The organism is Rhizobium sp. L9 (genome assembly GCF_002531885.1).
Taxonomy (GTDB): domain Bacteria; phylum Pseudomonadota; class Alphaproteobacteria; order Rhizobiales; family Rhizobiaceae; genus Rhizobium.
This window is the reverse complement of record NZ_NWSZ01000008.1, coordinates 168,333-224,779: the sequence shown is the minus strand read 5'-3', so window position 1 is coordinate 224,779 and position 56,447 is coordinate 168,333. Positions and strand designations below refer to the sequence as shown.

57 protein-coding genes and 2 tRNA genes are annotated in these 56,447 nt (G+C 60.5%); 38 read left to right on the top strand and 21 right to left on the bottom strand.

The window, feature by feature from the left end:
• Positions 1-73: 73 nt before the first annotated feature.
• Together CO660_RS34280 and CO660_RS10955 are read left to right on the top strand one after the other, a co-directional pair.
• Positions 74-208, top strand: a complete 135-nt coding sequence (locus CO660_RS34280) for a hypothetical protein (protein ID WP_280952981.1) — start codon at positions 74-76, stop codon at positions 206-208.
• Positions 209-306: 98 nt separating this feature from the next.
• Positions 307-1,143, top strand: a complete 837-nt coding sequence (locus CO660_RS10955; RefSeq protein WP_097598689.1) for an SDR family NAD(P)-dependent oxidoreductase — start codon at positions 307-309, stop codon at positions 1,141-1,143.
• Positions 1,144-1,295: 152 nt separating this feature from the next.
• Here CO660_RS10955 and CO660_RS10950 read toward each other — a convergent pair whose 3' ends face one another.
• A complete protein-coding gene (locus CO660_RS10950) occupies positions 1,296-1,622 on the bottom strand; it encodes a hypothetical protein (RefSeq protein ID WP_097598688.1) in 327 nt (108 codons plus the stop codon).
• 58 nt (positions 1,623-1,680) lie between these two features.
• The gene (locus tag CO660_RS33265) at positions 1,681-1,857 is read right to left on the bottom strand and encodes a hypothetical protein (protein ID WP_176536267.1); all 177 of its coding nucleotides are present in this window, start codon (positions 1,855-1,857) and stop codon (positions 1,681-1,683) included.
• A 29-nt stretch (positions 1,858-1,886) separates the two neighbouring features.
• Here CO660_RS33265 and CO660_RS10945 point away from each other — a divergent pair, with 29 nt between their 5' ends.
• Positions 1,887-2,564: an HAD family hydrolase gene (locus tag CO660_RS10945; protein WP_097598687.1), complete on the top strand. Its 678-nt coding sequence runs from the start codon at positions 1,887-1,889 to the stop codon at positions 2,562-2,564.
• Positions 2,565-2,595: 31 nt separating this feature from the next.
• Here CO660_RS10945 and CO660_RS10940 read toward each other — a convergent pair whose 3' ends face one another.
• From CO660_RS10940 to CO660_RS10910, 7 genes are all read right to left on the bottom strand, one after another.
• Positions 2,596-5,253: a nitrate reductase gene (locus CO660_RS10940; RefSeq protein WP_097598686.1), complete on the bottom strand. Its 2,658-nt coding sequence runs from the start codon at positions 5,251-5,253 to the stop codon at positions 2,596-2,598.
• Positions 5,254-5,598 carry a nitrite reductase small subunit NirD gene (gene nirD, locus CO660_RS10935; protein ID WP_097598685.1) on the bottom strand — a complete coding sequence of 115 codons (345 nt, stop codon included), beginning with the start codon at positions 5,596-5,598 and terminating at the stop codon, positions 5,254-5,256. It abuts the gene before it with no gap.
• A 10-nt stretch (positions 5,599-5,608) separates the two neighbouring features.
• Positions 5,609-8,059, bottom strand: coding sequence for a nitrite reductase large subunit NirB (gene nirB / locus CO660_RS10930; RefSeq protein ID WP_097598684.1), 2,451 nt, complete (start codon positions 8,057-8,059; stop codon positions 5,609-5,611).
• Between the two features lie 16 nt (positions 8,060-8,075).
• A complete protein-coding gene (locus tag CO660_RS10925; protein ID WP_097598683.1) occupies positions 8,076-9,317 on the bottom strand; it encodes a nitrate/nitrite transporter in 1,242 nt (413 codons plus the stop codon).
• 477 nt (positions 9,318-9,794) lie between these two features.
• Positions 9,795-11,081, bottom strand: coding sequence for a CmpA/NrtA family ABC transporter substrate-binding protein (locus tag CO660_RS10920; protein WP_176536266.1), 1,287 nt, complete (start codon positions 11,079-11,081; stop codon positions 9,795-9,797).
• 34 nt (positions 11,082-11,115) lie between these two features.
• Entirely contained in the window at positions 11,116-11,703 is a 588-nt protein-coding gene (locus CO660_RS10915) for an ANTAR domain-containing response regulator (protein ID WP_085777901.1), read from the bottom strand.
• Between the two features lie 81 nt (positions 11,704-11,784).
• Complete coding sequence (locus CO660_RS10910; RefSeq protein WP_097598681.1) at positions 11,785-12,789, bottom strand: LacI family DNA-binding transcriptional regulator; 1,005 nt, start codon at positions 12,787-12,789, stop codon at positions 11,785-11,787.
• A gap of 222 nt (positions 12,790-13,011) precedes the next feature.
• Here CO660_RS10910 and CO660_RS10905 point away from each other — a divergent pair, with 222 nt between their 5' ends.
• The 7 genes from CO660_RS10905 (at position 13,012) to CO660_RS10875 (ending at position 20,874) form a co-directional block, all read left to right on the top strand.
• Positions 13,012-14,151 (top strand): sugar ABC transporter substrate-binding protein, encoded by a 1,140-nt coding sequence (locus tag CO660_RS10905; protein ID WP_097598680.1) that lies wholly within the window; start codon positions 13,012-13,014, stop codon positions 14,149-14,151.
• A gap of 76 nt (positions 14,152-14,227) precedes the next feature.
• Entirely contained in the window at positions 14,228-15,766 is a 1,539-nt protein-coding gene (locus tag CO660_RS10900; RefSeq protein ID WP_097598679.1) for a sugar ABC transporter ATP-binding protein, read from the top strand.
• On the top strand, positions 15,763-16,758 hold the full coding sequence (locus CO660_RS10895; RefSeq protein ID WP_097598678.1) for an ABC transporter permease: 996 nt from the start codon (positions 15,763-15,765) through the stop codon (positions 16,756-16,758). The genes CO660_RS10900 and CO660_RS10895 overlap by 4 nt, the downstream gene beginning before the upstream one ends.
• On the top strand, positions 16,755-17,735 hold the full coding sequence (locus tag CO660_RS10890; RefSeq protein WP_097598677.1) for an ABC transporter permease: 981 nt from the start codon (positions 16,755-16,757) through the stop codon (positions 17,733-17,735). Before CO660_RS10895 ends, CO660_RS10890 begins: the two co-directional genes overlap by 4 nt.
• Before the next feature lie 327 nt (positions 17,736-18,062).
• The gene (locus CO660_RS10885) at positions 18,063-18,722 is read left to right on the top strand and encodes a peroxiredoxin (protein ID WP_085777906.1); all 660 of its coding nucleotides are present in this window, start codon (positions 18,063-18,065) and stop codon (positions 18,720-18,722) included.
• Between the two features lie 148 nt (positions 18,723-18,870).
• Positions 18,871-19,827 (top strand): lytic transglycosylase domain-containing protein, encoded by a 957-nt coding sequence (locus CO660_RS10880; protein ID WP_097598676.1) that lies wholly within the window; start codon positions 18,871-18,873, stop codon positions 19,825-19,827.
• A 93-nt stretch (positions 19,828-19,920) separates the two neighbouring features.
• On the top strand, positions 19,921-20,874 hold the full coding sequence (locus tag CO660_RS10875) for an NAD-dependent epimerase/dehydratase family protein (RefSeq protein WP_097598675.1): 954 nt from the start codon (positions 19,921-19,923) through the stop codon (positions 20,872-20,874).
• 17 nt (positions 20,875-20,891) lie between these two features.
• Here CO660_RS10875 and CO660_RS10870 read toward each other — a convergent pair whose 3' ends face one another.
• On the bottom strand, positions 20,892-22,157 hold the full coding sequence (locus CO660_RS10870) for a glycerate kinase (protein ID WP_097598674.1): 1,266 nt from the start codon (positions 22,155-22,157) through the stop codon (positions 20,892-20,894).
• A gap of 194 nt (positions 22,158-22,351) precedes the next feature.
• Between CO660_RS10870 and CO660_RS10865 the strand changes: the two genes are divergently transcribed.
• On the top strand, positions 22,352-22,654 hold the full coding sequence (locus CO660_RS10865) for a DUF6074 family protein (RefSeq protein WP_097598673.1): 303 nt from the start codon (positions 22,352-22,354) through the stop codon (positions 22,652-22,654).
• A 37-nt stretch (positions 22,655-22,691) separates the two neighbouring features.
• On the opposite strand, the gene CO660_RS34275 is transcribed toward CO660_RS10865, so the two are convergent.
• Positions 22,692-22,820: a hypothetical protein gene (locus CO660_RS34275; RefSeq protein ID WP_259668362.1), complete on the bottom strand. Its 129-nt coding sequence runs from the start codon at positions 22,818-22,820 to the stop codon at positions 22,692-22,694.
• Here CO660_RS34275 and CO660_RS10860 point away from each other — a divergent pair.
• On the top strand, positions 22,804-23,223 hold the full coding sequence (locus CO660_RS10860; protein ID WP_085777911.1) for a low affinity iron permease family protein: 420 nt from the start codon (positions 22,804-22,806) through the stop codon (positions 23,221-23,223). The genes CO660_RS34275 and CO660_RS10860 overlap by 17 nt on opposite strands.
• A 14-nt stretch (positions 23,224-23,237) precedes the next feature.
• Here the strand turns inward: CO660_RS10860 and CO660_RS10855 are convergent, their stop codons facing one another.
• The 4 genes from CO660_RS10855 to CO660_RS10840 form a co-directional block, all read right to left on the bottom strand.
• The gene (locus tag CO660_RS10855; RefSeq protein WP_085777912.1) at positions 23,238-23,597 is read right to left on the bottom strand and encodes a low affinity iron permease family protein; all 360 of its coding nucleotides are present in this window, start codon (positions 23,595-23,597) and stop codon (positions 23,238-23,240) included.
• A 205-nt stretch (positions 23,598-23,802) separates the two neighbouring features.
• The gene (locus CO660_RS10850) at positions 23,803-24,723 is read right to left on the bottom strand and encodes a hypothetical protein (RefSeq protein WP_097598672.1); all 921 of its coding nucleotides are present in this window, start codon (positions 24,721-24,723) and stop codon (positions 23,803-23,805) included.
• A 197-nt stretch (positions 24,724-24,920) separates the two neighbouring features.
• Positions 24,921-25,121: a hypothetical protein gene (locus tag CO660_RS10845; protein WP_348627637.1), complete on the bottom strand. Its 201-nt coding sequence runs from the start codon at positions 25,119-25,121 to the stop codon at positions 24,921-24,923.
• A gap of 65 nt (positions 25,122-25,186) precedes the next feature.
• On the bottom strand, positions 25,187-25,423 hold the full coding sequence (locus CO660_RS10840; RefSeq protein WP_097598744.1) for a hypothetical protein: 237 nt from the start codon (positions 25,421-25,423) through the stop codon (positions 25,187-25,189).
• Between the two features lie 208 nt (positions 25,424-25,631).
• Here CO660_RS10840 and CO660_RS10835 point away from each other — a divergent pair, with 208 nt between their 5' ends.
• From CO660_RS10835 to CO660_RS10820, 4 genes are all read left to right on the top strand, one after another.
• Positions 25,632-25,973, top strand: a complete 342-nt coding sequence (locus tag CO660_RS10835; RefSeq protein WP_097598670.1) for an oxidoreductase — start codon at positions 25,632-25,634, stop codon at positions 25,971-25,973.
• 289 nt (positions 25,974-26,262) lie between these two features.
• Entirely contained in the window at positions 26,263-26,442 is a 180-nt protein-coding gene (locus tag CO660_RS33785) for a hypothetical protein (RefSeq protein WP_085777915.1), read from the top strand.
• Between the two features lie 233 nt (positions 26,443-26,675).
• The gene (locus CO660_RS10825; protein WP_097598669.1) at positions 26,676-26,879 is read left to right on the top strand and encodes a CsbD family protein; all 204 of its coding nucleotides are present in this window, start codon (positions 26,676-26,678) and stop codon (positions 26,877-26,879) included.
• A 295-nt stretch (positions 26,880-27,174) separates the two neighbouring features.
• The gene (locus CO660_RS10820; protein WP_097598668.1) at positions 27,175-27,507 is read left to right on the top strand and encodes a hypothetical protein; all 333 of its coding nucleotides are present in this window, start codon (positions 27,175-27,177) and stop codon (positions 27,505-27,507) included.
• A gap of 495 nt (positions 27,508-28,002) precedes the next feature.
• Here CO660_RS10820 and CO660_RS10815 read toward each other — a convergent pair.
• A tRNA-Asn gene (locus CO660_RS10815) sits at positions 28,003-28,077 on the bottom strand.
• A 117-nt stretch (positions 28,078-28,194) separates the two neighbouring features.
• Here CO660_RS10815 and CO660_RS33780 point away from each other — a divergent pair.
• Entirely contained in the window at positions 28,195-28,512 is a 318-nt protein-coding gene (locus CO660_RS33780) for a hypothetical protein (RefSeq protein ID WP_085777917.1), read from the top strand.
• Positions 28,513-28,606: 94 nt separating this feature from the next.
• On the top strand, positions 28,607-28,894 hold the full coding sequence (locus CO660_RS10805; RefSeq protein ID WP_097598667.1) for a hypothetical protein: 288 nt from the start codon (positions 28,607-28,609) through the stop codon (positions 28,892-28,894).
• 53 nt (positions 28,895-28,947) lie between these two features.
• Here the strand turns inward: CO660_RS10805 and CO660_RS10800 are convergent, their stop codons facing one another.
• Together CO660_RS10800 and CO660_RS10795 are read right to left on the bottom strand one after the other, a co-directional pair.
• Positions 28,948-29,286: a KTSC domain-containing protein gene (locus tag CO660_RS10800; protein ID WP_085777919.1), complete on the bottom strand. Its 339-nt coding sequence runs from the start codon at positions 29,284-29,286 to the stop codon at positions 28,948-28,950.
• Positions 29,287-29,398: 112 nt separating this feature from the next.
• A complete protein-coding gene (locus tag CO660_RS10795) occupies positions 29,399-29,662 on the bottom strand; it encodes a hypothetical protein (RefSeq protein WP_097598666.1) in 264 nt (87 codons plus the stop codon).
• A gap of 269 nt (positions 29,663-29,931) precedes the next feature.
• Between CO660_RS10795 and CO660_RS10790 the strand changes: the two genes are divergently transcribed.
• The 7 genes from CO660_RS10790 (at position 29,932) to exoR (ending at position 38,398) form a co-directional block, all read left to right on the top strand.
• Positions 29,932-30,005 (top strand) — tRNA-Cys (locus tag CO660_RS10790).
• Positions 30,006-30,478: 473 nt separating this feature from the next.
• Positions 30,479-31,144 (top strand): protein-L-isoaspartate O-methyltransferase, encoded by a 666-nt coding sequence (locus CO660_RS10785; protein WP_176536265.1) that lies wholly within the window; start codon positions 30,479-30,481, stop codon positions 31,142-31,144.
• A 266-nt stretch (positions 31,145-31,410) separates the two neighbouring features.
• Complete coding sequence (locus tag CO660_RS10780; protein ID WP_097598664.1) at positions 31,411-32,283, top strand: DUF2497 domain-containing protein; 873 nt, start codon at positions 31,411-31,413, stop codon at positions 32,281-32,283.
• Positions 32,284-32,400: 117 nt separating this feature from the next.
• Entirely contained in the window at positions 32,401-35,244 is a 2,844-nt protein-coding gene (locus CO660_RS10775) for a valine--tRNA ligase (RefSeq protein ID WP_097598663.1), read from the top strand.
• A 397-nt stretch (positions 35,245-35,641) separates the two neighbouring features.
• A complete protein-coding gene (locus tag CO660_RS10770; RefSeq protein ID WP_097598662.1) occupies positions 35,642-36,889 on the top strand; it encodes an OmpP1/FadL family transporter in 1,248 nt (415 codons plus the stop codon).
• 230 nt (positions 36,890-37,119) lie between these two features.
• Positions 37,120-37,584, top strand: a complete 465-nt coding sequence (locus tag CO660_RS10765) for a hypothetical protein (protein WP_097598661.1) — start codon at positions 37,120-37,122, stop codon at positions 37,582-37,584.
• A 19-nt stretch (positions 37,585-37,603) separates the two neighbouring features.
• Positions 37,604-38,398 carry an exopolysaccharide production regulator ExoR gene (gene exoR, locus CO660_RS10760; RefSeq protein ID WP_097598660.1) on the top strand — a complete coding sequence of 265 codons (795 nt, stop codon included), beginning with the start codon at positions 37,604-37,606 and terminating at the stop codon, positions 38,396-38,398.
• Between the two features lie 87 nt (positions 38,399-38,485).
• On the opposite strand, the gene xth is transcribed toward exoR, so the two are convergent.
• Positions 38,486-39,277: an exodeoxyribonuclease III gene (xth, locus tag CO660_RS10755; protein ID WP_097598659.1), complete on the bottom strand. Its 792-nt coding sequence runs from the start codon at positions 39,275-39,277 to the stop codon at positions 38,486-38,488.
• Between the two features lie 229 nt (positions 39,278-39,506).
• Positions 39,507-39,839, bottom strand: coding sequence for an iron-sulfur cluster insertion protein ErpA (erpA, locus tag CO660_RS10750; RefSeq protein WP_097598658.1), 333 nt, complete (start codon positions 39,837-39,839; stop codon positions 39,507-39,509).
• Between the two features lie 221 nt (positions 39,840-40,060).
• Here erpA and CO660_RS10745 point away from each other — a divergent pair, with 221 nt between their 5' ends.
• The 13 genes from CO660_RS10745 to CO660_RS10685 all read left to right on the top strand — a co-directional run bounded on the left by CO660_RS10745 (position 40,061) and on the right by CO660_RS10685 (position 55,477).
• On the top strand, positions 40,061-41,278 hold the full coding sequence (locus tag CO660_RS10745; RefSeq protein WP_097598657.1) for a deoxyguanosinetriphosphate triphosphohydrolase: 1,218 nt from the start codon (positions 40,061-40,063) through the stop codon (positions 41,276-41,278).
• A gap of 63 nt (positions 41,279-41,341) precedes the next feature.
• Positions 41,342-43,099, top strand: a complete 1,758-nt coding sequence (argS, locus tag CO660_RS10740; protein WP_097598656.1) for an arginine--tRNA ligase — start codon at positions 41,342-41,344, stop codon at positions 43,097-43,099.
• Between the two features lie 61 nt (positions 43,100-43,160).
• Complete coding sequence (locus CO660_RS10735; RefSeq protein ID WP_097598655.1) at positions 43,161-46,346, top strand: SPOR domain-containing protein; 3,186 nt, start codon at positions 43,161-43,163, stop codon at positions 46,344-46,346.
• A gap of 112 nt (positions 46,347-46,458) precedes the next feature.
• Positions 46,459-47,472 (top strand): beta-N-acetylhexosaminidase, encoded by a 1,014-nt coding sequence (gene nagZ, locus CO660_RS10730; protein ID WP_097598743.1) that lies wholly within the window; start codon positions 46,459-46,461, stop codon positions 47,470-47,472.
• Between the two features lie 18 nt (positions 47,473-47,490).
• Entirely contained in the window at positions 47,491-48,348 is an 858-nt protein-coding gene (locus CO660_RS10725) for a ScpA family protein (RefSeq protein ID WP_085780051.1), read from the top strand.
• Complete coding sequence (gene scpB, locus CO660_RS10720; protein WP_085777929.1) at positions 48,345-49,049, top strand: SMC-Scp complex subunit ScpB; 705 nt, start codon at positions 48,345-48,347, stop codon at positions 49,047-49,049. The genes CO660_RS10725 and scpB overlap by 4 nt, the downstream gene beginning before the upstream one ends.
• Positions 49,050-49,231: 182 nt before the next feature.
• On the top strand, positions 49,232-49,423 hold the full coding sequence (locus CO660_RS10715) for a twin-arginine translocase TatA/TatE family subunit (protein WP_097598654.1): 192 nt from the start codon (positions 49,232-49,234) through the stop codon (positions 49,421-49,423).
• A gap of 51 nt (positions 49,424-49,474) precedes the next feature.
• Complete coding sequence (gene tatB, locus CO660_RS10710; RefSeq protein ID WP_097598653.1) at positions 49,475-50,077, top strand: Sec-independent protein translocase protein TatB; 603 nt, start codon at positions 49,475-49,477, stop codon at positions 50,075-50,077.
• Positions 50,074-50,901: a twin-arginine translocase subunit TatC gene (gene tatC / locus CO660_RS10705; RefSeq protein WP_085777932.1), complete on the top strand. Its 828-nt coding sequence runs from the start codon at positions 50,074-50,076 to the stop codon at positions 50,899-50,901. The genes tatB and tatC overlap by 4 nt, the downstream gene beginning before the upstream one ends.
• Positions 50,902-50,991: 90 nt before the next feature.
• Positions 50,992-52,275 (top strand): serine--tRNA ligase, encoded by a 1,284-nt coding sequence (gene serS, locus CO660_RS10700; RefSeq protein ID WP_097598652.1) that lies wholly within the window; start codon positions 50,992-50,994, stop codon positions 52,273-52,275.
• 4 nt (positions 52,276-52,279) lie between these two features.
• Positions 52,280-53,053: a 5'/3'-nucleotidase SurE gene (surE, locus tag CO660_RS10695; RefSeq protein ID WP_085777934.1), complete on the top strand. Its 774-nt coding sequence runs from the start codon at positions 52,280-52,282 to the stop codon at positions 53,051-53,053.
• The gene (locus tag CO660_RS10690) at positions 53,050-53,703 is read left to right on the top strand and encodes a protein-L-isoaspartate(D-aspartate) O-methyltransferase (protein ID WP_097598651.1); all 654 of its coding nucleotides are present in this window, start codon (positions 53,050-53,052) and stop codon (positions 53,701-53,703) included. The genes surE and CO660_RS10690 overlap by 4 nt, the downstream gene beginning before the upstream one ends.
• Positions 53,704-53,887: 184 nt before the next feature.
• Entirely contained in the window at positions 53,888-55,477 is a 1,590-nt protein-coding gene (locus tag CO660_RS10685; RefSeq protein WP_097598650.1) for a peptidoglycan DD-metalloendopeptidase family protein, read from the top strand.
• Between the two features lie 89 nt (positions 55,478-55,566).
• Here the strand turns inward: CO660_RS10685 and CO660_RS10680 are convergent, their stop codons facing one another.
• Entirely contained in the window at positions 55,567-56,439 is an 873-nt protein-coding gene (locus CO660_RS10680) for an ATP-binding protein (protein ID WP_097598742.1), read from the bottom strand.
• Between the last annotated feature and the right edge of the window lie 8 nt (positions 56,440-56,447).

The following is a 56,447-nucleotide window of genomic DNA, read 5'->3' as shown; positions in this document are numbered from 1 at the left end:
TTCAATTTAACCCGGAAAAGCTCTAGACGGGTCTTTCAACGAAGAGCGCAGCCATTTCGGCCCCGGCGACATCTTGATTGCCGACGAAACTGTCGATCACCGGCCGGGTGCCGAAAAGGACAGGCCTTGCATCGCCTTCGCGCTGTCCGACGGACCGATCCGGCTGACCCGGTCCTTTCGTCAGATGATCGGCGACCTGATCGGCTGAAAGCAGCCACAATGGTGTGATAGAGCCGTAAATCCGGGAGGCGCAAAGAACTTCCGGGCCTGTTTCGTGCTGGTCAGTCAGAGCCGGAGGAGCATGTCATGCGTGATTTCATCGCCCGTCCCGAACATGGAATCGTCTGGATCTCGGGCGCGAGCTCAGGTATCGGCCGGGCGCTTGCGCTGAAGCTTGCCGGCGAAGGATACAAGGTCGCCGTCACCGCGAGAAGCCACGAAAATCTGGTCGAGCTGCAGGCCGAAGCCAGCGGTCTTTCCGGGAATATTATCGTCCTCGACGGTGATGTCACCGATGCCGAGGACATGGAACATGTCCTGGCCTCTATCGAATATGAGCACGGCACGCTCGCAATGGCGATCCTCAATGCCGGTATCTACCTGCCGGTCCACGCCGAGGATCTGAACCGCGTCGATTTCGAAAAGAGCTTTGCCGTCAATCTTTCCGGCGTCGTCAACTGTCTGTTGCCGGCGATCCGCCATATGAAGGCGAAAGGGCAGGGGCAGATCGCCATCGTCTCTTCCGTCACCGCCTATGGCGGCCTGCCGACGGGGGCTGCCTATGGCGCCACCAAGGCGGCGTTGATCAACATGGCCGAAAGCCTGAAATTCGATCTCGACAAGGTGGGCATCCGCATTCAGCTCATCAGCCCGGGCTTCGTCGACACGCCGACGGTGGGCAAGAGCGCCTTTCCTATGCCGGCGGCGCGGGTGTCGTCCGAGGAGGCTGCCCGCCAGATTGCCGCCGGGCTGAAGTCGCAGGCTTTCGAGATCGCTTTCCCCAGACGCTTCACCACGATGTTGAAGCTGGCGCGTCTGCTCCCCTATGGCGCTTATTTCCCACTGATGAACTATCTGACTGGCTGGCGGCAGCGGCCGCCGCTAGATGGTCACCATCCGGTGATGCCACACCCTGCGGAATGATCAACGGTGCGGGAAGGCGGGTGGCCGGAACGCGCGGATCAAAAATTGCGAAGGCAGTCTTTATCCGCCGTGACATGAAAAGGCCGGCATAAACCGGCCTTTTCCGAGGTGGTGCGCTTTTGCACGACATGTTTCAAAGCGTGACCGCCTGCTTAGTTGTCGTATTCGCGGCAGGCTTCGCTGATCGATGCGCCGCTCTCACCGCCGCGCGTATCGACACCGGTCCCCTGCTGCGGCATGCCGGCGCATTCCATCGCCTGCGGCGGTCGGATGCTCTGGGTCGTGGTCGGATCGACGGGGGCGACCTGGACAGGGTGCATGCCATTGTCGCTGTTGGTGTAATCGGACGAATAGTTACCCGAACCCGGATCGGTCGAGCCGCCATTCGTCGGTCCGATGGGATCCGGATTCGACTGGGCAAAGGCTGACGATGCCATGCCGATCGCGAGCAGCGAAGCGGCAATGAGGGATTTAGTCATGAGGATATCCTCCTTTGATTTTCATCATGGATGACCTCTGGGTAATCACTTGCAGGATTCATTGTTCCGATTTTTTTGAAAAACCTGCACGCGGGCCTTGTATGGTTGCGGCGCCGAGGAACGCTGCCGGATCGGCTTGCGCCTCTCCGGTGACTTGATCCTCACCTAGTCGCTGTCCTGGCCAGACTTGCAAAACGCTGCGATTTGCCGTTTCATCGCCGCCAGCAACGACCATCCGAAACTCCTCCTTAATGAGATACGCCCTTGTACCAGCCGATGCCCCACGGCTTCGAGAAGCCTTATGCCGCATTCCTCTTCGACATGGACGGCACCATCCTCAATTCGATCCTCGCCGCCGAGCGTGTTTGGAGCGACTGGGCAAGACGCCATGGGCTCGATGTCGCCGCCTTCTTGCCGAAGATGCACGGATCGCGTGGCATTGACACAATCACCCGGCTGAACCTGCCGGGCGTCGATCCGGAATACGAGGCAAGGCTGGTGACCGAGGCCGAAATTGCCGATGTCGGCGATGTCGTTGCCATTTCCGGCGCAGCCGCCTTCTTGGCTTCGCTGCCGCCGGATCGCTGGGCGATCGTCACCTCTTCGCCCTTGCGTCTTGCCCGCCGACGGCTGGAAGCGGCTGACCTGCCTCTGCCGAAATTCATGGTGACGGCGGAGGACGTGACGGTCGGAAAGCCCGATCCGCAATGTTATATTCTCGGCGCCGAACGCCTCGGCGTCAGCACGCGGGATTGTCTGGTGTTTGAGGATGTCGCAGCCGGCATCAAGGCCGGCGAGGCGGCGGGCGCCGATGTCATGGTCGTTACGGCAACCCATCACCAGAAGATGGAGACGCCGCATCCGACCATCTCTTCCTATGACGAGATCGCCGTCAACATCTCAGCCGACCATAAAATGCTTATCGTCCCGAGCGCAGCCTGACATCCGACCTCCAGCATTCGCGCTTGCGCATTCACTCCGCGGCTGCGGCGAGACAGCGATCGATGATCCTGCCGATTTCGCTGCGGCAGGAACCGCAATTGGTTCCGGCGCTCGTTTCCTTGCCTACCTCTTCAACGCTATGGCATCCGCCTCGCACCGCGGCAGCGATCTGGTTGACCCCGACACTGAAGCAGGAGCAGACGGTCGCACCGGGATCCGGTCTGCCGCCGCCGGGACGGCCTGCGACCAGCGCAAAGCGTTTCCTGAGGTCGCCATGCACGACGGAGAGTTGCGAGATTGCCCAGTTGCGAGCAACGGCAACCGGCTCGCGTGCAAGGAACAGAGCGGCAAGCAGGATCTCACCATCGAAGAAGGCGAGCCTCAGGTCGCCGGATTGCCGATCCGCGTACCCCAGCGGTTCGATTGCGGCCGGAATGGCGAAGACCTTCCGGCACCAGGCCATCCAGTCTTCGACAGCCTCGGTGAAGGCAAGCTCAAGCCGCCAACCGCCTGCAGCTTTCGCCACCGCCCAATAGGCCGCGTCGGGTGTGTCCGGTTTGATGGCAGAGACCGCGAATCCGTAATGGGTGGCGCGGAAGGGCCGAACGGCGACGGCAACATTCTTCGACGCCGGCTGGCCGGAAATAGGGTCGGTGATCGGCGCCACCACGGCGTCGATCCGGGCTTTTGCCGCGAACTGATAGTTCCAGTGCATGGGTGCGAAAATGCCGCCGCGCGCCTGGCGGTCGGTCACCAGCGCCCGCACGATCGCTTTGCCCTGGGGGCTCTCGATCTCGACGAGGCCGGCGCTTGATATGCCGGTCTCGATCGCATCGCGCGGATGGATCTCGGCAAAGGGTTCGGCGATATGGGCGGAAAGCCGCGCGCTCTTCCCGGTTCGTGTCATCGTGTGCCACTGATCGCGGATGCGGCCGGTGTTCAGGGTGAAGGAGAAATCGGCATTGGTGCGATCCGTCGCAGGCGGTTTCACCGCGACGAAGCGCGCCTTGCCATCGGGATGAAAAAAGCCACCCTCGGCGAAGAAGCGGGTGACGCCAGGCTCTGTCCCCGCGGGCTGCGGCCATTGAAAGGGCGGCAATTCATCATAAGCGCCACCGCTCGTGCCGGCGTGGGCGCCGATGTCGAAATCGCGGCTGCCGTCATTTTCGAAGGCGGAAAGCGCTGCATGTTCGGCAAAGATTGCATCCGGCGCCTCGAAATCGAAAGCGACGCCAAATCCCATGCGCCGTCCGACCTCCGCAAGCTGCCACCAATCAGCCCTGGCATCGCCGGGGGCATTGAGAAACGGCCGCTGCCTGGAAATGCGACGTTCGGAATTGGTAACGGTACCGTTCTTCTCGCCCCAGCCGAGCGAGGGCAAAACCACATGGGCATGCCGGGTCGTATCCGTGTCTCTCAGAATGTCCGACACGACGACGAAGGGACAGGCGGCGATCGCGCTTTCGACGCTGTCGGCATCCGGCATCGACACAACAGGATTGGTGGCCATGACCCAGAGCGCCTTGATGCGTCCATCGGCCACCGCACGGAACATGTCGACCGCCTTCAAGCCGGGCTTTGCGGCGATGACGGGCGAATTCCAGAAGCGCTGCACGCGGTCGCGGTCATCCGCATTCTCGATCGCCATATGGGCGGCAAGCATATTGGCGAGGCCGCCGACCTCACGCCCGCCCATGGCGTTCGGCTGGCCGGTCAACGAGAACGGTCCCATGCCCGGCCGGCCGATGCGGCCGGTAGCGAGGTGACAGTTTAGGATGGCGTTGACCTTGTCGGTGCCGGAAGAGGATTGGTTGACGCCCTGGCTGTAGCAGGTGACGACCTTCTCGGTCGTCTCGAACAGGCGGAAGAACTCCCTGATCTGCATGGCCGGCAGCCCGGTCCGTTCCAGGAGATCGTTGGTGTCAAGCGCGGCTGCGGCCGCAAAAGCATCGCCGAAACCCTCGGTATGGGCGGCGATATAATTCTGGTCGATCGCCGGGCTTGTCGCAAGATGCGCAAGCAGTCCCATGAACAGCGCGACGTCGCCGTCCGGGCGGATTGCCAGGTGCAGGTCGGCGATATCGCATGTCATCGTCCGGCGCGGATCGATGACTACGATGCGCATGTTGGGCCGTGCCGTCTTTGCGGCGGCAAGCCGCTGGTAGATGACAGGGTGGCACCAGGCGAGGTTGGAGCCGGTCAGGAGCACCAGATCGGCAAGTTCGAGATCCTCATAGGTCCCGGGCACCGTATCGGCGCCGAAAGCACGGCGATGGCCGGCGACGGACGAGGACATGCAGAGCCTGGAATTGGTGTCGATATTGGCTGAGCCGATGAAGCCCTTCATCAGCTTGTTGGCGATGTAATAATCTTCGGTCAGCAGCTGACCCGAGACGTAGAACGCAACCGAATCCGGCCCGTGTTCGGCGATGGTCTCGGAAAAACGCTGTGCGACGAGATCAAGCGCCTCGTCCCAGTCGCTCTTTTCGCCGGATATTTCAGGATGGAGAAGACGGCCGTCGAGATCGATCGTTTCGGCAAGCGCCGAGCCTTTCGAGCAGAGACGGCCGAAATTCGACGGATGCTCGGGATCGCCCTTGATGCTGGCTGCGCCGGCCTCGTCGACCGTGGCAATGACGCCGCAGCCGACGCCGCAATAAGGACAGGTGGTCTTGACCTCTGTCGTCATTTATTCCGCCGCCATCATCAGACTTTCAAGCGCTATGAACAGAGCGCCGTCGTCGTTGCGGACCGGTATGGTCCGCACCGCGCCCTCATCGGCGCCGAGCGCCTTGCCGGTTTCGAGAGAGATCACCCAATTGTGCAGCGGGCAGGTGACGGCCTTGGCGTGCACGATCCCCTGCGACAGCGGCCCGCCCTTGTGCGGGCAGTGATCCTCGATGGCAAAAACCTCGTTTTCCGCCGTGCGGAAGACGGCGATCTTGCCCTGCGGTGTCTTCACGCAGCGCGCGCCGCGCAGGGGGATATCGGAGATGTCACCGATCGGGTGCCAGTTTTCATTGGACCAGGTCATATCAATCTCCTTACTCGGCTGCCTGCGGATAACCGATCGTCGCCATCGGCTTGAATTCATGCTTGTCCTTGCCGGAGACACGCTCAGACCAGGGATCGACCTGGGCGAATTTCTGGGAGAAGACAAAGCGGTCGTAATAGGCTTTACGCTTTTCGGCATCACCCATGATCTGGCGGCGGATTTCCTCCAGGCCGATGCGCTTGGCCCATTTGTAGATGCGTTCGAGGTAGCGGGCCTGCTCGCGATACATCTGCGTCAGGGCCACGATATGCTCCAGCGCCTCGTCTTCGGTCTTTACAAGCCCGAGAACCTCGGTGCCCTTGATGTCGAGACCGGCCGCACCGGCGAAATGGATCTCGAAACCGGAATCGACGCAGATTACGCCGATATCCTTGCAGGTTGCTTCCGCGCAGTTGCGCGGGCAGCCGGAGACAGCCATCTTCAGCTTGGCCGGTGTCCAGGAACCCCACATGAATTTCTCGATACGAATGCCGAGACCGGTGGAATCCTGGGTGCCGAAACGGCACCAGTCCGAACCGACGCAGGTCTTCACGGTACGCAGACCCTTGGCATAGGCCTGGCCGGAGACGAAGCCGGCCTTCCCGAGATCGGCCCAGACGGCTGGAAGGTCTTCCTTCTCCACTCCAAGCAGGTCGATGCGCTGGCCGCCTGTGACCTTCACCATCGGGATGGCAAACTTGTCGACGACATCGGCGATGGCGCGAAGCTCGTTCGACGAGGTGACGCCGCCCCACATGCGCGGAACAACGGAGTAGGTACCGTCCTTTTGAATGTTGGCGTGGACGCGCTCGTTGATGAAGCGTGACTGGTAGTCGTCGGCATATTCGTCCGGCCAGTCGCAGACGAGGTAATAGTTGAGCGCCGGCCGACATTTGGCGCAGCCGCAGGAGGTCTTCCATTCCAGCTCCTGCATGATGGCAGGGATGCTCTTCAAGCCCTTGGCTTTGATCAGGCGGCGGACGTCGTCATGCCCGAGTTCGGTGCAGGTGCACATCGGCTGCACGGCTGCCGGGTTGTAACTGTCGCCGAGCGTCAGCGCCATCAGTTGCTCGACGAGACCGGTGCACGAGCCGCACGAGGCCGATGCCTTCGTATGGGCGCGCACGTCGTCAAGCGACGTCAGTCCCTTGCTCGTGATCGTCGAAGTGATCTTGCCCTTGCATACGCCGTTGCAGCCACAGATTTCCGCGTCATCCGGCAAGGCTGCAACGGCCGCCATAGGGTCCAGCGGTGACCCTCCCTGATAGGCCTGTCCGAAGATCAGCGTCTCGCGCATCTCCGAAATATCGGTCGCCTTCTTCTTCAGGTCGTTGAACCAGGCGCCGTCGGTGGTTTCGCCGTAAAGCACGGTGCCGATGATCTTGTTGTCCTTGAGGACCAGGCGCTTGTAGATGCCGGCGCTGGCATCGCGCAGCACGATCTCTTCGCGATCGTCGCCATCGGCAAAGTCGCCGAGCGAATAAAGCTCGATGCCGGTGACCTTGAGCTTGGTCGGCGTGTCGGCGTGAACGAAGGCAGGCGAGCGATCGCCGGAAAGATGCGCCGCGGCGACACGGGCCATTTCATAAAGCGGGGCGACGAGGCCATAGACCATGCCGCCCACCTCGGCGCATTCGCCAAGCGCAAGGATATCGCCGTCTGAGGTCTGCATGCCGGCATCGACGACGATGCCGCGGTTGACTGCAAGGCCGGCGTCTTTCGCCAGGCCGACATTCGGCCGGATGCCGACGGCCATGACGACGAGCGTCGCCGGGATAATGCGGCCGTCATCGAGCTCGATGCCCTCGACCCTGCCGTTGCCGATGATCGCCTTGGTATTGGCCTTGCAGATGACCTTGATGCCGCGTTCCTCGACCGCCTTCTGCAGGAGATAACCGGCGGCCGGATCGAGCTGGCGCTCCATCAGCGTCGGCATGACGTGCAGGACGGTGACGTCCATGCCGCGCTGGGCAAGGCCAGCGGCCGCTTCGAGGCCGAGCAGGCCGCCGCCGATGACGACGGCCTTTTCGCGCGACTGGGCGGCAAGCAGCATCGCCTGCACGTCATCGAGGTCGCGATATGTGATAACGCCGGGCAGATCCTTGCCGGGAACCGGGATGATGAACGGCACCGAACCGGTTGCGATCACGAGCTTGTCGTAGCTTTCGGTAACGCCGTGGTCTGACGTGACGGTCTTGGCGGCGCGATCGATATTGACGATCCTGTGGCCCTTGTAGAGCGTGATGCCGTGCTTGATATACCAGCCGTCACCATGAATGATGATCTGCTCGTAGTCCTTTTCGCCGGAGAGAACCGGCGACAGCATGATGCGGTCGTAATTGACGCGCGGCTCGGCATTGAAGATCGTCACTTCATAGCGTCCGGGCGCCCGTTCGAAGAGGTGCTCCAGCATGCGCCCGGGCGCCATGCCATTGCCGATGATAACAAGTTTTTCAGTCATATTTCAGGTCCTTGGATCAGGTTGCAGGCACGGGCGCAGAGTGCCCTTGGCGTGACAATTGCTTGACAGACAGGTGCATCCAGATGAGCGAGATCGCCACGATCGCGAAGAGCAGCAGGAAGCAGCTGGACCAAAGGCCGGTCATGTCCTTGAGGAGGCCAAAGGCGATCGGCAGAATGAAGCCGCCGAGCCCGCCCATCATGCCGACGATGCCGCCGACGGCGCCGACGCTGTCGGGATAATAGGCCGGAATGTGCTTGTAGACGGCGGCCTTGCCGAGGCTCATGAAGAAGCCGAGCACGAAGATGACGACGATGAAGATGACCGGCGTGATCGCTGTGGCCGGCAGCGAAAGGATGAGGGTGGCCACAGCCGACACGGCAAACATCGCGTACATGACGCTGCGCGCGCCTTTCTTGTCCGACAGGACGCCGCCGAAGGCGCGGAAGATGCTGCCCGGGATGGAGTAGGCGGCAGCGATCATGCCGGCCGTTTCCAGGTTGAAGCCGTAGACGCCGACGAGATAGCGCGGCAGCCACAAGGACAGGGCGACGAAGCCGCCGAAGGCGAAGAAATAATAGAGCGAGAAGCGCCAGACCTGAACGTTCTGCAGCGGCGCGAATTCCTGGACCAAGCTCTTGGAAGCGGCGCCGCGCTCGCGCCGAAGGCGGAAGGCCGGATCATCTGTCGTGGTGAACCAGAAGACGATGGCCATCAGCGCCAGGCCGACGGCCCAGATCTCGGCAACCGCCTCCCAGCCCCATGCGATGAGCACGAAGGGGGCTGCAAATTTGGTGACGGCCGCGCCGACGTTGCCGGCGCCGAAGATACCGAGCGCCGTTCCCTGTTTCTCCGCCGGGAAGAAAGGCGAGACATAGGCGACGCCGACTGCGAAGGAGCCGCCGGCAAGGCCGACACCGAGGCCGGCGATCAGCATCTGCGTATAAGTGTGGGCGTAGGAGAGAAGGAAGGTCGCCAATGCGGCGGCGAGCATCGTCAGCGTGTAGACGAGACGGCCGCCGTACCGTCCCGTCCAGATGCCGAGAACGATGCGCACGATCGAACCGGTCAGAACGGGGGTGCCAATCAGCAACCCGAACTCAGCCTCGTTCAGGTTGAGCTCTTGCTTGATGCGAATGCCGATGATGGCGAAGATCGTCCAGACGGCAAAACAGAGGGTGAAGGCCACAGTGGAGATCCACAGTGCTTTGGCTGGTTCGCCGGTTGACATGGGCTGCACTTTCTCAATGGCAGACATAGCTTCTCCGTGGCCCGACAAGGTCGTGCCGATCCATTGCTGGGGGTTAAAACAAAAAGCCGCTGGTCAGGACGCGCTAGCACGAGGCGCGCGAATATCCTGATCAGCGGCTTTGCTGGTGGCGCCCGCCGTTGGACGCCCAATCATTGGCCTTCCGGCCTATCTATCTCGATGCAATCCCATCGCGGGTTGCTGAACATTTGATCCACTGCGACTATGGCCGCAACGTAATTCCTGTCTCTTTATGAGCGCCTGCATGTGCCCATTCCGCGCCGATCGCCCTTGATCCGCGCAACATAAGCGATGCAAGCACCGTGCCAATTCTCTCGCGTTTACCCAACCGGTTGAAATACAAGTATCTTCGAGCGATATGCGTCCTGCCTGTTTTTCATGCTGCGAGTGGAGTGTGCAAATCTTTTGGGCTTTGCGGGTAGGACAGGTGCCGATCCTGCTGGCGTTTTGTGCAAACCGGCGACATCAGATTTCGTCGTTGCCGCGGGTGAAGGGAAGGGCGCTCTTGACCGCGAAGCTCGCGACATAAGCCGGCAGTTCCGAGGGATCGAAGACTTGGCCATCCATGAAGCGGTCGCCTTCTTCGCCGCCCTCGACGCGGATGTCGGCGTCAACGGGGGCGTTATCGTCGCCGAGAGCAGCCCGGTAGAGATCCGGTCGGTAGGCGGAGGTCGCGGCCCGCGCCTTGTTGAGGCTGGTCTCTGCCTGCCCCCAGCGGATCATCTGGCTGTAGATCCACAGTGCGTGGCTCGGCCTCGGATAGTTGGCGAAGCCGGAATGGAACTGGAAATAATCCGGAATGACGCGCCAGTTGCCGTTGGCATCGAGGCTGAATTCGCCGGCGAGCACACGGCGGATGATATCGACCGGGGCGGCGATGTAACGGGGGTCGGCAAGCGCGGCCGCCAGCGCGTCGTGATTCTCCGACCGGTCGCACCAGCGGGCGGCCGCATCGAGCGCCACGATCAGCCTGGAAACGGTTTCCGGATGGCTTTCCGCCCAGTCCGGCCGCATGCCGATCACCTTTTCCGGAGCTGAAGGCCAGATATCCTGTTTGGCGGCGACGATACGCCCGAGGCCCCGCTCAGAGGCAACCATGTTCCACGGGGCGCCGACGCAGAATCCGTCGATCGCGCCGGCTGCCAGGGCATCCGACGTCATGGGTGGCGGCACAACGACAAGCTTGACGTCCTTGTCGGGATCGATGCCGCCGGCTGCCAGCCAGTATCGGAATTCATAATTGTGGGAGGAGAAGGGATAAGTAACTCCGAAGGTCGGCATCGGCTCTCCGCGCGCCGTCATTGCCGCCAATACCTTTGCCAGCGCACGGGCATTGTCGAGCGCGCTTGCTGTTTCCGCCAATCCGGCGTCATCCCGCATGCGGGCGAAGAGCCGCGCCGACAACGTGATTGCGTTGCCCCCGCGGCCCAGTGAGAACGGCGTGATCGTCGGCGAGGGGTTGGAGCCGAGGCCGAGCATGGAGGCTACGGGCATCGGCGACAGCATATGGGCGATATCGAACTGACGAAATGCGAGGCGATCGCGCATGTTTGCCCAGGAGACGTCCTTGACGAGGTCGAGCGTCAGGCCCTCCCTCTGGGCAAAACCGAATTCGGCTGCGGCAATCAACACCGATGCATCGACAAGCGGAATGAATCCCGCTCGCAACACCTTCGGTCCTTCGTTTTTCCCACGCAGGGGCGAGGGCAGCCCGCCGCCGCTGAATTTGGCGGTATTTGTCATCATGTCCACTCCGGTTTCCTCCGGATATTCGCGAGTTCCGCCATCACATCAGAAGTCCCGCGGCGGTCACGACGCTCTGGGCGATTTCCGACATCTTCTTTTTTTCGTTCATCGCCGTCTGGCGCAGCAGGGCGAAGGCCTCCTCTTCGGACAGGCCTCGCATCTTCATGAGTATTCCTTTGGCGCGTTCGATGAGCTTGCGTTCCTCAAGCGCCGAGCGGGCATCTGCAAGTTCCCGCTGCAGCCTGCTGAAGGCGTTGAAGCGGCTGACGGCCATGTCGAGGATCGGTTTGACGCGTTCCTTCTTCAGTCCGTCGACGATATAGGCCGAGACGCCGGCATCGACGGCAGCCTCGATCGAGGCCGTATCGGAGCGATCGACGAACATGGCGATCGGGCGGCTGACCGTGCGCGTCAGCTGGAACAGATGTTCCATCATGTCGCGGTTGGGATTCTCGATATCGATGATAATCACGTCGGGCATCAGCGTTTCGATCGTTCGCGCGATGCCGTTGACCTCATGCACCACGGTGACGCGCGCATGTCCTGCCTCGCGCAGTCCTTCCTCGATGATGGAGGCGCGTATGGCATTTTCGTCGATCACCAGAATTGTCAGATCGCGATGCGTCATTCGTATAGTTATGACGCGCTGCAACAATATTGCAAGTGTTCGCCTGAAAAATGTGCGATAGCGTATGTGCATAAAAATTAATCAGATTGCCGTGCTTTCGCGCGGAATCAAGGCATAGCCCAAGTCGATCTGCTCCCCTTTAAAGACGGCGGAGGACGTTAGGGCGGCGAGGACCTTTTCAGCGGCCAGTTTTCCGGTTTCGAAACGCCGGGTCACGACCGAAGAGAGGGAGGGCGCAGCGCAGGCGGCGAATTCCAAATCGTGAAATCCCATGATCGCTATGTCATCCGGCACGCGTATGCCGCGTTTGCGGCACTCCTGCATGGCGCCGAGGGCCAGATTGTCATCCGTGCAGAAGATCGCCTCCGGAATTTCGCCATGGTCACATGTGATGGCGAAGAGATCGGAGCCGAGCGCGACCGAGCTGTGGCGCGGCTTCTCGGCGATGATCTGGAGGCTCGGCAGATCCGCCTGTTGCATCGCCAGTCGGTAGCCGTCGAAACGGGACTGGGCGCGGTGGTCGAGATTGCCGGTCAGGAAGGCAATCCGGCGGAAGCCACGTTCGATCAGATGCCGGGCGGCGGTTTGTCCGGCCTGCTCTTGGGACATGCCAATGTTGAGATCAATGGGATCCGCTGAAAGCTCGAAGGTCTCGACCACGGGGAGATGTGCTTGAGCAAGAAGCTGCCGCGATAGAAGCGTGTGATGCGTGCCGGTGATGATAATCGCCTCCACCCTCTGTCCGAGAAGAGCCTTGATGGCATTTTCCTCCTCGATCTCGGAATAGCGGCTGTTGACGACGATGAGCTGGAATCCTGCGGCGACGAGAACGTCGTGAAGCGCGAACAGATATTCTGCAAAGATCACGTTGTATAGGGTCGGAACAATCACGCCGATCGCATGCGTGCGCGAGGAGGCAAGGCGGCTTGCCGCTATATTCGGAATGTAGCCGAGTTCCTTGACGGCGGCATCGACGCGCAGCCGCAGGGCAGGCGAGACCGCATTGGGCTTGCGCAGTGCTCTTGAAACCGTGATCGGGCTGACCCCGGCGAGATCAGCAACGTCATCAAGGGTTATTCGCCGCATCATGTTCTGCCGCTCGTTTAGAGACATCGGTTGCATATTTTTCAACAGTAAGAATCTGCCAAAACTATAGTTGACAGCGCTAGCAAATGCGATTTGACAGCGCTGTCAACTATGTTAATTTGAAATTGCACCGGAAAATAGGGATGGAATCTTTCCGGGCCAAATATGCACATCAAAAGCATTAGAAGAGGCGGCTAAGTCCGCCTGAGGAGGAGAACATTCATGCATAAGGTGGAGAAAGCTAAATTCGCCCGTCTCGCGGCGTTTTCGGTGTCGGCATTTGCCTTGCTGTGTGGCGCGGCCAGCGCGGAACCGAAGGTCGTGTCCGGCCCGGCCGCCGACCCCGGCTGCATGGTGCCGTGGGCAGCGGACACACAGTTCTTGCAATATCCGAAGAAGGAAGGTCCCTATCGTATCGCACTGGCCAACGGCTACATCGCCAATACTTGGCGTATTCAGATGGTCCAGACGGCTAAGGCCTATGCCGCTCAACCCGATGTCGCCGCCAAGCTCAAAGAATTTAAGGTTGTTTCGACGGGCGAGGACGTGCCGGCCCAGATTTCAGCCATCAACAACTTCATTGATGCCGGTTACGACGCCATTGTGGTCAACGCGCAGAATCCCACCGCCTTCGGCCCGGTGATTAAGCGCGCCAAGCAGGCCGGTGTTATACTCGTCGCGTTCGACAATATCCTCGACACCAAGGACGCGATCAACGTCAACGTCGATCAGAAGGGGCTCGGCGTCCTCTGGGCCGACTGGCTGATCAAACATCTTCCGAACGGCGGCAAGGTGCTTGAGGTGCGCGGCGTCGCCGGCACCTCGGTCGATACGGATCGTCACAATGGTATTCACGAAACCCTGGACGCCTCCGGCAAGAAATTCACAGTCACTGAAGTGGTCGGAAAATGGGACGACGGCGTTGCTCAGAAAGCGACTGCCGATGCGATCGCCACCAACGGTCCGTTCGACGGTATCACCGCCCAGGGCGGCGATACCGGCGTCGTGCAGGCGATGATCGATGCAAAACATCCCTTTGTGCCATTCGGCGGTGAGACGGAAAACGGCTTTCGCAAATTCTGCGCCGCCCATGCCGCCGATGGTTTGAAATGTTCGTCCGCCGGAACGGGACCGGCCCAGGTTGCGGTTGCCATCAAGACCGCGATCGCAGCGCTTGAGGGGCAGGTCGTGCCGCAGGCCATCAAGCTCCCGACTGCGCTGGTTTCTGACCCGGATTTCAAAGAGGGTCAGGACTATTATCCAACCCAATCCGACAACTTCTTCGTCGGCAACTCTTTCCCGACCTGCGGCATTAATTTCACGGCCCAGGAAATCATGGGACAGTCGAAAGAGAACCAATAGCAGCCTTCCGCGGATTTGATTGCGGGTGTTCGCACCCGCAATCTTGGCCGTGACAGAGCAAACGGAGGCTGGACGCATGACTTTGTCCGAACCGATTTTCCGCATGGAAGGCATATCGAAGCGCTATGGCGGAGCCGTCGCGCTTAAGGATGCCGACATCGCCATTCGGCCAGGGGCGATTCATGCCGTCCTTGGCGAGAACGGCGCAGGCAAGTCCACACTGATCAAGATCATGGCGGGCGTCGTGGCGCCGGACGAAGGGCGCATGCTGCTTGATGGGAAGGAGATTACCTTTGCCTCACCTGCAGCGGCCAATGCAGCCGGCATCGTCTGCGTCTTCCAGGAACTGTCGCTCATTCCCGATCTCTCGGTCGCGGACAACATCGCCATCAGCCACCCGCCGCAGAGGTTCGGCATGATAGACCGGCGCGCCCAGCGGCGGATCGCTGAGGAAGCGCTCGCCCGCGCCGGCGCGTCCGACATCCATCCCTCGGTTTTGGTCAAAGACCTGCCGTTGTCTCGACGACAGATGGTAGAGATTGCCAAGGCCCTTGCCCGCAAGCCGCGACTGATGATCCTGGATGAGGCAACATCGGCGCTGACGCAAGCGGATGTCGAGAAAGTGTTTGCCGTGCTCAAGCGCCTGCGCGCCGAAGGGATGGCGCTAATCTACATCTCTCACCGCATGCACGAAATCGCCCAACTGGCCGATGACTGCACAGTCTTCCGCAACGGCCGTAGCATCGAATCCTACCCGGCGGGCACCAAGAGGGACCAGCAGGTAGTCGAACTGATGATCGGTCGTGAATACACCAACGTCTTCCCGCCGAAGCCCGCGCATCGACCGGAGAAAAAACCGATCCTTTCCTGCCGCGATCTTTCCTGGGGCGATCGGCTCTCCGGCATCACTTTCGACATTCGGCCGGGCGAGATCATCGGCCTCGGCGGACTGGACGGGCAGGGGCAGCGTGATTTGCTGCTGGCCTTCTTCGGCGTGCTGCGTGACTTGAAAGGGGAGATCGCGATCGACGGCGTCCCGGTCAGACTGAAGAGTCCCCGTCATGCCAAGTCTGACGGCATATCCATGGCGTTGATCCCCGAGGACAGGAAGACCGAAGGGTTGATGCTGCCGATGACCGTGCGCGAGAACCTCTCGATTGCAGCTCTCGACCGGGTTTCGCGGAATGGCGTCATCGATCGACCAGCCGAGCGTCGCGAAATCGACGACCTGTTCAAGCTTTTGGCAATCAAGGCTGCGACGATCGACATGCCCGTTGCAGGCCTCTCCGGCGGTAACCAGCAGAAGGTGGTCATTGCCAAATGGCTGATGAACCGGCCGCGCATCATCCTTCTCAACGATCCGACGCGCGGCATAGACGTCGGCACCAAGCAGGAAATCTATCTGCTGCTGCGCAAGCTTGCGGATGCCGGAGCGGCGATCATCTTCTACTCCACCGACTATGACGAACTGATCGGCTGCTGCGACCGGGTACTCGTCATGTATGATGGAAGCATTGTCCGCGAGCTCGAAGGCGCCGATATCAACGAGCATGAGCTGATCGGCGCCGCGCTCAATATCGGCGGCGACCACGCACAACAGAGGGCAGCGCCATGACCAGACTGGCTTTCGGCGAACGACGGTTTTGGTATGCGCAACAGAAGGGGACGTTGTTTGCCGCACTGCTCTTCGTCGCCATGTTCGCCCTCTACGTTTCGAACCACCCGGCGGGTTTTACCACCAACGTTGTGCAGACGGCATCGAACAAGGCGACGCTGCTTGCCTTTGTTGCGATGGCCCAGTGCCTGGTTGTCATCACCGCCGGCATTGACCTTTCGGCCGGCATGGTATTGGTCCTCTGCAATTGCCTTGCCTCCTGGCTGGTCGTCGGAACGCCGCTGGAGACGGCGGCGGGCGTCGTCGTGGTGCTGCTTGCCGGCCTCGGTTGCGGCATGCTGAACGGGCTCATCATTATCTTCGGCCGGCTGCAGCCGATCGTCACGACGATTGCGACTAGCGCGATTTTCTACGGCTTAGCGCTATTGCTGCGGCCGACTCCGGGAGGCTCAGTCAACGAGGATCTAGCCGATGCGTTTACCTCAAAGCTTTTCGGGGTCGTTCCGGCAAGCCTCGCCGTCCTTCTCGCAGTTATCATCGTTATCTGGATACCGTTCAGCCGCTCGACCATAGGCAGGGCAGCCTATGCCGTCGGTTCGGCCGAGAATGCCGCCTTCATGTCGGCGATGCCGGTCAAGCGGGCAAAACTTGCCGCCTATGCCTTGGCCGGACTTCTTTCGGCGATCGGCGGGCTCTATCTCACCTTCTTCTCCTATACCGGCGAAGCGGCTCTGGCGAGTGGCAATGCCTACACACTCTATTCGATTGCGGCGGTGGTGCTCGGCGGCGTTTCCCTCGCGGGCGGCAAGGGAAGTGCTGTCGGCGCCGTTTTCGGAGCTTTGGCATTTCGAACGATCGGCGACCTGCTGTTCGTCTTCGATTTCGATCCGCTTTGGCAGCCGCTATTCCAGGGCGTCGTGTTGATGCTGGCGATCAGCATCGGCTGCATCGGCCTTTCCAGGGTTCGCAATCGGCTGGAGTGGTTTCAATGAGCGAGGAAACAACCTTGCGGCAGCTTCGAGTGCCGGCACGGCTGCGTGGCGTCGATCCGGCGGTGGCAACCGCTTTCGGATGCATCATCCTGCTTCTGCTCGCCGGATCGATCTACTCGCGAAATTTCTTGTCGCCCGAGTATCTCCTGCAGCAGCTGAAGGTCGCCTCCTTCCTCGGGGTCATCGCCACCGGCATGATGGCGGTAATCTTGCTCGGCCAGATCGACCTTTCTGTGCCATGGGTGATAACGACAGGCGCAATGATGGCCTGCGCCGCGACGTCATATGGAGCGACCGGTTCGGTTCTGGCGATCCCCTTCGGCATTTTCTGCGGTTGCGCGATCGGTCTCGTCAATGGCTTGGCCGTCGGCTATCTTCGCATTCCCTCGATGATCATCACGTTGGCCAGCAATGCTGTCGCGCAAGGGCTGATGGTCGTTTACACCGGCGGCTTCTCCCCGCAGGATTCCGCCTCGCCGGCCATGCGATTCCTTGCGGCCGGATACACGGTTCCTGGGCTGCCGAACGGTGTTCTGGTCTGGTTCTTGATCGGTCTCCTTGCGGTCTTCATGCTGACGCGCACAACCTTCGGTCGATCGCTTTACGCTATCGGAAACCGCGAGCGCGCTGCTTATATGTCCGGGATCGACACACGCCGTATCACACTTCTCGCATTCGTCATGTCAGGCGGCCTCAGTGCGCTCGGCGGGGTTCTGTTGGCGGGTTATGCATCGAAGGCGTCGCAATCCATGGGCGACGCTTATCTGTTGCCCTCGATTGCAGCCGTCGTCCTCGGGGGTACTCACGTGCTCGGCGGCAAAGGGTCGTACCTCGGGACGGTTGCCGGCGTTATCTTGATCACGCTGCTGCAATCAATTCTTTCCGTGATGCAGATCGAGGAGGCAGGCCGCCAACTCATTTACGGCGCCGTCATCATCAGCATGCTTCTGCTTTACGGCCGCCAGCGGCCGGCCTGACGGGCATAGTCGTGCCGAACTGCAGAGAGCACCGCATCCGGCGCAGGTATGGCGGTCGGTTCTCCACCGACGGAAAAGCAATCGGGTTTTTCATGGTGCGACCTGCGGGAAAAATAATGCCGGCGCAAGCTGTAAATCGAAAGAGCGTGCCTTCGGTTCTCGTGGTATATAGCTTAAGGAGATGCGAGGAAGACCTTGGGATGGAAGGTTTTCTGCCCGCAGTTGCTGGGATCTGAACATTTGCAATCCACGACATCTCCAGCAGGCAGCGTTCATGACCGCGATCCGAGATATTAATACCCCAACACTGGCTTTGGAGGGCCGACCATGAGCTTACGTATCAACGATATTGCCCCCGATTTTACCGCCGACACCACACAGGGACCGATCAGCTTCCATGATTGGATCGGCAACGGCTGGGCCGTGCTGTTCTCGCACCCGAAGAATTTCACGCCTGTCTGCACGACGGAGCTCGGCGCCATGGCCGGCCTCGCCGACGAATTTGCCAAACGCGGCGTCAAGATCATCGGCATTTCCGTCGACCCGGTCGAAAGCCATGCCAAGTGGAAGGGCGACATCAAGACCGCAACCGGCTTTGATGTCGATTACCCCTTGATCGGCGACAAGGATCTGAAGGTTGCCAAGCTCTACGACATGCTGCCGGCCGGTGCCGGCGACAGCTCCGAAGGCCGCACGCCTGCCGACAATGCGACGGTGCGCTCGGTCTTCATCATCGGCCCGGACAAGAAGATCAAGCTGATCCTGACCTATCCGATGACGACGGGCCGCAATTTCAATGAGATCCTGCGCGCCATCGACTCCATCCAGCTGACCGCCAAGCACCAGGTGGCGACGCCGGCAAACTGGAATCAGGGCGAAGATGTCATCATCACCGCTGCCGTTTCCAATGACGATGCGATCGCGCGGTTCGGCTCCTTCGATACCGTCCTGCCCTATCTCAGGAAGACGAAGCAGCCGTCGGTCTGAAAACGGCTTTCAAGTTCGTTCCCGAAGCCGCCGCGGCCATTGCCCGGCGGCTTTTTTCATGCTCGCATTGCGAAATGGGGAAGCTTCGCGCCCTGATCGATGTTATCTAGCATGAACGTCGCGATGGAAGTTAACCTGCTGAGATCCGATGATAGGGCGAAAGCGTCAGTCCGGCATTTTGAGGAATTCGGCGAAGGCCCTGCTTTCGCTTTGTTTTCTGTTTTCCGGCGTCGATACGCCGAAAGCTCAACCGGAAGGGAGTGCTGCCGAGCCGGCCTGTCTCTATTCGGGACCCTCGGCCTTGGGTTCGGGCGAGAGGCTCTGCATCCGCAAGGACAGTTTCAATCGTGACCTCTGCATCGCGATCGAGCATTTCGCCGAGGCCAATCGGTTGCCGCCGGCTTATTTCGCCCGACTCATCTGGCGGGAAAGCACCTTTCGCCCCGACGCAGTCAGCATCAAGGGCGCGCAGGGCATTGCGCAGTTCATGCCTGGAACGGCGAAACTTCGCGGCCTCGAAGACAGCTATCAGGCGCTGGAAGCCTTGAGGAAATCGGCGCAATATCTCGACGAATTGCGAAATCGTTTTGGCAATCTCGGCCTTGCCGCGGCCGCCTACAACGCCGGCGAAAACGGTCTTGCGACTTACCTTACATCAGGCAGGTTACCCTACGAGACGCGCGGCTACGTGACGGCGATCACCGCGCACACGGTCGAGGAGTGGAAGGACAATCCGCCTGAGAATGCGGCCGCCCCGCTCGACAAGGACAAGTCCTTCCTTGACGGCTGCGTGGCGCTGGCCGAAAGCCGGATATTGAAGGACACGCCTTGGCGTCAGGAGGGCATTTGGGCTCCCTGGGGCGTCCAGCTGGCGGCGAATGCCGATGCCGCCGTGGCGCGGCGCATGTTCCGCGACGCCGTGCTGGATCTGCCTGCGCCATTGAACGCGGAGCAGCCCCTGATCCTGCGTCAGCGCGATCGCAGCTTCGGTTTTCGACCGCGTTATGCCGCCCGCATCGCCCGGCAGACACGTATGGAGGCCAACGACGTCTGCAATCAGATCCGCAAGCACGGCGGCACCTGCCTCGTTTTCAGGAACCAATAGAAGGCCTGCTCCATTCGCGACGAAAAGTCTGCTTGCACGATCGCTGGACGGCGCAGCATAGTCGCAGCGGATCATGCCATCGGGAGGAAGACAATGCGCGTTTTGGTCATCGGGGCAACGGGCCACGTCGGAACCTATCTCATTCCTCGTCTGGTGGAGGCGGGTCACGACGTCGTCACCATCAGCCGCGGCGCGGCAAGGCCTTATACGGCAAACCGCGCTTGGGCCTCCGTCGATCAGCGACAGATGGACCGGGTCGAGATGGAGCGGACCGGCGAATTCGGCCCGGCCGTGCGGGCCTTGAACGCCGATATCGTCATCGATATGATCTGCTTCACGCTGGAAAGCGCCGAGCAGCTGGTGACGGCGCTGTCAGGGCATGTCGGCCATTTCCTACATACTGGCACGATCTGGACACATGGATATCCGGTGGCCGTGCCGACACGGGAGGAAGCGCCGAAGTCTCCGTTCGGTGACTATGGCATCCAAAAGGCGGCGATCGAAACCTATCTGCTGCAGCAGGCAAGACTTCGGGGTTTTCCGGCGACCATCATTCATCCCGGCCACCTTGTCGGCCCCGGATGGGCGCCGCTCAATCCGGCCGGCAATTTCAATCTGCAGGTCTTTTCGACCCTTGCCCGCGGAGAGGCTCTGGCGCTGCCCAATTTCGGTCTGGAGACCGTTCATCATGTCCATGCCGACGACGTGGCGGCGATGTTCATGGACGCGATCGCCAATCGGAATGCATCGATCGGCGAAAGTTTCCATGCGGTATCGGAGCAGGCCGTGACGCTTCGCGGCTACGCCGAATTCATGTCGCGGTGGTTTGGGCAGGACCCGAAGCTCACCTTCGCACCATTCGACGCCTGGGCGGAAGGCCAGACGGCCGAGGACGCGGAGGCGACATGGGAGCACATCGCCCGCAGTCCGAACTGCTCGATTGCCAAAGCCCGGCGCCTGTTGGGCTACACCCCGAGGTATACGTCTCTGCAGGCGGTGCAGGAATCGGTCGGCTGGCTGGTCGGGCAGGGACGGATCAAGACCTGATCGCCGGTTAGTCGTCTCTAACGGATGAGGATCGCCCTGAAATCGTTGACATTGGTTCCGGTCGGACCGGTCTCGAAGAGATCGCCGATAGCCTTGAACGCCGAGTAGCTGTCATTGCCGTGGAGCAGCCGGCGCGGATCGAGCCCGGCGGCGCGCAGACGCTTCACCGTGCCGTCATCGGCAAAGGCGCCGGCATTGTCTTCCGAGCCGTCGATCCCGTCGGTGTCGGCAGCCAGCACAGCAATGCCGTCTTGCCCATCGATTGCAAGCGCCATGGCAAGGGTGAATTCGCCATTGCGCCCGCCCTTGCCGCCTTTGGCTTTCAGCGTCACCGTCGTCTCGCCGCCGGACAGGAGGACGACCGGCTTCGAGAATGGCCTGTTCCGCCCGAGGATCTCGCGGGCGATGGCCGCATGCACCAGCGCCACGTCACGCGATTCGCCTTCGATGGCATCCGAAAGGATTGCCGGCGTGATCCCTTGTGATTCCGCCTCGGCAGCGGCGGCCGCCAGCGAAACGCCGGCAGAGGCGATGATGTGATGCTCGTGCCGCAGGAATACCGGATCGTCCGGCCGCGGTGCATCTGCCTTTGGCGAGTTCAAATGGTCGAGCGCGGCCTGCGGCAGCTGCAATCCATACTGCCTGATGATCTCCAGCGCTTCGTGCCGTGTTGAACCGTCGGGCACCGTCGGCCCGGAGGCGACGTGGGCCGGGTTATCGCCGGGAATATCCGAAACGATCAGGCTGACGACTCTCGCTTTCGTCGCTGCCGCCAGTCTTCCGCCCTTGATGGTGGAGAGATGCTTGCGCACCACATTCATCGCCGAGATCGGCGCGCCCGACGCAAGCAGCATTTCGTTGAGCGCAATTTCGTCTTCGAGCGTCAATCCTTCCGGCGGGGCGGGCAGCAGTGCCGAGCCGCCGCCGCAGATCAACGCGATCACGAGATCGTCTTCCGTCAGCCGGTTCACCGTTTCCATCAACCGTCTGGCGGCAGCGAACCCAGCAGCGTCGGGCACCGGATGGGCTGCCTCGATGATCTCGATGAAGCGCGTTTCGCAGCCATAGCCGTATCGCGTGACCACCAACCCCTCGATCGGTCCGGCCCATGCGCTTTCGAGCGCCCGCGCCATCTGCGCCGCGCCCTTGCCGGCGCCAATCACGACAGTTCTTCCTTTCGGTTTCTCCGGCAGGTGCGATTTGATGCCGGTCAGCGGATCGGCCGCGCGAACTGCCGCGTCGAACAGGCTTTTCAGGAAATCGCGAGGGGCGGTTATCGTCATCGTTGGTCTCTGCTGCCTCAAGGTGTCGATTGTGACCGAGACTGTCGGCGTATCGGCGTGGCGGCGTCAAGGCCGAAGATGCGGTGATCTGACGGCAGTGACGCAGAGTCTCGGCATTGAAAGAGGCGAACGAATAGAAAGCATTAACCATCCTCCCGTAGACAACATATAGGATCAAAGGAAACCTGTATTCGATGGCCACTGAAACGACCTGCCGCCCTGCCGCCACCTCTCACGAAGGCAAGGTTATTGCCTTTCCCTCCGCAGCCGGAACTGCCAATATCGAGCGCTGCGCCCGGGAACTCGGCCGCCGGCATGGCGCGGACGCAGTCGAATTCTGGAAGGCCGAGTGCCGCAGGCTTGCCGATCAGCTTCTAGCCGCGGGAATGCCGGAGAGCCTTGTCGGTCAGCGGGTGATGGAGTTTCAACAAGATGTCCAGATCGAACTGGTCCTCAGCCACCAGAAGCAGGCCGTTGCCAAATCACAGAAACGCTGATTCATCGGGTTTGATCCGATGCGTCTGACCAGCAATCTCATGCATTGAGCATGCCGTCCGGATCGACCTCGACGGCATGAGGAACTTCCGCCCGGATGTGGAGTTGATGTTGTCGATTGACAGCATTGATGCTGCGGGAGCCTTCTCGAATGTCGAACAAATCCAACTTCTTCTCTTCCTTCGCAACCGCCGTCGCCGAGCTGTCGGGAAGGCCGTTCACCTTTATCGCAGCTCTGATGCTCGTCCTCGTCTGGGCAGTGTCCGGGCCATATTTCGATTATTCCGAAACGTGGCAGCTCGTGATCAACACGACGACCACCATCATCACCTTTCTGATGGTGTTTGTGTTGCAGAACAGCCAGAACCGTGACGGAAAGGCTTTGCAGGCCAAGCTTGACGAGCTCATTCTGACGAGTCAGGCCGCCAATAAATTTGTCGGCATCGAAAAGCTCGACGAGGGCGAGCTCAGGGAAATGAGCAAGACGCTTGCAGAAAAGGCCGAAAGCGTCGAGGAGAAGGCGGATGAGAAATCGGACGAGAAATCCGGCGCAGAGGCAACGTCCGGTTAGAGGCGCCCATCTCCTCACACTCGCTTCGCCGAAATCTGGTCTTGATGTTGCTGCCGCATCTCTTCAATGGCGTCGGCATCTTTCTTCTCGGCTGCAATCCAATGGTTTCCTGCCTCGCTTGATCGGATTAGTTCGTCGAGCTTGGCATGGAGTGCCTTCATGTCCCGATTTTGGGAGTGCTGCAGCAGCAGCAAAATAAGGAATGTGACGAGCGTGCCCACCATGTTGGTCAGCAGAAACCACTGCCGGGGAAAGGAAAATCTTAAACCGACTGCCGTCCATAGAGTTATGAACCCAATTAGCGCGACAGGAACCACACGGTGCCCTGCCCATGAAACGGCGAGGTCGGAAATCAGTCGAAAGCGCCAGCGCATATGGCTCTCCACAGTCCCATAAAGGAAGATGGAGCAGATCGTAGCCGTTTCCATCACCAGGCGTGTCGCGATTATTCAGATGCGCTTTGGCGTTTCACGTCTACATACGCTCCTCTACCGGCTTCAGCGTGACATGCGTGCTTTTAGTCAGGCTGACTGCCGAGCCGAGGACTGGGGCGCGCCGTTGAGACCGCGCCCCCCTCAGTTAGAGGCGGGATGTGACGACGAGATCTTCCTCTGCGTCGCGTTGCGATCCTCCCAGAGCCGCAGCCGCAGCGGCTATGAAGGCGCCGACCAGAAGCGACAAGGATCCCAGCAATGCCGTGGTCGAGGCGGCTTTTCGTGCCTCGTCGGCAGCCTTCTGCGTGGCGGCCTTAGCGTCGTCGATACGCTTCAGCACCGCATCCACGCGGGCGCGTGCATCGGCTTCGGAGAGACCGGTCCGCGCAGAGACGATGGTGGCAAGATAGGCCTTGTCCTCATCTGGAACTTGCCCTTCGGCAGCGCCATTGAGGAGGATGCGGGAGACTTCCGACGTTGCCGCAGCATCGTTGGATGTCGCTGCCGCACGCGCCTGGTCAGGGCGTAGCAATGCGTCGGTAAAATAGGCGGTGGAAAGATCCAGCGGCGAGGTTGACGACGTTGCTGCTGCCGCACCGGCGGCCGCGGCGGTCGAGCCTACGGCTTGCGCGGCCGATCCTACCGCCTGTGCACCGGCGCCGGCGAGCGACGTCAGCGACGACGCAAGGAATCCGGCGACGAAGATGGTTGCCAGAGCCCAGCTTAGGAAACCATGCGCGGTGTCGCGGAAGAAAACCTCGTCGGTGTGGACGGCGGCCCATTTTGTGCGCAAGCGGCCGGTTACATAGCCTCCGAGCGCGGAGGAGAGCCATTGCACGAGAACAAGCCAGATCGCCGCTGTGATGCCGAGCGTGCCGAGCGAGCTGCTTTGTCCTGACCAGGGCGACACCATCGTCAACCCAAGCCCGGATCCCAGAAGAAGAAGGATGAGGGTTACTCCGATGGCGGCGGCCGCGCCACCGAAGATGGGTCCCCATGTCATGGCGGATTTGGAGGATTCGACCGGAGCAGCAACCTCTCCGGAACCTGTCATTGAAACCGACATGATCCGTTCCTATCGCATAAACAGAGCCAGAAGAATGATGATAGGCAGTGGAACGCCAAGCAGCCAAAGTAGAATACCGCGACCCATGAGAGACCTCCTGTCAAAGGCGACGTTACGTGGTTGATGCCACACAACTTTTAACGATGGCGTTTGTTCCCGCCGGTGGAAGCGGTCGGTTTGAAGCGCGCGGTTGCCTGTCAGTCGCGCGGCAGCATTTGAAGGAGCAGCAGATTGCCGGAGCGGTTGCCGCATCCTTGGCATTGAAGGCGTTTGGCCAGACTGGCGAGAGACAGGTTCTGGCCGCAGCGCCGGGCAATATTCCGCCGCTCGATAAACATCTGGCGGCGACATGCGTGGCAACGGGCATACATGACGAACCACTCCGGCAACGTCGCCAATGTTGCCCTTTCGATTTCGACGGAGTGGCGATCAGGAGGCGCGAGGCCGATACCGCGACGATGTCTCATGGCCTTTCAACGGTCGTTGACCGTTCACAGGCCATGCCGCGGCTCACGCCTTTATCTCTTAGGGCGAGCTGAAGTCTGAGATGACGGCAATCCAGCAGCAGCGTTGTAATGGCGGCACGGACGTCCCCTTGGTGAAAAGCGACAACTGCGTCGACTTCTTCTCTCAACGTTTCTTCTGCTAATTTCTCGGCTGCCTGCGGACGCACGACCTCGATCTCCTTCAGAGCTTCCAATCCGATTTTCATTGGCGCCCCACCGATGTTCCTATAATGTTCTCATCCGCCTTCGAGTCAAGAATGAAGGCGTTTCAGCCGTTCGTTAGGTCATCGGCCGAGGCGGTGAGCGACGCAGGGGCGTTTCCTGTACGTTTTCGGACTGAAACAATCTCCAGAGGCTTTTGTTTGCTGCCTATCGGCAATGAAGCAGCGAGGAGGATATCCAATGCTTCTGAGAATGATGGCAGTAGCAGCAATCACGATTGGCCTGGCAACGTCGGCAATGGCGCAATCAGGTGGAGGCTCGGGATCGGGCAGCGGCAGCGGCGGCGGAGCCTCAGGTTCCGGCAGCGGCGCCATGTCTGGTTCGGACGCCAGCGGTTCCGGCAACACGAACTCCAGCGGTGCCGGCGCAAATACGACTGTCGGCGCCGGTGCGACCGGTGCGAACGGATCCGGCGGCGATCCGAACGACTGTCAGCGCCAGCAGGCCGGCGGCACCGGCAACCCGGCTCCCACCTCCGGCAATAGCTCGACACAACCTGATGCGGCAAATGCATGCCGCTGAAAGCTCGAGCCGCTTCGTCAACTTGCCCCGGAAGTCAGTATCGCTTCCGGGGCGCCATATGCTTTGTGCTATCTTTTAATACCGCGAGGATGGCCGACGATATGAACGTATTGCACTCATAATTTTTAACGACCCGCACGAATTTTCGCGGCTGAAGCTGACGTCCGTTGAGAGTCGCGCCTATATCTTCAGCCGCAGAGTGATTTCGGAGGAGTTCGGGAAATGCTCCCGTGGTTCTGGAAGAAGTGACTCTCGCTTACCGAGCGCAGCGGAAATGGGAGAAGTATTCATGAACAGATTTCGAGCATTCTTAGCGGCCGGAGCAATTGGCCTGTCGGTCATTGCCTCAGCTTGCTCGACGCCGCCAAATTCATATGGCTCGGCATCGGGATACCAGCCTGGCGATTCCATGAACCCGGCCTGCGCCGACGGCTTCCGGCCCGGCGACGGCCGTTCGTGCAGCTATTAGAGAGGGAGCCGCTTCAAATCTGATGTCTGGGGTCGGACGACCAAAATTGCGAGAACAAAGCGCTCGATCCGACATGCTGAACACCCAATCGGAGCCTCCAGCCGCTCGAGGCGGAGTCTTGCCACTCGCTGCCCGTACGAAGAATGTTGATTCTGTACTGGCTGGCCGCCTGCCGAAGCGGAACCCTTATCGCTCATCTCCGTTCCTCTTTCCTACGACAGGAGGAATGAGCCATGGATTGGAACCGCATCGAAGGCAATTGGAAGCAGATGAAAGGCAAGGTCAAGGAGCAGTGGGGCAAGCTGACCGACGATGATCTTGACGTCATCAACGGTAAGCGCGATCAGCTCGAAGGCAAGATCCAGGAGCGCTACGGCTACGAGAAAGACCGTACCCGGCGAGACATTGACGACTGGTATAATCGCCAGACCTGGTAAGTCGCATTATCGGAGCGCGGATCGGTAACTCGGCACGCCCAACTAATGGGCGTGCCATTTTCACATCTTATCGACCTATGCCGGCGGCCAGGCAGCAGTGCGGGGCGCGCTCCCTCGATACCCGGTCGCCGCCGGCTGACTGCCCGTGTGCGCTTGCTCTGAACACCAATGGCCGGCTCGAACACCACCCGCGGCCAAACCAGCGGTGCGTCGTCTGGTGTTTTTGTGAGCGGGCCGTCGTTCATCGGAGGTTAATGCTTGTTAAACCAGAATCGCAGCTTGAAAGGATGCGCCGATGAAGATGCTTTTTTCCTCGCTTGCAGCCATTGTCTTGTCTGCATCTTTCGCCCTGCCGCTTAACGCCGCGCCGATTGTCGTGCCGAAAGCGGTAGCTATACACACCGCCGACGTCGAGCAGGTCAAACACCGTCACCACGGTAATGGACATGCGTATGGCCACTGGAAGAAACACCGGTATGCTTACCGCGACTGCCGGTATTACGGCTCGTGCTATCGTCCGCGTTATTACGGCTACCGCGACTATCACGGCTATCGCGACTATTACGGCTATCGCGACGATTACCCCTATCGCCGTCGGTCAGGTGTGACCGTGTATTTTGACTTTTAGTCGGCAGCACTAACGGCAACTGCCCTCGGCATGAAAACATGGAGTAGGGTAACCTGCGCCGATACCTGTCTGGATCTGACCAGCTGCGGTGCGAGGAAATCACGGTGTCGGACAGGGAAGGGAGCTATCAGCAGTAGCCACTGAACTGTCGCAAAAGAGAAGGATCGGGCGAATGCCAGCGCCGACCCTTCTTTTGCATTAGCACGGCGCCAGTACATCCGTGGTTACCAGCAAAAGCTTCAGATAGACCGAATCCACGCGCCTTGGGAACTTTCGCAAGGTTCAGGCGGGTGCGGATTTAGGACTAGGCGAGAGGAGTGCCTTGCCGCCTACGGTCGGTGTGCCGCCAACGGCGGAATTAACGTTGGGATAAATCAGTAACAGAAAAATTATAGCCCAAGCGACGGCAACATATGACTTCAAAATTGGGGGAAAGCGGGGAAGTAAGTGCCTGCCTTCGGATTGCTCAACAAAACACGCACTTATTTCTAAAATTGGCTCCCCGGGCCGGATTCGAACCGGCGACCTGTCGATTAACAGTCGAATGCTCTACCGCTGAGCTACCAGGGATCACTGCTTGGCGCGGTGTGAGTGGGCTAATACAAATGCTTGCCCGATTTGCCAAGCGGTTTTTTCAAAAAAATGAAATGAACTTGTATTTGGACAGTCTGCGCCCATCTCTGGGAAATGACAAATAGGAATGATCGCCAAGAGACAACGGGCAGCGAAAAGCGCAGAAGGCGGGCAGGGCGCTTCGGTATCGACCACGTAAACCACAGGCTTATGCTCGGCTCCTTCAGCATTGGCATGCCGCACTCACGCATCGGACGGATGGCAATCGGTGCGGCCCTCGTTTTCTGTGGATTGCTGGGCTTCCTGCCGGTCCTCGGTTTCTGGATGCTGCCGCTCGGCCTCCTGGTGCTTTCGCATGATCTTTCCATCGCCCGCCGGCTTCGGCGCCGGCTGGCAGTTTGGTGGCACAGGCGGCGAACGCCGGCCGGCTAACGGCGGTCGCGGGAGACGCCCTGCGGAACGTGGATCGTTTTCGGCATTGGTGGTTTATGGAGCTGAAACGCACCACGATGATCCGGGTGAGGATATGAAGCCATTTTTTATTGCAGTTTTCTCGGTAGCGGCGATGGTCTCAGCCACATCAGCCGAGGCCCAGGCCGTCGACAGCCGGGGTTTTGACGCGAGCGGTATCTGCCGCCGCCCCGAAGGATGCGTCATCGATCAAGGCGAAGGCTGGTATAACGGGCCTCGCAACTATCGCAATTTTAACGGCCGTAATGAGCGCGACGGCAGGAACGACCGCGGTCGGGACGATCGCCGCTACCGCTCCCAGAAGAGGACCTCGCTTGAAAGCGTCGGCATCATCGTCGGCTGATCACACGGGCCCGCCGTCGAGTTCGAGTTGCATGGATCCGGATGATTGCGATTCTAATTTGATCTCAGTTCGCTTTCCTCGAAAATCCCGCCATGGCCCGGATCCAGCTCGGTTGCCATCAACACACTGCAGGCGGCAAGAAGCAGAACGAGCTTCAGTCCGTGGACGACCATCGAGACCGGTTGTCGACGGGCCGGTGAGACGCGCGATGGCGCGATATAATACCGGTAATAGAAGTGCGGATCGTTCGTTTCCAGAAGGTTCTGGTAGACATGTGGCGGAATGTTCGCATGTTTCACCGGCGCGGAACCGGCGAACTTTACGTGGAGATCCCGGGTCTCGGCATCATATGCCGCACGTCCCTGCCTTTCTTTGAGGGCAGCCCATTCCATCGCAGCTCCTATCCCTCCCACGGCGATAAGATGGCGGGCAGGCGCTCTAAGTCAAGTTGGGAATTTGTCCAAATGCCGCCGGTGGTTTTTAATGTCCCGAGTGGCAGGCAATTCACCAGGATCGGCCGGCGTCGAAATCTTCGCACTCTTCCTCTGTCATCTGGCGGTGAACAAACTTGCCGTCGACGACCTTGCGCATCACGTGGCCGGTGATCGGCATCTTCGTGTTGATGTCGGTGACAGTTTCGGTAACGAGGGCATAGCCCCACTCGTCTTCCTTGCCTCCGTTCACATAGATCCTCGAGAGGCGCTTGAGCGTGGCAAGCAGTGAAAAAAAGATGTCTCTGGCAGTCCCGCCGAATGTTGCGTCGTGCATGATTTCTCCCCAGAAAATGGGGATCAACCAAATCGGTTCGCATTGCAATCGTAACTATTTGGGGTGATGCCGAAGGGCTGGACTTTTGTTGGTATGTAGTTAACCCGCTATCATCATCCAAGCGCGGAGCCGGTCACGCAGGATTTTCCGCTAACGCCTGTTCGGAATGAAAAAAGGATCACATTCAGAATGAAAGGTCTTGCGCTCATTCTAGAGCTGGTCTAAATCGCGGCCACCACACGATATTTTTCGATGTCGGTCACAGGTGAGGCCTCGTGGCGGAGTGGTGACGCAGAGGACTGCAAATCCTTGTACCCCGGTTCAATTCCGGGCGAGGCCTCCAATTTCTCCTCATCGCTGCTAAAGGGTTGTGGAACCTCGCTGATTTCGAGGTGATCGCTCGGCCGCACGCTATTTTACGGTCAAGCGCACCCAACCCGCGTCCCCGCCTCGGATGGTCGCGGGCTCCAGGCAAGCTGAGCCGGAGTGTGCCTCGGCGCTCGATCTCCTCAGGTCGTCTCACCGTCCAGCAGCCCGCAGCAAAAGATGCCGACGAGCGCTGCGACGACAAGAAAATCGAACAGCGTGAAATATTCGAAAATCGCAGACATTGGCCTGCTCCTCCTATTCACTCCGCTGCAAATTATAACATGAGGGGGGAGGGCATATCACGCTTGCGTTGCAGCGCCCTGCCTCCTGTGGCGAGAAAGAGCCGCCTGGCGGATTCTTTTCGCCGACCGTTGCCAAGCCTTGAAAGCATCCGTGGCGGAGATTAAGAGACGAGGGACAGGAACCGCTTTTCAAGAGCGAGAGGACATGATGGATTTCGAAGCAGCGCGCGCAAAGATGGTCGACACCCAAATCCGCACGACGGATGTTACCTCGCATTCCGTGCTGACGGCTTTTCTCACCGTGCCGCGCGAGGCTTTCGTGCCGGAGAAATCAAAGCTGCTGGCCTATATCGACAACGACGTCGAAATATCACCCGCCGCGCCGGGCAAGCCGGCCCGCTTCCTGATGGAGGCCTCGCCGCTCGCCAAGCTGCTGCAACTGGCCACCATCGGCAAAGACGATTTCGTGCTCGAGGTCGGGTGCGGCACGGGATATACAACGGCGCTGCTGTCGATCATCGCCGGCTCGGTCATTGCCCTTGAATGCGATGAGGCGCTGGCTGCCGAAGCGAAGGCAAACCTTGCCGGCTATAGCAAGATCGAGGTCGTGACCGGTCCCCTCGAAGAAGGCTATGCCGCCGGCGCTCCCTATGATCTGATCTTCGTCAACGGCGCGGTCGAGGAGGTTCCGGCCGCTCTTCTCGGGCAGTTGCGCGATGGCGGCCGTCTGGTCACGGTCGAAGGCTATGGCAATGCCGCTCGCGCCAAGGTCTTCGTCGCCGAGCGCGGCGCCATCTCGGAAAACGTCTTCTTCAACGCTTCAGTCAAGCCACTGCCGGGTTTTGCCAAGGCGCGCGAATTCGTTTTCTGACGTCGTTCTCCCTGGTGAATTCGAGCGACGGGCGCCATTGGCGCCCGTTTCTGTCAGTGCTGCCGGAAAGCCTTCACAAACATAATTTATCCTGGCGTTGTCGTCCCCGGATGGCGGGCGGCAAACATTGGGTAACAAAACTGTGCATGGCCGCATTCATTTGATTCTCGATGATTTTTTTCGCGTCTGGGGTATTCTAAGGTCGTGGTGATTCGGATGAACGCTCCACACCGTCCGATCGTTGTGTTGGGATAACGGGGATAGATATGGCTCAGCCAAGTGTAGCGCGTGAACCGTCCATGGAAGAAATTCTGGCCTCCATCCGCCAGATCATCGAAAGCAATGAACCCGGCGCCGGCAAGGCGATTTCAGCTTCCGTGCCGCCGGTTTACGGCGCTGACGACGACGACAACGGCTCCGAAATCCATCTGACGGTGGACGACACCTATGCCGGCGTCGAGTTTCCCGAACCGGCCATGCGCTCGTCCGATCCGCGTTTCGTCGCCGCCAATTCGGCCGGCACCGCCCCTGAGACCGAAACTCCTGCCCGCGCGCTGTCGCTTGCCGATGTCGCGGCCCGCGTGCGCGCCGCCTCCGAGCGCAGCGCCGTGCAGGCCGGTCAAGCCTTGCGCGAAATTCCGAGCGGCTTCCGCCAGCCGGAGCCGCAGCCGGCCGTCATGCCGGAGCCGCCGCGCGCTGCAAGTCCGCAGCCGCAGCCGGCACAGCCTGTTTTTACCACTGCCGCAGCACCCGTTTCCTCTGGTCCCGTCCGGCAGCCGCTTGAGCCGGCGCTTGCCGAAACACCGCGGGTCGCCGTCGCCGATCAAGCCGCTGCTGCCGCCGAAACTGCGCCACCGGCTTTGGAGCCCGCTCCTTCGTCGACCGAGCGTTTCCTGCCGAGCGTTGTCGAGGAGGCCCAGCCCGCCCTGCTTTCGGAAGATGCCGGTCTGCAGATCAGCCGCTCCTTCGAGGAGCTTGCCGCGGCGATCGACGGTGCCGAGCGTCGGTCGCTGGACGAGATTGCCGAGGACATGCTGCGCCCGATGCTGCGTGAATGGCTTGATGACAATCTGCCGACTCTGGTCGAACGGCTGGTGCGCGAGGAAATCGAGCGCGTGGCGCGCGGCCCGCGCCGCTGATCGGATTGATTTTTCCTGGAAAAGCCGCTCCGGTCTCCGGGGCGGCTTTTTTATTGACTTGGCCGTGGCCATCCTATTTACAACCCCCCATCCTCGAACCTCGAAATTGGTCAGAAAATGCTCGACAAGACCTATGATTCCGCCGCAGTCGAACCGAAAATCGCCGCGAAATGGGATGAGGCGGACGCCTTCCGCGCCGGCGCGAACGCCAAACCGGGGGCCGAGACCTTCACCATCGTGATCCCGCCGCCAAACGTCACCGGTTCGCTCCATATGGGGCACGCGCTGAACAATACGCTGCAGGACATCATGGTGCGCTTCGAGCGCATGCGCGGCAAGGACGTGCTCTGGCAGCCGGGCATGGATCACGCCGGCATCGCCACCCAGATGGTCGTCGAGCGCAAGCTGATGGAGCAGCAGCTGCCGGGCCGCCGCGAGATGGGCCGCGAAGCCTTCATCGACAAGATCTGGGAGTGGAAGGCGGAATCGGGCGGTCTGATCTTCAACCAGCTGAAGCGCCTCGGCGCGTCCTGCGACTGGTCACGCGAGCGCTTCACCATGGACGAAGGCCTGTCGCAAGCCGTTCTCGAGGTTTTCGTCACGCTCTATAAGGAAGGCCTGATTTACAAGGACAAGCGCCTCGTCAATTGGGACCCAAAACTCCTGACGGCGATTTCCGACATGGAGGTCGAACAACACGAGGTCAAGGGTCATCTCTGGCATCTGCGCTATCCGCTCGAGCCCGGCGTCACCTATCAATATCCGATCGCCTTCGACGAGGAAGGCAAGCCGACTGAGTTCGAGACGCGTGACTATATCGTTGTCGCCACGACGCGGCCGGAGACGATGCTCGGCGATAGCGGCGTTGCCGTGAATCCCGAAGACGAGCGTTACAAGCCGATCATCGGCAAGCATGTGATCCTGCCGATCGTCGGCCGCAGGATACCGATCGTCGCCGATTCCTATGCTGATCCGACGGCCGGCACAGGTGCGGTGAAGATCACGCCTGCCCATGATTTCAACGACTTTGAAGTCGGCAAGCGCGCGAAGCTGCGGGCGATCAACGTCATGAACGTCGATGGCACCATTGCCATCAAGGACAATGAGGATTTCCTTGAAGGTCTCGACAATCCGGCGGCGCTGCATGGCGCCTGGGACCGTCTGGAAGGGCAGGACCGCTTCTATGCACGCAAGGTCATCGTCGAGATCTTCGAAGAGGCCGGCCTTCTCGACAAGATCGAACCGCACAAACATATGGTCCCGCATGGCGACCGTGGCGGCGTGCCGATCGAGCCGCGGCTGACGGAACAATGGTTTGTCGACAACAAGACATTGGGGCAGCCTGCCCTGGAGTCCATTCGCGAGGGAAGGACCAGATTTATTCCCAGGAACTGGGAAAACACCTACTTCAATTGGCTGGAGAACATCGAACCGTGGTGTATCTCCCGCCAGCTCTGGTGGGGCCATCAGATTCCCGCTTGGTACGGCCCCGACGGTCAGGTCTTCGTCGAAAAAACCGAGGAGGAGGCGCTGCAGGCGGCGATCCAGCATTACCTCTCGCATGAGGGGCCGATGAAGGCCTATGTCGAGGACCTGCTCGAAAACTTCAAGCCTGGCGAAATCCTGACGCGGGACGAGGACGTGCTCGACACATGGTTCTCTTCTGCGCTCTGGCCTTTCTCGACGCTCGGCTGGCCCGACGAGACGCCGGAACTTGCGCGTTACTACCCGACGAATGTCCTCGTCACCGGTTTCGATATCATCCCCTTCTGGGTCGTTCGCATGATGCAGATGGGCCTGCATTTCATGAAGGACGAGAATGGCGATTCCGTCGAACCCTTCCATACGATCTATATCCACGCACTGGTGCGCGATAAGAACGGGCAGAAGATGTCGAAGTCGAAGGGCAACGTCATCGACCCGCTGGAACTGATCGACGAATACGGCGCCGACGCGCTGCGCTTCACCCTGGCGATCATGGCCGCACAGGGCCGTGACGTGAAGCTCGATCCGGCCCGCATCGCCGGCTACCGCAATTTCGGCACCAAGCTCTGGAACGCCACGCGTTTTGCCGAGATGAATGGTGCTAAGAGCGATCCGCACTTCGTGCCGGAGGCCGCCGAGCTCACCATCAACCGCTGGATCCTGACGGAGCTTGCCCGTACGGAACGTGACGTAACGGAAGCGCTTGAAGCCTTCCGCTTCAACGATGCCGCCGGCGCGCTCTACCGTTTCGTCTGGAACGAAGTCTGCGACTGGTATCTCGAGCTTCTGAAGCCGGTCTTCAATGGCGATGACGAGGGCGCCAAGGCCGAAGCCCAGGCCTGCAGCGCCTATATTCTCGAAGAGATCTATAAGCTCTTGCATCCCTTCATGCCTTTCATGACCGAAGAGCTTTGGGCGCATACCGCAGGCGAAGGCAAGGAACGCGACACGCTGGTCTGCCATGCCGAATGGCCGGCGCCGTCCTATGCGGATAACGCAGCCGCCGACGAGATCAATTGGCTGATCGACCTCGTTTCCGGCATCCGCTCCGTGCGCGCCGAAATGAACGTGCCACCGTCGGCGACCGCCCCGCTGGTCGTCGTCAAGGCCAACAATCTCACGCGCGAAAGGCTGTTCCGCCACGACGCCGCCATCAAGCGGCTTGCCCGCGTGGAAGCGATATCGCTTTCCGACGATGCGCCGAAGGGCGCGGCTCAGATCGTCGTCGCCGAAGCCACTGTCTGCCTGCCGCTCGGCAATCTGATCGATCTTTCCGCCGAAAAGGCCCGTCTGGAAAAGGCGATTGCCAAGATGGATGGCGAAATCGCTCGCATCAATGGCAAGCTTTCCAACGAGAAGTTCGTCGCGAATGCCAACCCCGAGGTGGTCGAGGCCGAGCGCGAGCGTCTCGATGAGTTGAAGGGGCAGAGCGCCAGCTTGAAAACCGCCCTTTCGAGGGTGAGCGAAGCCGGATAAGTTTTATCGCCGATTTTGGTAATTTATATCAAGGACGCGCCCCCATCGGGCGCGTCTTTTGGTTTTTGGGGCGCTTCTGATTCGGTCTTGAACGCTGCTGATTTCAGGGGCTGAGCCCGTGGATTTTGGCTCTGCGGTTATCCATTTGGTGAAAACTGTGACTGTTGTTGGATTGATACAGCATTTGCGATGTTTGGAATGAAAACCCAAAAGCCAAACTCAAAATTGATAACTCTAGAATAGTATTCTATTAACCAGATTTTTTGACGTGTCCGTCAATTTCTTTACGTAAGTTAGCCGCTGCAATGCCTGGGAGCGACGCCGTGGGGCGCGTTGCCATGTCGAGCGAACGCTTACTAAAGTGGCGTACATCAATTGCTGGAGTGGGGGAGACACAATGGCATCGCGTATGTTTTCCAAGGGCGTAACGTCGCTCGTTTTTCTTTCGTCGCTTGCCTCGCCATCCTTCGCCGGTGGCCTGGAGCGCGGCGGCTATAACATCGATCAGCTGTTCGATACGTCGCCTTTCTCATTTCAGTCGGGCGTGACTTACGTCACGCCGCAGCGTAAGCTGAAGGATGTCCGAGACACGAATACGTCGATATTTACAGGGGGCGGCAATCTGAACAGCCGTCCAGACACGGCCGACGATACCTCAAATTACACCATCCCCTATATTGGTTTTAAGGCCGGTTTCGCCGATACGATCGACTGCCTCGTCGACTATTCGGAGCCCTTTGGTGGGCATACCAACCCCGGTCTGAACTGGGCCGGCGCCAACAATAACATTGAGACGGAGATCAAGACCCGCAACTATGGCGGGACCTGCTCCTATCGTTTTGACGTCGGCCCTGGGCAGCTTCGCTTCATTGGCGGCGCTTTCTATCAGGAAGTCGAAGGTTTCAAGGAACGTCTGGTTTCAACGCTTCCGCTTCTGCTCGGTAACGGAACCGGCGTCGGCCGCTTGGATATCGATGATAGCGGCTGGGGCTGGCGCGCCGGTCTCGCTTACGAGATTCCCGAATACGCGATGCGTGCGAGTCTCGTCTATAACAGCCGCGTCAAGTACGATGACCTGTCCGGGACTGTTGATCTCCGTCAAGTTCCAGTTGTGCCGCTATATGGGGGCCTGGTCACACCTGTTTCCGGTTCCGCTGAAGCGCCGGATTCCCTGGAGCTGAAGCTGCAAAGCGGCATTGCTCCGGATTGGCTTGCATTCGGATCGGTTAAATGGACGAATTGGAGCGTCCTGCAGTCGGTAACATTCTGCCCGACCAACGGCTTGCCTTGCCCCGCCGGTGGTCTAACCTCGCTCGACCTTCTTTATCGTGATGGTTGGACGATCTCCGGCGGTGTCGGCCACAAGTTCAATGAACAATGGGCCGGTGCAGTCAGCCTGACATGGGACCGCGGCACAAGCCAGGGCTATGGCGCACAGACAGACAGCTGGACGCTCGGTCTCGGTGGGGCCTATACGCCGACGGAACATATCGAGTGGCGCTTTGCCGGTGCCGTGGGCGTGTTGACGAGCGGTTCGTCTGGTGCTGTCACCCGAAATGGCGTCACATACGGAGATGATGTCTCCTATTCCTTTGACGATGATCTGGTCGCTGCACTGTCGACAAGCATAAAGATCAAGTTCTAATTCCACGTTCTGAAGAATTGAGGAGCCCGGCACTGCCGGGCTCTTCTTTATGTGCGCCCATTAATCATGTTATTTTCTGGTCTCGTTTTGTGACGATTCAGCAACAGTTTTTTACGACGAATGGCGTATGGTGGCGATGGGGTGAATTTGTCCATTTCCCGCCACAAAGAGAGCGCAGCGGTATTTGCGGGCGAGGTGATGGCAGACTTACGGTGCGTGTAATCAGTAGCATGAGTCGATTTTTTTCCGGTAACAGCGGATCGTACGGCGCAAGTGGCGACAGCCGCATGATTGCGGCCGTTTTTCTTTCCGGACAAGGCTATTGCGACCATAAATTCGGCCTCACGGTTATGCCATCGATCCACCCATTGCCGTCGTTCTCTGCCCGTTCGAACAGGCAGGCGAGCTTAACGGCAGATGTCGATACCGGTTTGGTCACATTTGGCAATTACGAATGCGATAAATGCGGGAAGGCGGATGGCGCGCCCGTCGAAAGAGCGCCGAGAAGGTTGCAGGCGGACCATGCCGGGAGCCGGGTGGTCCTGAATGATGTGCTGAAAATTCGGCCTTTGAGAAAAGGCCTATGGGCTGGATGCGACGCGGGCAAAGGGGCCATGGAGCCCGCCGCGGGATCGCTCGCCTCGAAAGAATACATCCGCGGTATGTCCGGCGTTAGCGCCGGCTGCGCGCGATGAACGAAAGAAATCGGTTGAAATGGTAACGTCCGAGTTCAAACTGTTCAAATTCATGCTGATGAGCATGTGGGTGGCAATATCGCTGTCCGGTCCGGTTCACGCTTTCGACATCAAGAGCGACGTCAGCAAGGAGTCCGGTCCTTTCGATCTGTTCAAGTTCGGCTTCAAGGCCTATAAAAACGGACAGAAGGAGGAGGCGGTAGAAGCCTACAAATACGCCGCCGAAAAGGGTCATACCGGTTCGCGCTGGGCGCTCGCCAACATGTATGCCGATGGTGACGGCGTCACCCAGGACGATTTCGAAGCCTTCAAGATCTATAGTGAGATCGCCCAGCAGGGTGTCGAACCCGGCTCGGAAGACACAGGTTTCTTCGTCAACGCTCTTCTCTCGCTCGCCAATTACTACAAGCACGGTATCGCCGGCAGCCCTGTCAAGATCGATCTCACTCAGGCGCGCCAGCTTTATTTCCAGGTGGCCTCCACCTTTGGCGTTCCCGAAGCACAGTTCCAGCTGGCGCAGATGATGCTGGCCGGCGAGGGCGGTAGTTCCAGCCCGCAGCAGGCGAAAAAGTGGTTGAACCAGGCCCGCAAGAGTGGCCATCCCGGTGCCATGGCCGTTTTCGGAAACATCCTTTTCGACGAAGGCCAGACGGCTCGCGGTCTCGCGCTGATGACCGCCGCTCTCGATCGCTGCAAGCCGAAGGATTGCAGCTGGATGGAAGCGCTGCAGGAGCAGGCCTTCTCGGTTGCCAATGAGGCCGACCGTCGCACGGCAGTTTCGCTGTCGCACGCCATTGCGAGCGGTTCCGACTGACGCTTTCCGTTCAGCGCCACGCTGCATTCAAACCCACGCGTCTCCATCGCGCGCCCTGAAATGATGCGCTGCCATGGGCTCGGAGTGTCAGGCCGCGAAATCGAAATAGGCGATCACCGGTACATGATCGGACGGCTTTTCCCAGGCCCGCACATGTTTTTCGATAGCAGCCGACGTCATCCGGTCGGCTGCTTCGGGTGACAGCAGCAGGTGGTCGATGCGGATGCCGTTGTTCTTCGGCCATGCACCCGCCTGATAATCCCAGAAGGAATAGAGACGCGTCGCGTCCGTCGTCGCGCGCACTGCATCGATCAAGCCGAGATTTTCGAGCCTGCGGAAGGCCTGCCGCGTCTGCGGCAGAAACAGCGCATCGCTTTCCCAGACCTTGGGATCGAAGCAGTCGTGCGGTTCGGGGATGACGTTGTAATCGCCGGCAAGCACCAGCATCTCTTCATAGGCCAGCCGTTCGGCCGCAAAGCTCCTCAGACGCTCCATCCACGCGAGCTTGTAGGGGTATTTCTCTGTGTCGATGGGATTGCCGTTCGGGAGATAGATGCAGCAGACGCGCAGAATGCGGCTGTCGGGCAGCGTGAACACCGCTTCCAGGAAACGCGCCTGTTCGTCTAGCGGGTCGCCGGGCAGGCCGCGGTTGACTTCAAAAGGTGAAGTCTTGGAGAGGATCGCGACACCGTTGAATCCCTTCTGGCCGTGCGTCTCGACATGATAGCCGAGCGCTTCGATCTCCAGCCGGGGAAAGCCTTCGTCGACCGTCTTGATCTCCTGCAGGCAGACGATATCGGGATCGGAATCCTTGAGCCATTGTGTGAGATTGTCGATGCGCGCCTTGACGCCGTTGATGTTCCAGGTCGCGATCTTCATGCTCTGTCCCGTTCGCTAGGGCATGTCACGCAAAAACGTGCGGCGGTTTTGCGATTGACGACATGCGGAAAACCAAAGAGCTAAAGCGTGGGCCAAGCGAATCTGAAAGATCGCGACGCGCTTCAGTGCGCTCCTTTTATCGCGGTCTTTCGCCGCTGGACAAGCCGATAAACCGGCTGGAAGGAATTCTTCCGCCGGTCGTTGGGGACAACGTTCTGCGTTCGGATATTCAGATCGAGAAGCTGGTGCCGCAGCCGCAGCTTGCCACCGCATTCGGGTTCTTGATCTGGAAGGATTGGCCAAGCAGATTGTCGACGAAGTCGATCTCGGATCCTGCCATATAGACGAGCGACAGGCTGTCGATCAGCACCTTCGCGTCGTTCTTTTCGACGACGATGTCGTCATCCCCAGCGCTGTCGGCAAGATCGAACTTGTAGGAAAAGCCCGAACAGCCGCCGCCTTCGACGGAAACGCGCAGCGCGCTCTTGCCGGCCTCAGCACTGACGATCGCGGCGATACGCTTTGCCGCGGCATCCGAAAGAGTTACACTCGTATCCGTCATATTTCCTCCTGCCGGGGTCAAGATCCGGAGAGAATGGATTTTGGCACTCGAATGTTCAAATGCCTGATATCAAAGGAACTTACCATGATCTTCGCAAAAAGGCCATGATGCGCCGAAGCGGTCGGCGAATGCCGCTTTGCCGTTTCGTCGGGCTATAGGTATGAAGAGGGCAAAGCGGCGTCAATGGGCAGATGCGGCAACAGGCAGAATGACGGTGAAGAATGACGATTGACAGGCGGGCTTTAGGTTTCGGCGGCAGCGAGAGGGCGGTCTATGCGGCCGACCCGTGGACGACGCGTGGGCGCCTCTATCCGGAAGACAGCAGTCCGACTCGCTCCGATTTCCAACGCGACCGCGACCGCATTGTTCATACAACCGCCTTCCGCCGGCTGAAGCACAAGACCCAGGTCTTCATCGCCCAGGACGGCGATCACTACCGCACCCGGCTGACGCATACGATCGAGGTGGCGCAGATTGCCCGCGCGCTTGCCCGCGCCCTGAAACTTGACGAGGATTTGGCCGAGGGCGTGGCTCTGGTGCACGATTTCGGCCACACGCCGTTCGGCCATACCGGCGAGGACGCGCTGCACGAGGTGCTGCTGCCCTATGGCGGCTTTGACCATAATGCCCAATCGCTGCGCATCGTGACCAAGCTCGAGAGGCGATATGCCGAATTCGACGGCATCAATCTGACATGGGAAAGCCTCGAAGGCCTGGTCAAGCACAATGGTCCGCTGCTGACGCCGGAAGGGGCAGGCACGCGCGGTCCGGTTCCGCAGCCGATCCTCGATTATTGCGAACTGCACGATCTCGAACTCGCAACCTATGCCAGCCTGGAAGCCCAGGTCGCGGCGATTGCCGACGACATCGCCTACAACACACACGATATCGACGACGGCCTGCGCTCCGGCTATCTGAGTTTCGACATGCTGGAGGAAATCCCCTTTCTTGCGGGATTGATGGCCGAGGTGAGGGGGCGCTATCCGCATCTGGAACCAAGCCGTTTCACCCACGAGATCATGCGCCGCCAGATCACCCGCATGGTCGAGGACGTCATCGGCGTTGCGCAAGAGCGCCTTTCACTTCTTCGTCCCGAGAACGCAGCCGACATTCGCGGCGCCGACCGGGTTATCGCCACTTTTTCCGAAGGCATGGCCGAAACCGACAGGCAGATCAAGGCAATGCTCTTCAAGCGCATCTACCGCAATCCCGATATTATGCGCATCCGCGCCGGTGCTGCCCAGATCGTCACGGACCTCTTTGCCGCCTACATGGCCAGTCCCAAGGAGATGCAGAGCCATTACTGGGTCGATCATATCGCCGGGCTCGCCGACGCGCCCAAGGCTCGCCATGTTGGCGATTACCTCGCCGGCATGACCGACACCTATGCGATCAGTGCCCACAGGCGATTGTTTGACCACACTCCGGATTTGCGATAGGCAGCGGTCGCCCGCCGAAGGCCGATTTGCCCCTTTGGCACAGCCTATGCATGGAAGAGTGCGATGAACCTTTTTACCGACTTCGAAGCCAGGATCAAAACCGCCCTTGAACAGATCGATCTGGTCAGGGAAAAGCGATCTGAGCTCGATTTCGGCCGCATCACGGTCGAACCGCCGCGCGATGTGAGTCATGGCGACGTTGCAACCAATGCCGCGATGGTGCTGGCAAAGCCGCTCGGCACCAATCCTCGCGCCCTTGCGGATGTCCTCATCGCCAAGCTTAAGGAGGACGCCGACGTCGCCGATGTTTCCGTGGCCGGTCCCGGTTTCATCAACATCCGTCTCGCCGTCGGCTATTGGCAGCGGCTGCTGGCTTCCGTCATCGGCGCCGGCACCGACTACGGCCGCTCGACCCTAGGCCAAGGTCGCAAGGTCAACGTCGAATATGTCTCGGCCAATCCGACCGGCCCGATGCATGTCGGCCATTGCCGCGGCGCCGTCGTCGGCGATGCGCTCGCCAACCTGCTCGCCTTTGCCGGTTACGGCGTCGAGAAGGAATATTACATCAACGACGCCGGTTCGCAGATCGACGTGCTCGCCCGGTCGGTCTTCCTGCGTTATCGCGAAGCGCTGGGTGAACGGATCGGCGAAATCCCGTCGGGTCTCTATCCGGGCGACTATCTCGTGCCCGTCGGCCAGTCGCTTGCCGCCGATTACGGTGTCCGGCTGCACAGTATGCCGGAAGAGGAATGGATGCCGATCGTCAAGGATCGCACGATCGATGCGATGATGGCGATGATCCGCGAAGATCTGGCGGCGCTGAACGTCCATCACGATACCTTCTTCTCCGAGCGCGCCTTGCATGCCAATGGCGCAGCGGCGATCCGCACGGCGATCAACGACCTGACCTTCAAGGGGTATGTCTACAAGGGCACGCTGCCGCCGCCGAAGGGTCAGGTTGCCGAGGACTGGGAAGATCGCGAGCAGACGCTGTTCCGCTCGACCGAGGTAGGCGACGACATGGACCGGCCGCTGATCAAGTCGGACGGCTCCTACACCTACTTTGCCGCCGACCTCGCCTACTTCAAGAACAAGTTCGACCGCGGCTTCGAGGAGATGATATATGTGCTCGGCGCCGACCATGGCGGCTACGTCAAGCGCCTGGAAGCGGTTGCACGCGCCGTTTCGGAGGGTAAGGCGAAGCTGACGGTGCTGCTCTGCCAGCTCGTCAAACTCTATCGCAACGGTGAGCCAGTGAAGATGTCGAAACGCTCCGGCGATTTCGTCACGCTGCGGGATGTCGTCGAGGAAGTCGGCCGTGATTCGGTCCGGTTCATGATGCTCTATCGCAAGAATTCCGAACCGCTCGACTTCGATTTCGCCAAAGTGACGGAACAGTCGAAGGATAATCCCGTCTTCTACGTTCAATATGCGCATGCCCGCTGCATGTCGGTCTTCCGGCAGGCGAGGGAGGCTTTTCCCGGCCTCGATGTTTCGCCAGAGGATCTTGCGAAAGCCGTTGCTGGCATTGAAGATCCGGCGGAATTACAGCTCGTCGCCAAGCTTGCCGAATTCCCGCGTGTGGTCGAGGCGGCGGCCCAGGCGCAGGAGCCGCATCGCATCGCTTTTTACCTCTATGACCTCGCCAGTTCCTTCCACGCGCACTGGAACAAAGGTAAAGATCAGCCGGAATTACGATTTGTTAATGATAAAAACCGAGAATCAAGTATTGCCAGACTTGGGCTGGTGTACGCCGTCGCGTCGGTTTTGAAGTCGGGACTTGCCATTACAGGCACTGCCGCACCTGACGAAATGCGATAACGTCACCATTTACCCACAATGCGCTGGCATTTGAGCGTTGGCGTTTGCGAGTGGGATAGGCATGGCTGAGAAACAACTTGCGTATGATACGCGCGGAAAAGAAGATCTGTTTGCCGACGACGATCCGTTGGCCGAACTTGCCCGGATCGTCGGTTTCGAGCCGCGTGTTGCAGCGAATACCATAAGCGACGCCGCCCGGCGCGAACCCGCCTTCGATCTGGAAGACGAGCTCGGGCGGGAGTTCGATCGCTACGATTCACCGCGTCCGCTGGCCGAGCTCGATCGGCCGGCCGAGCCGATCTCCGACGGCTTCGCTTCCGAAGACTATGTCGAGCCCGTTCTCGATGCTTCTCCCGTAAACGCGGATGTTCCGGAGCCCGTCTCCGTTGGTCCCGTCGCCGCGGAAGAAGCTGCGCAACCTCCGGCTAGGAACTGGGACGTAGCCGCCGCCGACCGAGCGGCCGGTCCCCACCAGCTGTCCATCGATCCTGTTTCCGAGGTGCCGACCCAAGCCGCTTTCGGCGGCGCCCGCGATCTGATCGAGGAACTTGAGCTGTCGATCGGTGCGGCGCCGGTCTCTTCACTGTCGCAGCCCGCCAAAGCCCCGCAATGGTCGGCCGCCAGCATCAGGCTGCCGCTCGCCAATTTCCACGCCCTGAAACGTGAGGAGCCGGTGGCAGTGGTCGAACCGGTCGCCGAAGTAGTCGCTGCGCCCGCAGCTGAAGCAGTCGCTGAACCGGCGGCTGAAGCAGCGGTTGCCGATCTCGCCTCCGCCGAGCTGGAGCCCGTTATCGAGCAGCCGGCGCCCGTTGCGGCCGTCGAACCTCCCGAGGAGTTTGTGTCCGCAGCGCCGTCGTTCGGCTTTCCCGCCGAGCTCGATCGCCACGACGAGGCAATTGCACCGCAAGAAACTGCTGAAGCCCGGGAATTCATTGAAGTCGAGGATGATCTGGAAGAGATCGGCTCCGACGCCGGTTTCGATCTCGCGGCCGCCGTCGAGGGCGAGATCCAGGCCGATGCGGCGCTGACCGAGGTCGGACCTGAAGTTCCGCATACCGCCGGCACCTTCGATGTGGACGACCTGCTGGCCGACGTCTCGCGCTATCCCGTGCCCCGCCCGGTATTGCAGCGCGCCAATCTGGCGCCGGCTGCGCCGGAGCCCGCTCCCGTCGAAGTCGCCCCGATCACTGCCGCACCGGTTCAGTCAGAGGAGATCGCTCCGGCACCGGTCCTGTCCGCTCCGATCGAAATGGCGCCTGCCCATGCTGCCGAAGCCGCAAGGCCGGTCGCGCCGCAGCCTGCCGCGGTCATGCCGCCCCAGCCTGTCGCAACGGCCTATTCACGGGCGCCGCAGCCAGCGCCGGAAGCCGATGATCCCTTCGCGGGCCACGATTTCGAACTGGACCTCGCCGGTATCGAGCTGGAACTTGCCGATCTTGATTTTTCCGAAGCAGCCGAGCCTGCGCCGCAGCCAAAGGCGCAGCCGGCGCCCGCCGCGCCCCAGCAGGCAACGCGTGAGTACCCGCAGGCCGCTGTTCCGGCGCAGCCGGCGCCGGCCCTGGTTTCCGAGCAGCCGGCCCCAGCTCCGGCTCCGGCTTTCAACTGGGCACCCGCTGCAGAGGCGTCCGCCGCTGAATCGACCGAAGATCTGCCCTTCGATCCGGCGATGATCTCCGATCCGGAGGATCGTCCCGAGACGGTGGAGGACATGCATGTGCCGGCGCTGCCGCCGGTCGAGCAGCCCGCTCCGGTCGCGAAAACTGCGGATTTCGATTTCGATCTCGATGCGGAGATTGCGAGCTTCTTCGAGCCGGCCAAGCCGCGGGAAACGGCGGCGTCCGCCCGTAATATGGCTGCTGCTGCGGCAACGCCGGTCAAGCCGACGATAGCCGACGGTCTCGATGATTTCGAACGAGCGCTGGAGGAGGATTTCCGCCGCAGCGTGCGCGAGCCGGTCGAGCGCCGGGAAACCTCCGAGGTCCACATCGAGTCGGCAAGCCAGACTGCTGATTTCAGCCGCGCCCGGTCGATGCGCCGGCTGCTGGCCGGGGCCGTGGTATTGGTGGTCTTCGCCGGGGTCGGTTATGGCGTTTATTCTTCCGTCTCGAACGGCGTAGGGCTTGGTATTGTCGCATCCGGCGAGCCGCGTGTGATCACCGCGGACAAGGAGCCGGTCAAGGTCGTTCCGGAAAATCCCGGTGGTAAGACGGTTCCGAACCAGGATAAGGCCGTCTACGACCGCGTTGCGGGTTCCGCCGAGGAGCCGAAGCAGAAGGCGCTCGTCTCTTCGGACGAGGCGCCGGTCGATGTCGTCCAGCGAACCTTGACGCCGGAGGCATTGCCAGAGGATGACGAGAACGCCGGCGCTGACGATCGTGTCACGCCGACGGCGGTTGGCGAGACGGAGGATCCGCGTCTGCTGCCGAACCACGCCAACGCGGACGACAATTCCGCAAGCGACGCTGACAAGGCGCCATCCGTTTCGCCGCGCAAGGTCCGCACGATGATCGTCAAGCCTGACGGCACGCTGGTCGCCCGTGAGGAGTCCGCGCCGGTCGACCAGCCGACGCCGCCTGCTCAGCCGATGCCGTCTGCCCAGACGCCAGTGACGGCGCAGTCCGCCCCGTCTGCGCCGTCGGCCCCGATCGCGCCGCCGGTCGCCGGAACGGCTGCAAGCTTCCCGGCAAGCGCCGAGATTGCTTCCGCCGATGCGCGTTCTGCAGCACCAGTTCAAGCTGCACCGGCGCAGCCGTCGCCTGCCGCAAGTGCCGATGAGGGGGCGGCAAATCCCGCGCCGGTCGATGCGCCGGTACGGCCGGTCAAGACGGCAACGATCGCCGATACGGCCCCGGTTCCGATCGCCCGCCCGGCCGAGCAGCCCGTCAACGTCGTCGGCACGGTTACCGACAAGGGTAACGTCCGCACGCCCGTGCAGCAGCCGAAGCCGACGCAGGTCCCCGCCGCAACGCCGGCCGCCGCCCAGCCGCAGCAAGCCGCATCTGCAGGCGGCTACGGCCTCCAGATAGCATCGCTGCCGTCGGAGGATGAGGCCAATAAATCTTATGCAAACCTGTCGAAGAAATTCGCCGGCGTGCTTGGTGGCCGCGCCCATGAAATCCGCAGGGCAGATATCGCCGGTAAGGGCACTTTCTACCGTGTCCGCATCCCGGTCGGCTCCAAAGATGAAGCCGCAGCGCTTTGCGAAAAGTATCGCGCCGCCGGGGGAAGCTGCTTGATTTCCAAGTAACATTGAGCCATTTGAATTATGAGAGCGGCGAGCCGGATCGGCCCACCGCTCTTTTTTGTGCATCGCGCCCGCGTTTGCTCGCATTTGGCCCGCCGCCGTCTATGATTCCTCCATGACCGAATCAAAAGCGATGATCCTTGGCTGCAGCGGCCTTGCCCTCACATCCGAAGAAAAGGCCTTTTACCGGGACGAACGGCCCTGGGGCTTCATTCTCTTTGGGCGCAATATCTCCGAAGCAGCGCAGATCACTGATCTCGTTGCCGAGCTGCGCGACAGCGTCGGCTGGCACGCACCGGTTCTGATCGACCAGGAGGGTGGTCGCGTTCAGCGCATCCGTCCGCCGGTTTTGCCGCGTTATCCCTCTGGCCAGGCGCTGGGCGATCTCTATCGCCGCGACCGGGCGCTCGGGCTGCGCGCCGCCTGGCTGATGTCGCGCCTGCATGCCTTCGATCTTTCGAAGCTCGGCATCAATGTCGATTGCCTGCCGGTTCTCGACGTGCCGGTCGAAGGCAGCAGCAACGTCATCGGCGACCGCGCCTATGGCGGCGATCCACTGACGGTTATCGCAATGGGACGGGCGGCTGGCGAGGGGCTGAAGGCCGGCGGCCTGCTGCCCGTCATGAAGCATATGCCCGGCCATGGTCGCGGCTTTGCCGATTCACATCTGGAGCTGCCTGTCGTTACCGTATCCCGCGATGAGCTGGAGGCCCATGATTTCCCGCCCTTCACCGCGATGAAAGACGAACTGATGGCAATGACCTGCCATCTCGTCTTCACCTCAATCGACCCGGACAATCCGGCGACGACCTCGCGCAAGGTGATCGACGGCGTCATCCGTCAGCACATCGGCTTTGGCGGTCTGCTGCTTTCCGACGATAGCTCGATGAACGCGCTTTCCGGCACGATCGGCGAAAGGGCGGCGAATATCATTGCGGGCGGATGCGATATCGTGCTGCATTGCAATGGCAAGATGGACGAGATGCTAGATGTCGTGGCAAATGTTCCGCCGCTCGCCGGTCTTTCGCTTGCCCGCGCAAAAGCGGTAGAAGCAGGCTTTGCCGCTCCGGATACTGCCGACGAGGCGGCATTGAGGGCGGAATTCGAGGCAATGTTTGTGTCGGTGTGATCGTAGGAGAGCAGGGTGGTGAGCACTGTCAAGGGCGCGGAACGTCCGCAGGCGGCAACGCCGATGGACAAGCTGTGGCAGGAGAACGGCGCTGAGCGCGCCAGTCACGAACCGGCGCTGGTGATCGACGTGGCCGGATTCGAAGGCCCGCTCGACCTGCTGCTCTATCTCGCCCGCAACCAGAAGGTCGACCTGTCGCGCATATCGGTCTTGGCGCTCGCCGAACAATATTTGCAGTTCGTCGAAAGCGCCCGGCGCATCCGCATCGAGCTTGCCGCCGATTATCTCGTCATGGCGGCCTGGCTTGCCTATCTCAAGTCGCGGCTGCTCATACCCCAGCAAGTCAAGGATGACGGCCCTTCGGGCGAGGAGATGGCGGCAACGCTCGCCTTCCGCCTAAAGCGCCTCGAGGCCATGCGGCAAGCGGCGGAGGGCCTCGTCAACCGCAACCGCCTCGGCCGCGATATCTTCGCCCGCGGTGCACCCGAGCACATTCCCGATCGGCAACAATCGGCTTACGCCGCAAGCCTCTACGATCTCCTGACCGCCTATGCGGCGCTGCGCCAGCGCCATGCCATCACCCAGGTGACGATCGAGAGGCGTAATGTCTGGTCGCTGACCGATGCCCGTGAGCTGCTGACCCAGATGATCGGCGAGGTCGGCGACTGGACGGCGATGGAGCATTATCTGCTGCGTTATCTCGCAGCGCCCGAGGAACGCGTGACGGCGATCGCCAGCGCCTTCGCCGCTTCGCTGGAACTGGTGCGCGAGGGCAAGCTCGAAATCCGTCAGGACGGCGCCTTTCAGCCGATCTACATGCGCCGCGGTCCGAAACATGCGACGCTGCAGGTGGTGGAACAGGAGCGGCCGGTTTGATCGATCTGACGGACGACGAGGATTTTGGGGAGGAGGGCCGCGACCTGCAGGCCGAGATCGAGGCCGAGCGCATCGCCGAGGCGCTGGTCTTCGCGTCCTCACAGCCCGTTTCCGAAGGTTTTATCGCCGAGCGGCTTCCCAGAAACGCTAATGTGCATGCGATCATGCTGCGCCTGAAGGAGCAATATGCGCCGCGCGGCGTCAATCTCGTGCAGGTCGAAGGTGCCTGGGCCTTCCGCACTGCCGCCGATCTGTCCTTCGTCATCCGCCGCGACGACAATGAAGTGAAAAAGCTTTCGCGCGCCGCCTTGGAAGTGCTGGCGATCATCGCCTATCACCAGCCGGTGACGCGCGCCGAGATCGAGGATATTCGCGGCGTTCAGACCTCGCGCGGCACGCTCGACGTGCTGATGGAAGCCGGTTGGGTGCGGTTTCGCGGCCGCCGGCGCACACCGGGCCGCCCGGTGACATTGGGTACGACGCGCGATTTTCTCGACCATTTCGGCCTCGAGGAACTGCGCGATCTGCCGGGTCTCGAAGAGTTGAAGGGAGCGGGTCTGCTATCGGGCCGCATCCCGGCGAATTTCAATATTCCCTCGCCGTCGATGAATGACGAACTGACCGAGGACGAGGATCCGATCACGCAGATGGATCTCGAAGAACTCGGGTTGCTCGCCCCGCGTTCTACCTCCGAAGATTGAAGGACTTCGTCTTGCTTTTGCCATGCAAGACGAAAACAATGGTGCTCACGATTTTTCGACGGGTCAATGACTTGTCATAAAGGGCGATACCGTGACATTAAGCGCAGTTCAAAGGGCTTGATGTTGGAAACGGTGTGGGAAATTCTTACATCGTGGGAACATCGAAACAGGGAGTTAGAGTGATGGGTTCTCTTAGCATGTGGCACTGGCTGATCGTTCTGGTCATCGTGCTGTTGTTGTTCGGGCGCGGCAAGATTCCGGAACTGATGGGCGATGTCGCCAAGGGCATCAAAAGCTTCAAGAAGGGCATGACGGACGAAGACGCGCCGGAAGCGGCGAAGACCGTCGATCACAAGGCCGACGAAACGAAGTAAACAAGTCCGGGAAAAAGCGCAGCCCCCGCGCTTCCCGTCCAGGAGCCTTGCATGTTCGATATTGGCTGGACCGAGCTTTTGGTCATCGCGGTCGTGCTGATCGTCGTTGTCGGTCCCAAGGATTTGCCGCCGATGCTGCGCGCTTTCGGCAAGATGACGCAGCGCGCCCGCAAGGTTGCGGGTGAATTTCGGGCGCAGTTCGACGAAGCGTTGCGCGAAGCCGAGCTTGACGATGTCCGCCAGACGATCAGCGACGCCCAGAAGCTCAACCCGGTCAACAGCCTGCGTGAAGCGATGAACCCGCTTCGCCAGATGGGCAACGAGATCAAGGCCGACTTGCAGAAGACGACTGCTGCTCCGGAAAATAAGACCGAAGTGCCGCCGGCTGCCGTCTCGGCCCCGATGAGCCTGCCGGAAACGCCGCCCCTGGTGCCGGCGCCTGTGCAGCCTGAGCCGGTCGCAGCAGCGATTGCCCAGGCCGATACGGTCGCCGAGAAGCCGAAGGCCGTGCGCAGGCCACGCGTCAAGGCTGCCGACAAGGTCGATGCCGCCGCAGCCGTTGCCGTACCGGTGGAAAAGCCGAAGCGCGCCGCGGCAGTCAGGAAGCCTGCAACACCGAAGAAGCCGACCCAGAAGAAGAAGGACGAGGCATGAGCGGTGATATCGAAGACAAGCCGCAGCCGCTGATCGAGCACCTGATGGAGCTGCGCACGCGGCTGATCTGGTCGATCGGGGCGTTCTTCATCGCCTTCATTGTATGCTTCTTTTTTGCCAAGCATCTCTTCAACTATCTGGTCATCCCCTACAAGACGGCCGTGGAATGGGCGCATCTCGACGTCGAGAAGGCCCAGCTGATTTATACCGCGCCCCAGGAGTTCTTCTTTACCCAGGTCAAGGTGGCGATGTTCGGCGGCCTGGTGGTCGCTTTCCCCATCATTGCCGCCCAGGTCTATAAGTTCGTAGCCCCCGGCCTCTATAAGAACGAGCGCCAGGCCTTCCTGCCGTTCCTGATCGCGTCGCCGGTCCTGTTCCTCATGGGTGCCGCGCTCGTCTATTTCTTCTTCACGCCGATGGTCATGTGGTTCTTCCTGTCGATGCAGCAGGCGCCGGGGCATGACGAGGTGGCGATCTCGCTGATGCCGAAGGTCTCGGAATATCTCAGCCTCATCATGACGCTTGTCTTCTCTTTCGGCCTCGTGTTCCAGCTGCCCGTCATCACGACGCTGCTTGCCCGCGTCGGTCTGCTGACGTCGCAATGGCTCGCCGAGAAGCGCAAGTTTGCCATCGTTCTCGCCTTCGTCGTCGCTGCCGTGCTGACGCCACCGGATCCGATGTCCCAGATCGGCCTTGCGCTGCCGACGATCCTTCTCTACGAGATTTCCATCTACGCGGCACGACTCGTGGAGCGTCAGCGTTCCCGACAGGCACTTGAAGAGGCTTCTGGTTCCTCCGACGTCGCCAAGACGGACAACGTCTGACCGGTTTCCGACATTTTCCCGAGGTCTGCCGTTTCCTGTCCGGTCGGTTTCTCCGACCGGTCACTTCTGTTGCAACGAGTTGGAACGACGATGCTCGATATCAAATGGATCCGTGAGAATCCCGAAGCGCTCGATGCCGCCCTTGCCAAGCGCGGCGCCGAGCCTCTGGCCCAAACTCTGGTCGCCCTCGATGAAAAGCGCCGCTCCGCCGTGCAGAAGGCGCAGGATTTGCTGTCCCGCCGCAACGCCGCCTCGAAGGAGATCGGCGCAGCCATGGCGCAGAAGAATACCGAGCTTGCCGAGAAGCTGAAGGCCGAGGTTGCAGAAATCAAGGTGACGCTGCCAGCAGCTGAGGAGGAGGAGCGTCTGCTTTCCGCCGAGCTCAACGACGCTCTCTCGCGCATTCCGAACGTGCCCTTGGACGACGTTCCTGTCGGCAAGGACGAGCACGACAATGCCGTCAGCCGCATCGTCGGCGAAAAGCCCCGTTGGAACCACACGCCGAAGGAGCATTTCGAAATCGGCGAGGCGCTCGGCTATATGGATTTCGAGCGCGCCGCCAAGCTCTCCGGTTCGCGCTTCACGGTCCTGACCGGGCCGCTCGCCAAGCTCGAACGGGCGCTCGGACAGTTCATGATCGACCTCCACACCAGCGAGCACGGCTACACCGAGGTCAGTTCGCCGCTGATGGTGCGCGCTGAAGCGCTGTTCGGCACCGGCAACCTGCCGAAGTTCGAAGAGGATCTCTTCAAGACGACCGACAGCCGTTATCTCATTCCGACGGCCGAGGTGACCCTGACCAACCTGGTGCGCGAGGAAATCCTCGACCAGGACAAGCTGCCGCTCCGCTTCACCGCGTTGACGCCGTCTTTCCGTTCCGAGGCGGGTTCGGCCGGCCGCGACACCCGCGGCATGCTGCGCCAGCACCAGTTCTGGAAGTGCGAGCTCGTCTCGATCACCGACGCCGAAAGTTCGATCGCCGAGCACGAGCGGATGACCGCCTGCGCCGAGGAAGTGCTGAAGCGTCTTGGCCTGCATTTCCGCACGATGACGTTGTGCACCGGCGACATGGGCTTCGGCTCGCGCAAGACCTACGATCTCGAAGTCTGGCTGCCGGGGCAGAACACTTTCCGCGAAATTTCCTCCTGCTCGGTCTGCGGCGATTTCCAGGCCCGTCGCATGAATGCGCGCTATCGCGGCAAGGACGATAAGAGCAACAAGTTCGTGCACACGCTGAACGGTTCCGGCACCGCTGTCGGCCGCTGCCTGATCGCCATCCTCGAGAATTATCTGAACGAAGATGGTTCCGTCACGATTCCGGACGTTTTGCTGCCCTATATGGGCGGAATGACGAAGATCGAACGGGCGGCCTGAGGCGATGCGCATCCTGCTCACGAATGACGATGGCATCCATGCCGAAGGCCTTGCCGCGCTGGAGCGGATCGCCCGCACACTGTCCGACGACGTCTGGATCGTGGCGCCCGAGACCGACCAGAGCGGCCTGGCCCATTCGCTGAGCCTGTCTGAGCCTTTGCGGCTGCGCAAGATTTCCGACAAGCATTTCGCCTTGCGCGGCACGCCGACGGATTGCGTCATCATGGGCATCCGCCAGGTAATGGACATCAAGCCTGATCTCGTCCTCTCCGGCGTCAATTCGGGTTCGAACGTCGCAGACGACGTGACATATTCCGGCACGATCGCCGGCGCCATCGAAGGCACGATGCAGGGCGTGCGCTCCTTTGCGCTGAGCCAAGCTTATCTTTACGAGGACGGCGCGCGCATCGTGCCCTGGGAGGTCTGCGAAGCACATGCACCGGCTCTTCTGGAAAAACTGATGGTGCTGGACCTGCCGGACGGTACGTTCCTCAATCTCAACTTCCCAAACTGCCGCCCCGACGAGGTCGACGGCGCCGAGGTCACCATGCAGGGCAAGCTTGCCTTCAACCTGCAGGTCGACGCCCGCTCCGATGGCCGGGGTTTTCCCTATTACTGGCTGAAGTTCGGCGAACGTGCTGGCGCATTCATCGAAGGCACCGATATTCACGCCTTGAAGCATAACAAGATTTCGGTAACGCCTTTGAAACTGGATCTGACCGATTATTCCGTGACGGACCGCGTGGCGCGGGCCTTGGGATACGGAGCACAAGTTTGACGGCAAGACTGGCGGAGAAGGAGGGCTTTGCGGCGCTCGTCCTCAGACTGCGTGCCGAAGGCATCTCTGATCTCGATCTGCTGACGGCGGTCGAGCAGACACAGCGCTCGCTGTTCGTGCCGCCGCAATTTTCAGACGACGCCTATTCGAGCCGGACGATACCGATCGAATGCGGCTCTTTCCTTGAAGGCATCGATTTTGTCGTCCGCATCCTGCATCACCTGAAGCTCAAACCGGGGCAGCGCGTCCTGGAAGTCGGCACCGGCAGCGGCTTCACCGCCGCTGTCATGGGCCGTCTGGCCGAGCGTGTTCTGTCGATCGACCGCTACAAGACGCTGACGACGGCTGCACAGCGGCGCATGGAATCGCTCGGTCTGCGCAATGTCGTCATCCGCCACGCCGACGGCAGCGCCGGCATGCAGGGAGAGGGCACCTTCGACCGTATTCTGGTCACCGCCGCATTCAATACCATGCCGCGCTTTTATACCGACCAACTCGTTTCCGGTGGTTCGATGATTGCGCCGCTGATGATTTCCGAGAATGAGTGTCGCATGGTGCGGCTGACGAAAACCGGCACCCGTTTCGAACGCGAGGAACTGTTCGAAGCCCCTTATCTGCCGATTGTTCCGCGTCTTGCATCGCTGCTGTAGAGGCAGCGTCTGAAAGACCGCGCACTTTTCGGGATCACCTTCCAGGCACTGCGATTTTTCACCCGTAAGCTATGGTTATCAACTTCTCAAAAATATCGCACTGATTCCAGCCTCTTAACCGCGTGGTAACACTAACGCGTTTTAATAGACTCACAAATGGTTGCGTTCTCAGTGGGTCGAGTCAATGCGTTTCAGTCTTTCGCCGAAGTTCAGTAAGTCGGCCGGTAATCTCCTGGTTGTTGGCCTGCTGGCGAGTACCGCAACAGGCTGCAGTTCCGATGTGACACGGTTCGGCGGCTTGTTTTCCTCCTCGGGGCGGGATCAGATTACCACCAGTTCCATTCCGCCCAGCGGTCAGCAAGGCGATCCGGTGCCGCGCGCCGATCTCGGCGGTTCCGCCGTTGTCAGTCAGTCCGGTTACGGCGGCGGCAATAATACGCTGTATCAGCCCTATCCGGCGCGTCAGAGTTACGAGCCGGTGCGCACGTCGAGCGCACGCATGGCTTCCTCGCCGGTCTCGATACAGCGTTCCGATCTCGCCGCTCCGACGGCCGCGGCGCCGTCCCGCCAGCGGGAAAAGGAAGTCGCGCTTGCACAGCCGTTCCCCGCTTCGGCGCAGCTTGATAAGCAGCGGCTCGTAGCGCCCGCTGCCCCGAAGCCGACGCCCGATTCTTTGACGACGGGCACGACGCCGAAGGTTTCCGGTTGGTCCGCGACCAACGCACCTTCCGTCACGCTGCGCCCGGGTGAGAGCATTGCGACGTTGTCGCGGCGCTTTGGCGTTCCGGAAAAGGAAATCCTGCGCGTCAATAATCTGAAGATGGCTTCTGCCGCTAAACCTGGCCAGGCAATCCTGATCCCGACTTTGAATGGCGGCAATGCCGCCAAGGCGGCTTCGCAGGCGGCTGATCTTTCCAAGCCCGGCAATATGCCGGACCCGGCCAAGGCGCCGGAACAGAAGGTCGCTGTCGTCCCCGGCGCCAATTCCGCCCGGGACAAGACCATGGCGAGCACCGATCCCACCGGCAAGGTTCCGGTTGGCGCCGGCAAGGACCCGAAGACGCCGGCCGACAGCTATGTCGTCAAGCAGGGCGATTCGCTGGCGAAGATCGCAAAGGCGACAGGCACCAACATCGACGATCTCAAGGCGGCCAACAATCTTTCGGCGAATTCGCTGCGTGTCGGACAGGCCCTGAAGCTTCCGAATGGCAGTGCAGATACTGTCAAGACCGCCTCGATCCCGGCTGAGAAGGTCGAGTCGAAGCCGGCTGATCCGGCGCCCGCCCAACAGACCGCCTCCGTTCAGCCCGCGCCTTACAAGGCGCCGGTCGCCACCCAGTCCGTTGATGATGTCGAGAAGAAGTCCGACGTCAACTCCGACGCACCGGAATCGACCGGCATCGGCAAATATCGCTGGCCGGTCCGCGGTCAGGTGATTGCCGCCTACGGCGCCAACGTCAACGGCAACCGCAATGACGGCATCGATATCTCGGTGCCGCAGGGCACGCCGATCAAAGCCGCGGAAAACGGCGTTGTCATTTATGCCGGTAACGGCCTGAAGGAGCTCGGCAATACGGTACTCGTCCGTCACGACGACGGCACCGTCACCGTCTACGGCAACGCCGACACGCTGAGCGTCACCCGTGGTCAGAAGATTCAGCGCGGGCAGACCGTCGCCGTCTCCGGCATGAGCGGCGACGTCAAGCAGCCGCAGGTCCATTTCGAGGTCCGCAAGGACGCCTCGCCGGTCAATCCGATGACTTTCCTGGAATAGGTATAGCGTACCAGGGAGCGCAAAAGCCCGGCCGCCAGCCGGGCTTTTGTCATTTCTAGATCTCGTCCGTTCCGTTTGGGGAGAGGCGCCTACGCCCGGTCGATATGAACGCGCATACGTCCGGCCAGATCCTGGATATATTGCCAGGCCACGCGGCCGGAGCGCGCACCGCGTGTCGTTGCCCATTCCAGCGCCTCGGCATGCATCTTGTCACGGTCGAGACCGAGCTTGAAGTGATCGGCATAGCCGTCAATCATGCCGAGATAGTCTTCCTGGCTGCATTTGTGAAAGCCGAGCCAAAGACCGAAGCGGTCGGATAGCGAAACCTTTTCCTCGACGGCCTCCGATGGATTGATCGCCGTCGACTGTTCGTTTTCCATCATGTGACGCGGCAGAAGATGGCGCCGATTTGACGTTGCGTAGAATAGCACATTGTCGGGCCGCCCTTCGACCCCGCCATCGAGTGCCGCCTTCAGTGACTTGTAGGCGGTGTCGTCGTGATCGAAGGAGAGGTCGTCGCAGAAGACGATCACACGGTACGGCGTGTCCTTCAGCAGGTCGAGCAGGTTGGGCAGGCTCGCAATATCCTCGCGATGAACCTCGACCAGCTTCAGCGGGACGCCGCTCTCGCGCCTGACATCCTCATGCACGGCCTTGACAAGCGAGGATTTGCCCATGCCGCGCGCGCCCCAGAGAAGCACGTTGTTGGCGGCATAACCCTCGGCGAACCGCACCGTATTCTCATGCAGGATGTCGCGCACGTGATCGACACCGCGGATGAGTTTCAGCGCCACCCGGTTCGGCTTCTTCACCGGCTGCAGATACTGACGCGACGGTGCCCAGACGAAACAGTCGGCCGCATTCCAATCGTTGACGGCAGGTGCCGGTCCGGCCAGCCGCTGCACGGCGTCAGCGAGCCTTTTCAGTTCGGCAAGCAGGGCGGTGTTGATTTCCTCGGTCATCATGGGCC

Bases quoted from the DNA above. Each gene is read 5' to 3' on its own strand.
- CO660_RS10855 (WP_085777912.1), bottom strand. From the start codon at position 23,597: ATGCGCTGGCGCTTTCGACTGATTTCCGACCTCGCCGTTTCATGGGCA.
- CO660_RS10685 (WP_097598650.1), top strand. From the start codon at position 53,888: ATGCGTTTCAGTCTTTCGCCGAAGTTCAGTAAGTCGGCCGGTAATCTC.
- xth (WP_097598659.1), bottom strand. From the start codon at position 39,277: ATGAAGATCGCGACCTGGAACATCAACGGCGTCAAGGCGCGCATCGAC.
- exoR (WP_097598660.1), top strand. From the start codon at position 37,604: ATGGTAACGTCCGAGTTCAAACTGTTCAAATTCATGCTGATGAGCATG.
- CO660_RS10850 (WP_097598672.1), bottom strand. From the start codon at position 24,723: ATGTCGGTTTCAATGACAGGTTCCGGAGAGGTTGCTGCTCCGGTCGAA.
- nagZ (WP_097598743.1), top strand. From the start codon at position 46,459: ATGACCGAATCAAAAGCGATGATCCTTGGCTGCAGCGGCCTTGCCCTC.
- CO660_RS10680 (WP_097598742.1), bottom strand. From the start codon at position 56,439: ATGACCGAGGAAATCAACACCGCCCTGCTTGCCGAACTGAAAAGGCTC.
- CO660_RS10765 (WP_097598661.1), top strand. From the start codon at position 37,120: ATGAGTCGATTTTTTTCCGGTAACAGCGGATCGTACGGCGCAAGTGGC.
- CO660_RS10955 (WP_097598689.1), top strand. From the start codon at position 307: ATGCGTGATTTCATCGCCCGTCCCGAACATGGAATCGTCTGGATCTCG.
- CO660_RS10805 (WP_097598667.1), top strand. From the start codon at position 28,607: ATGAAGCCATTTTTTATTGCAGTTTTCTCGGTAGCGGCGATGGTCTCA.
- serS (WP_097598652.1), top strand. From the start codon at position 50,992: ATGCTCGATATCAAATGGATCCGTGAGAATCCCGAAGCGCTCGATGCC.
- CO660_RS10915 (WP_085777901.1), bottom strand. From the start codon at position 11,703: ATGACGCATCGCGATCTGACAATTCTGGTGATCGACGAAAATGCCATA.
- CO660_RS10905 (WP_097598680.1), top strand. From the start codon at position 13,012: ATGCATAAGGTGGAGAAAGCTAAATTCGCCCGTCTCGCGGCGTTTTCG.
- CO660_RS10895 (WP_097598678.1), top strand. From the start codon at position 15,763: ATGACCAGACTGGCTTTCGGCGAACGACGGTTTTGGTATGCGCAACAG.
- CO660_RS10775 (WP_097598663.1), top strand. From the start codon at position 32,401: ATGCTCGACAAGACCTATGATTCCGCCGCAGTCGAACCGAAAATCGCC.
- CO660_RS10875 (WP_097598675.1), top strand. From the start codon at position 19,921: ATGCGCGTTTTGGTCATCGGGGCAACGGGCCACGTCGGAACCTATCTC.
- erpA (WP_097598658.1), bottom strand. From the start codon at position 39,839: ATGACGGATACGAGTGTAACTCTTTCGGATGCCGCGGCAAAGCGTATC.
- CO660_RS33265 (WP_176536267.1), bottom strand. From the start codon at position 1,857: ATGGTCGTTGCTGGCGGCGATGAAACGGCAAATCGCAGCGTTTTGCAA.
- CO660_RS10950 (WP_097598688.1), bottom strand. From the start codon at position 1,622: ATGACTAAATCCCTCATTGCCGCTTCGCTGCTCGCGATCGGCATGGCA.
- CO660_RS10880 (WP_097598676.1), top strand. From the start codon at position 18,871: ATGATAGGGCGAAAGCGTCAGTCCGGCATTTTGAGGAATTCGGCGAAG.
- CO660_RS10860 (WP_085777911.1), top strand. From the start codon at position 22,804: ATGTCGAACAAATCCAACTTCTTCTCTTCCTTCGCAACCGCCGTCGCC.
- nirB (WP_097598684.1), bottom strand. From the start codon at position 8,059: ATGACTGAAAAACTTGTTATCATCGGCAATGGCATGGCGCCCGGGCGC.
- tatC (WP_085777932.1), top strand. From the start codon at position 50,074: ATGAGCGGTGATATCGAAGACAAGCCGCAGCCGCTGATCGAGCACCTG.
- CO660_RS10885 (WP_085777906.1), top strand. From the start codon at position 18,063: ATGAGCTTACGTATCAACGATATTGCCCCCGATTTTACCGCCGACACC.
- CO660_RS10735 (WP_097598655.1), top strand. From the start codon at position 43,161: ATGGCTGAGAAACAACTTGCGTATGATACGCGCGGAAAAGAAGATCTG.
- CO660_RS10800 (WP_085777919.1), bottom strand. From the start codon at position 29,286: ATGGAATGGGCTGCCCTCAAAGAAAGGCAGGGACGTGCGGCATATGAT.
- tatB (WP_097598653.1), top strand. From the start codon at position 49,475: ATGTTCGATATTGGCTGGACCGAGCTTTTGGTCATCGCGGTCGTGCTG.
- CO660_RS33785 (WP_085777915.1), top strand. From the start codon at position 26,263: ATGAACAGATTTCGAGCATTCTTAGCGGCCGGAGCAATTGGCCTGTCG.
- argS (WP_097598656.1), top strand. From the start codon at position 41,342: ATGAACCTTTTTACCGACTTCGAAGCCAGGATCAAAACCGCCCTTGAA.
- CO660_RS10870 (WP_097598674.1), bottom strand. From the start codon at position 22,157: ATGACGATAACCGCCCCTCGCGATTTCCTGAAAAGCCTGTTCGACGCG.
- surE (WP_085777934.1), top strand. From the start codon at position 52,280: ATGCGCATCCTGCTCACGAATGACGATGGCATCCATGCCGAAGGCCTT.
- CO660_RS10825 (WP_097598669.1), top strand. From the start codon at position 26,676: ATGGATTGGAACCGCATCGAAGGCAATTGGAAGCAGATGAAAGGCAAG.
- CO660_RS10715 (WP_097598654.1), top strand. From the start codon at position 49,232: ATGGGTTCTCTTAGCATGTGGCACTGGCTGATCGTTCTGGTCATCGTG.
- CO660_RS10835 (WP_097598670.1), top strand. From the start codon at position 25,632: ATGCTTCTGAGAATGATGGCAGTAGCAGCAATCACGATTGGCCTGGCA.
- CO660_RS10940 (WP_097598686.1), bottom strand. From the start codon at position 5,253: ATGACGACAGAGGTCAAGACCACCTGTCCTTATTGCGGCGTCGGCTGC.
- nirD (WP_097598685.1), bottom strand. From the start codon at position 5,598: ATGACCTGGTCCAATGAAAACTGGCACCCGATCGGTGACATCTCCGAT.
- CO660_RS33780 (WP_085777917.1), top strand. From the start codon at position 28,195: ATGACAAATAGGAATGATCGCCAAGAGACAACGGGCAGCGAAAAGCGC.
- CO660_RS10900 (WP_097598679.1), top strand. From the start codon at position 14,228: ATGACTTTGTCCGAACCGATTTTCCGCATGGAAGGCATATCGAAGCGC.
- CO660_RS10820 (WP_097598668.1), top strand. From the start codon at position 27,175: ATGAAGATGCTTTTTTCCTCGCTTGCAGCCATTGTCTTGTCTGCATCT.
- CO660_RS10780 (WP_097598664.1), top strand. From the start codon at position 31,411: ATGGCTCAGCCAAGTGTAGCGCGTGAACCGTCCATGGAAGAAATTCTG.
- CO660_RS10745 (WP_097598657.1), top strand. From the start codon at position 40,061: ATGACGATTGACAGGCGGGCTTTAGGTTTCGGCGGCAGCGAGAGGGCG.
- CO660_RS10770 (WP_097598662.1), top strand. From the start codon at position 35,642: ATGGCATCGCGTATGTTTTCCAAGGGCGTAACGTCGCTCGTTTTTCTT.
- CO660_RS10865 (WP_097598673.1), top strand. From the start codon at position 22,352: ATGGCCACTGAAACGACCTGCCGCCCTGCCGCCACCTCTCACGAAGGC.
- CO660_RS10795 (WP_097598666.1), bottom strand. From the start codon at position 29,662: ATGCACGACGCAACATTCGGCGGGACTGCCAGAGACATCTTTTTTTCA.
- CO660_RS10785 (WP_176536265.1), top strand. From the start codon at position 30,479: ATGATGGATTTCGAAGCAGCGCGCGCAAAGATGGTCGACACCCAAATC.
- CO660_RS10910 (WP_097598681.1), bottom strand. From the start codon at position 12,789: ATGCGGCGAATAACCCTTGATGACGTTGCTGATCTCGCCGGGGTCAGC.
- CO660_RS10890 (WP_097598677.1), top strand. From the start codon at position 16,755: ATGAGCGAGGAAACAACCTTGCGGCAGCTTCGAGTGCCGGCACGGCTG.
- CO660_RS10925 (WP_097598683.1), bottom strand. From the start codon at position 9,317: ATGTCTGCCATTGAGAAAGTGCAGCCCATGTCAACCGGCGAACCAGCC.